46 protein-coding genes are annotated in these 47,232 nt (G+C 66.1%); 9 read left to right on the top strand and 37 right to left on the bottom strand.

The window, feature by feature from the left end:
* Positions 1-325: 325 nt before the first annotated feature.
* The 9 genes from QX010_RS31530 to QX010_RS31490 all read right to left on the bottom strand — a co-directional run bounded on the left by QX010_RS31530 (position 326) and on the right by QX010_RS31490 (position 9,315).
* A complete protein-coding gene (locus QX010_RS31530; RefSeq protein WP_315800448.1) occupies positions 326-670 on the bottom strand; it encodes a Lin0512 family protein in 345 nt (114 codons plus the stop codon).
* Between the two features lie 259 nt (positions 671-929).
* Positions 930-1,649: an ABC transporter ATP-binding protein gene (locus QX010_RS31525; RefSeq protein WP_315800369.1), complete on the bottom strand. Its 720-nt coding sequence runs from the start codon at positions 1,647-1,649 to the stop codon at positions 930-932.
* Positions 1,642-2,397, bottom strand: a complete 756-nt coding sequence (locus QX010_RS31520; protein ID WP_316183494.1) for an ABC transporter ATP-binding protein — start codon at positions 2,395-2,397, stop codon at positions 1,642-1,644. Before QX010_RS31520 ends, QX010_RS31525 begins: the two co-directional genes overlap by 8 nt.
* Positions 2,394-3,395: a branched-chain amino acid ABC transporter permease gene (locus QX010_RS31515; protein WP_316183493.1), complete on the bottom strand. Its 1,002-nt coding sequence runs from the start codon at positions 3,393-3,395 to the stop codon at positions 2,394-2,396. Before QX010_RS31515 ends, QX010_RS31520 begins: the two co-directional genes overlap by 4 nt.
* Positions 3,395-4,267 (bottom strand): branched-chain amino acid ABC transporter permease, encoded by an 873-nt coding sequence (locus QX010_RS31510; RefSeq protein ID WP_315800372.1) that lies wholly within the window; start codon positions 4,265-4,267, stop codon positions 3,395-3,397. The genes QX010_RS31515 and QX010_RS31510 overlap by 1 nt, the downstream gene beginning before the upstream one ends.
* A gap of 10 nt (positions 4,268-4,277) precedes the next feature.
* Positions 4,278-5,528 carry an ABC transporter substrate-binding protein gene (locus QX010_RS31505; protein WP_316183492.1) on the bottom strand — a complete coding sequence of 417 codons (1,251 nt, stop codon included), beginning with the start codon at positions 5,526-5,528 and terminating at the stop codon, positions 4,278-4,280.
* 24 nt (positions 5,529-5,552) lie between these two features.
* On the bottom strand, positions 5,553-7,928 hold the full coding sequence (locus QX010_RS31500; protein WP_316183491.1) for a xanthine dehydrogenase family protein molybdopterin-binding subunit: 2,376 nt from the start codon (positions 7,926-7,928) through the stop codon (positions 5,553-5,555).
* Positions 7,925-8,458 (bottom strand): (2Fe-2S)-binding protein, encoded by a 534-nt coding sequence (locus QX010_RS31495; protein WP_316183490.1) that lies wholly within the window; start codon positions 8,456-8,458, stop codon positions 7,925-7,927. Before QX010_RS31495 ends, QX010_RS31500 begins: the two co-directional genes overlap by 4 nt.
* Entirely contained in the window at positions 8,455-9,315 is an 861-nt protein-coding gene (locus tag QX010_RS31490) for a xanthine dehydrogenase family protein subunit M (protein WP_316183495.1), read from the bottom strand. Before QX010_RS31490 ends, QX010_RS31495 begins: the two co-directional genes overlap by 4 nt.
* Positions 9,316-9,580: 265 nt before the next feature.
* Between QX010_RS31490 and QX010_RS31485 the strand changes: the two genes are divergently transcribed.
* The gene (locus QX010_RS31485; RefSeq protein ID WP_315800376.1) at positions 9,581-10,219 is read left to right on the top strand and encodes a TetR/AcrR family transcriptional regulator; all 639 of its coding nucleotides are present in this window, start codon (positions 9,581-9,583) and stop codon (positions 10,217-10,219) included.
* A gap of 22 nt (positions 10,220-10,241) precedes the next feature.
* Here the strand turns inward: QX010_RS31485 and QX010_RS31480 are convergent, their stop codons facing one another.
* The 5 genes from QX010_RS31480 to QX010_RS31460 all read right to left on the bottom strand — a co-directional run bounded on the left by QX010_RS31480 (position 10,242) and on the right by QX010_RS31460 (position 14,115).
* Positions 10,242-10,448, bottom strand: coding sequence for a hypothetical protein (locus QX010_RS31480; RefSeq protein ID WP_315712536.1), 207 nt, complete (start codon positions 10,446-10,448; stop codon positions 10,242-10,244).
* Positions 10,449-10,643: 195 nt separating this feature from the next.
* On the bottom strand, positions 10,644-12,089 hold the full coding sequence (ccoG, locus tag QX010_RS31475; RefSeq protein WP_316183489.1) for a cytochrome c oxidase accessory protein CcoG: 1,446 nt from the start codon (positions 12,087-12,089) through the stop codon (positions 10,644-10,646).
* 37 nt (positions 12,090-12,126) lie between these two features.
* The gene (locus QX010_RS31470) at positions 12,127-12,330 is read right to left on the bottom strand and encodes a DUF2892 domain-containing protein (protein ID WP_315739305.1); all 204 of its coding nucleotides are present in this window, start codon (positions 12,328-12,330) and stop codon (positions 12,127-12,129) included.
* A gap of 61 nt (positions 12,331-12,391) precedes the next feature.
* Positions 12,392-12,832 (bottom strand): thioredoxin TrxC, encoded by a 441-nt coding sequence (gene trxC / locus QX010_RS31465; RefSeq protein ID WP_316183488.1) that lies wholly within the window; start codon positions 12,830-12,832, stop codon positions 12,392-12,394.
* Positions 12,829-14,115, bottom strand: coding sequence for an FAD/NAD(P)-binding oxidoreductase (locus tag QX010_RS31460; RefSeq protein WP_315800380.1), 1,287 nt, complete (start codon positions 14,113-14,115; stop codon positions 12,829-12,831). Before QX010_RS31460 ends, trxC begins: the two co-directional genes overlap by 4 nt.
* 120 nt (positions 14,116-14,235) lie before the next feature.
* On the opposite strand from QX010_RS31460, the gene QX010_RS31455 reads away from it, so the two are divergent.
* From QX010_RS31455 to QX010_RS31440, 4 genes are all read left to right on the top strand, one after another.
* Positions 14,236-14,535, top strand: a complete 300-nt coding sequence (locus QX010_RS31455) for a metalloregulator ArsR/SmtB family transcription factor (protein WP_316183487.1) — start codon at positions 14,236-14,238, stop codon at positions 14,533-14,535.
* A 125-nt stretch (positions 14,536-14,660) separates the two neighbouring features.
* On the top strand, positions 14,661-15,650 hold the full coding sequence (locus tag QX010_RS31450) for an efflux RND transporter periplasmic adaptor subunit (protein ID WP_316183486.1): 990 nt from the start codon (positions 14,661-14,663) through the stop codon (positions 15,648-15,650).
* A complete protein-coding gene (locus QX010_RS31445; protein WP_316183485.1) occupies positions 15,647-18,868 on the top strand; it encodes an efflux RND transporter permease subunit in 3,222 nt (1,073 codons plus the stop codon). The genes QX010_RS31450 and QX010_RS31445 overlap by 4 nt, the downstream gene beginning before the upstream one ends.
* Positions 18,869-18,876: 8 nt before the next feature.
* Positions 18,877-19,233 carry a carboxymuconolactone decarboxylase family protein gene (locus QX010_RS31440; protein WP_315712545.1) on the top strand — a complete coding sequence of 119 codons (357 nt, stop codon included), beginning with the start codon at positions 18,877-18,879 and terminating at the stop codon, positions 19,231-19,233.
* 8 nt (positions 19,234-19,241) lie between these two features.
* Here the strand turns inward: QX010_RS31440 and QX010_RS31435 are convergent, their stop codons facing one another.
* Genes QX010_RS31435 through QX010_RS31410 form a run of 6 tightly spaced genes read right to left on the bottom strand, consistent with a single transcriptional unit; the run spans position 19,242 to position 26,700 of the window.
* Positions 19,242-20,456, bottom strand: a complete 1,215-nt coding sequence (locus QX010_RS31435; protein WP_316183484.1) for a M20 family metallopeptidase — start codon at positions 20,454-20,456, stop codon at positions 19,242-19,244.
* A gap of 17 nt (positions 20,457-20,473) precedes the next feature.
* The gene (gene nikE, locus QX010_RS31430) at positions 20,474-22,048 is read right to left on the bottom strand and encodes an ABC transporter ATP-binding protein (protein ID WP_316183483.1); all 1,575 of its coding nucleotides are present in this window, start codon (positions 22,046-22,048) and stop codon (positions 20,474-20,476) included.
* Positions 22,045-22,875 carry an ABC transporter permease gene (locus QX010_RS31425; protein ID WP_316183482.1) on the bottom strand — a complete coding sequence of 277 codons (831 nt, stop codon included), beginning with the start codon at positions 22,873-22,875 and terminating at the stop codon, positions 22,045-22,047. The genes nikE and QX010_RS31425 overlap by 4 nt, the downstream gene beginning before the upstream one ends.
* A complete protein-coding gene (locus QX010_RS31420; protein WP_316183481.1) occupies positions 22,868-23,815 on the bottom strand; it encodes an ABC transporter permease in 948 nt (315 codons plus the stop codon). Before QX010_RS31420 ends, QX010_RS31425 begins: the two co-directional genes overlap by 8 nt.
* Before the next feature lie 15 nt (positions 23,816-23,830).
* Positions 23,831-25,381 carry an ABC transporter substrate-binding protein gene (locus tag QX010_RS31415; protein ID WP_316183480.1) on the bottom strand — a complete coding sequence of 517 codons (1,551 nt, stop codon included), beginning with the start codon at positions 25,379-25,381 and terminating at the stop codon, positions 23,831-23,833.
* The gene (locus QX010_RS31410) at positions 25,381-26,700 is read right to left on the bottom strand and encodes a M20 family metallopeptidase (protein ID WP_316183479.1); all 1,320 of its coding nucleotides are present in this window, start codon (positions 26,698-26,700) and stop codon (positions 25,381-25,383) included. Before QX010_RS31410 ends, QX010_RS31415 begins: the two co-directional genes overlap by 1 nt.
* Positions 26,701-26,766: 66 nt before the next feature.
* Between QX010_RS31410 and QX010_RS31405 the strand changes: the two genes are divergently transcribed.
* The gene (locus tag QX010_RS31405; RefSeq protein WP_316183478.1) at positions 26,767-27,543 is read left to right on the top strand and encodes a GntR family transcriptional regulator; all 777 of its coding nucleotides are present in this window, start codon (positions 26,767-26,769) and stop codon (positions 27,541-27,543) included.
* A gap of 12 nt (positions 27,544-27,555) precedes the next feature.
* Here QX010_RS31405 and dhaK read toward each other — a convergent pair whose 3' ends face one another.
* The 17 genes from dhaK to QX010_RS31320 form a co-directional block, all read right to left on the bottom strand.
* Positions 27,556-28,545 carry a dihydroxyacetone kinase subunit DhaK gene (gene dhaK / locus QX010_RS31400; RefSeq protein ID WP_316183477.1) on the bottom strand — a complete coding sequence of 330 codons (990 nt, stop codon included), beginning with the start codon at positions 28,543-28,545 and terminating at the stop codon, positions 27,556-27,558.
* Positions 28,542-28,994, bottom strand: coding sequence for a hypothetical protein (locus QX010_RS31395; protein ID WP_315800392.1), 453 nt, complete (start codon positions 28,992-28,994; stop codon positions 28,542-28,544). Before QX010_RS31395 ends, dhaK begins: the two co-directional genes overlap by 4 nt.
* Positions 28,991-30,595 (bottom strand): phosphoenolpyruvate--protein phosphotransferase, encoded by a 1,605-nt coding sequence (gene ptsP / locus QX010_RS31390; protein WP_316183476.1) that lies wholly within the window; start codon positions 30,593-30,595, stop codon positions 28,991-28,993. Before ptsP ends, QX010_RS31395 begins: the two co-directional genes overlap by 4 nt.
* A 2-nt stretch (positions 30,596-30,597) precedes the next feature.
* Positions 30,598-30,900 (bottom strand): HPr family phosphocarrier protein, encoded by a 303-nt coding sequence (locus QX010_RS31385; protein WP_315712559.1) that lies wholly within the window; start codon positions 30,898-30,900, stop codon positions 30,598-30,600.
* A 12-nt stretch (positions 30,901-30,912) separates the two neighbouring features.
* A complete protein-coding gene (gene dhaM / locus QX010_RS31380) occupies positions 30,913-31,311 on the bottom strand; it encodes a dihydroxyacetone kinase phosphoryl donor subunit DhaM (protein ID WP_316183475.1) in 399 nt (132 codons plus the stop codon).
* Positions 31,308-31,919, bottom strand: coding sequence for a dihydroxyacetone kinase subunit DhaL (dhaL, locus tag QX010_RS31375; RefSeq protein WP_316183474.1), 612 nt, complete (start codon positions 31,917-31,919; stop codon positions 31,308-31,310). Before dhaL ends, dhaM begins: the two co-directional genes overlap by 4 nt.
* 3 nt (positions 31,920-31,922) lie before the next feature.
* Entirely contained in the window at positions 31,923-32,933 is a 1,011-nt protein-coding gene (locus QX010_RS31370; RefSeq protein WP_315800396.1) for an ABC transporter ATP-binding protein, read from the bottom strand.
* Positions 32,926-34,038, bottom strand: coding sequence for an ABC transporter ATP-binding protein (locus QX010_RS31365; protein ID WP_316183473.1), 1,113 nt, complete (start codon positions 34,036-34,038; stop codon positions 32,926-32,928). Before QX010_RS31365 ends, QX010_RS31370 begins: the two co-directional genes overlap by 8 nt.
* Positions 34,039-34,042: 4 nt before the next feature.
* Entirely contained in the window at positions 34,043-34,261 is a 219-nt protein-coding gene (locus tag QX010_RS31360) for a hypothetical protein (RefSeq protein ID WP_316183472.1), read from the bottom strand.
* Complete coding sequence (locus QX010_RS31355; protein WP_316183471.1) at positions 34,258-35,211, bottom strand: carbohydrate ABC transporter permease; 954 nt, start codon at positions 35,209-35,211, stop codon at positions 34,258-34,260. Before QX010_RS31355 ends, QX010_RS31360 begins: the two co-directional genes overlap by 4 nt.
* Positions 35,208-36,170, bottom strand: coding sequence for a sugar ABC transporter permease (locus QX010_RS31350; protein ID WP_316183470.1), 963 nt, complete (start codon positions 36,168-36,170; stop codon positions 35,208-35,210). The genes QX010_RS31355 and QX010_RS31350 overlap by 4 nt, the downstream gene beginning before the upstream one ends.
* Positions 36,171-36,294: 124 nt before the next feature.
* Complete coding sequence (locus QX010_RS31345; RefSeq protein ID WP_316183469.1) at positions 36,295-37,626, bottom strand: ABC transporter substrate-binding protein; 1,332 nt, start codon at positions 37,624-37,626, stop codon at positions 36,295-36,297.
* Between the two features lie 331 nt (positions 37,627-37,957).
* On the bottom strand, positions 37,958-38,611 hold the full coding sequence (locus QX010_RS31340; RefSeq protein WP_316183468.1) for a 4'-phosphopantetheinyl transferase: 654 nt from the start codon (positions 38,609-38,611) through the stop codon (positions 37,958-37,960).
* A gap of 694 nt (positions 38,612-39,305) precedes the next feature.
* Positions 39,306-39,476, bottom strand: coding sequence for a hypothetical protein (locus tag QX010_RS31335; protein WP_315800403.1), 171 nt, complete (start codon positions 39,474-39,476; stop codon positions 39,306-39,308).
* Positions 39,477-39,521: 45 nt separating this feature from the next.
* Positions 39,522-40,628, bottom strand: coding sequence for a prohibitin family protein (locus QX010_RS31330; RefSeq protein ID WP_316183467.1), 1,107 nt, complete (start codon positions 40,626-40,628; stop codon positions 39,522-39,524).
* On the bottom strand, positions 40,625-42,250 hold the full coding sequence (locus QX010_RS31325; protein WP_315800405.1) for a cyclic peptide export ABC transporter: 1,626 nt from the start codon (positions 42,248-42,250) through the stop codon (positions 40,625-40,627). The genes QX010_RS31330 and QX010_RS31325 overlap by 4 nt, the downstream gene beginning before the upstream one ends.
* A 236-nt stretch (positions 42,251-42,486) precedes the next feature.
* Positions 42,487-43,263: a thioesterase II family protein gene (locus QX010_RS31320; RefSeq protein WP_316183466.1), complete on the bottom strand. Its 777-nt coding sequence runs from the start codon at positions 43,261-43,263 to the stop codon at positions 42,487-42,489.
* 280 nt (positions 43,264-43,543) lie between these two features.
* Here QX010_RS31320 and QX010_RS31315 point away from each other — a divergent pair, with 280 nt between their 5' ends.
* The 3 genes from QX010_RS31315 to QX010_RS31305 all read left to right on the top strand — a co-directional run.
* Positions 43,544-44,095 carry a YcjF family protein gene (locus QX010_RS31315; RefSeq protein ID WP_315800407.1) on the top strand — a complete coding sequence of 184 codons (552 nt, stop codon included), beginning with the start codon at positions 43,544-43,546 and terminating at the stop codon, positions 44,093-44,095.
* Between the two features lie 93 nt (positions 44,096-44,188).
* The gene (locus QX010_RS31310) at positions 44,189-44,416 is read left to right on the top strand and encodes an MbtH family protein (protein ID WP_315800408.1); all 228 of its coding nucleotides are present in this window, start codon (positions 44,189-44,191) and stop codon (positions 44,414-44,416) included.
* Positions 44,417-44,422: 6 nt separating this feature from the next.
* Positions 44,423-47,232: amino acid adenylation domain-containing protein (locus tag QX010_RS31305; RefSeq protein ID WP_316183465.1), on the top strand; the 2,810-nt coding region annotated here is incomplete at its 3' end.

Genomic DNA, 47,232 nt, shown 5'->3' with positions numbered 1-47,232 from the left:
CCAGCGACGGGCGGTTGGTCAGAACCGCCCGTTCGCACATTCTGGCAGGTTTCGAACACACAAGAGCACGTATAAGCCGTCAAACCGTTGCGCAGGGAAGGCCGGAATGTCCGGCTGAGCCTGTGGTTCCTGCCCCGTGCACTTCTTCACGCACGGGGGCCGCGGGTATCAGCGGATACCCGGTCTTCCCTGCGCCCTCTCCTCTCGAGAGGGACATCGTTCTGATATCACCCGGGCGCGCAACGCGCCGCGGGATCGCGATCGCATATCCGGCTGTTTGACATTCACATCAGAACAATCCGTTCAGCGAGATGGGCGCGAGCTCTCACTTGCCATCGTCGAGATGCACCAGCACCGCCGCATTGGCGATGATGATGGCGTCGCTGCCGGCCTCGGCCGGAATCTCCAGCCCGCCCTTCACGGCGGTGACGGTGACCGTGCCATAGGGCAGCTCCTTGGCGACGGCCGCGGTGTCCACCGCCTCGGGGTTCGGCACGCCGATGGTGACGTCGACGAACATGTCCTGCGGCGTCTTGCCGACCATGCGGAAGAAGCCCAGGCTGGAATGACGGATCGCATCGGACACCGCCCGCCTGGCCGCCTTGGTGGCGTCGCGGCCGTGGACGTCGACGCCCATTCCCATCTCGGTGATACAGCGGATGCGCGCCATGACGTGTTCCCTCGTCTCGCTTTGCCGGCCTGGCACGACCATAGCCAACGACGCAGCCGGCGCAAGCCGGTGCAGATCGACGACGATCTCCGCATCAAAACGGTCATCCATTGCGGGCGTATATCGTACATGATGACGCTCAGAACTGACGCTGAGAAAGCCCGTGAGATGGTCTCGGGCCGCGGGCATCGGGCTTGCGCGCCTGCCGCAACTGCCGCCGCCGAGATGACCCGTCATGATGCCGGCGAACCGCGCAACGTCACACCGCGCAGTAGCGATCCTGGATGTCCTTGTCGGCCAGCAGCGCCGCGGCGCTGCTCTCATGCACGACCTCGCCCTGGTCAATGATGACGGCGCGATCGGCGAGCCGCAGCGCCCATTCGACATTCTGCTCCACCAGCAGCAAGGTCTTGCCCTGGTCGCGCAGCCGGCGAAACAGCACGCCCATCTCCTCGACGAGCACCGGCATGATGCCTTCGGAGGGCTCGTCGAGCAGCACCATGCGCGGCCGCGCGATCAAGGCGCGCGCGATCGCCAGCATCTGCTGCTCGCCGCCCGACAGCGTGACGCCCTCCTGGTCCAGCCGCTCGTTCAATCGCGGAAAGGTCTCGGCGATCTCGGCGAATGCCACGCGCTCGTCGATGTCGGCCTTGGCGGCGACCAGCCCAAGCCGCAGATTCTCGCGCACGGACAGGCCCGGCACGATGCGGCGCTCCTCCGGCACATAAGCAAGGCCGAGATGGAAGCGCTTGTGCGCGGCCAGCGGCAGCAGGCCCTGGCCGGCGAAGCGCACGCTGCCCGAGGCCTTCGGCATCAGTCCCATGACGGTACGCAAGGTCGTGGTCTTGCCGGCGCCGTTGCGGCCGACCAGCGCCACCACCTCACCCTCGTTCACGCGCAGCGAGATGCCGTGCAGCACGTGGCTGGCGCCGTACCAGGCCTGGACATTGTCGAGCTCGAGCAACGCGGTCTCAGCCATAGCCCTCACTCTGTCCCAGATAGACCCGGCGCACGTCCGGATTGGATCGGATGTCCTCAGGACGACCATCGGCGAGCAGCCGGCCGTGATGCAGCACCAGCACCCGCTGGCTCAAGCCGAGCACCATCTTCATCTTGTGCTCGACCAGCAGCACCGTGCGCTTCTCCGCGAGCCGCTCCAGCAGCGCCACCATCTCCTTGGTCTCTTCCGGCCCCATGCCCGCGGTCGGCTCGTCGAGCAGCAGAAGCTCCGGCTCGGAGACCAGCGCAATCGCGATCTCCAGCGCGCGCTGCTGGCCGTGGGCGAGGTACTTGGCGAGCTCGCCGCGCCGGCCGATCAGGCCGACCGCCATCAAGGCTGCATCGGCGCGTTCGCCGAGCTCGGCAAGATCGGCGCGCTTGCGCCAGATGTCGTAGCTCACGCGCATGGCCTGCGCGGCGACCCGGACATTCTCGTGGACCGACAAATCGGGAAAGATGTTGGTGATCTGGTACGAGCGCGAGATGCCCTGATGCACGAAGCGATGCTGCGGCAGGCCGTTCAGCTCGCGGCCCTTGAACCGCAACGTGCCGCTGCTCGGCGACAGCGTGCCGGAGAGAATGTTGAAGAAGGTGCTCTTGCCGGCCCCGTTCGGGCCGATGATCGAGGTCAGCTCGCCGGCCGCGAACGCGACCGAGATGCCTTCCAGCGCGACGAAGGCGCCGAAACGACGGCCGATCCCGTCCGCGCGCAGCAGCTCGGTGCTCATCGGCGTTGCCTCGCGATGGGCAGCACATCGAGGAACGTGCCCCAGATGCCCTTGGGCAGGAACAGCACGAACACGACGAAGATGGCGCCGACGACGATCTGCCAATGCGGCGTCCACAGCGAGACGACGTCCTCCAGGATCAGGAAGGTGGCGGCGCCGACGAACGGCCCGAAGAAGCTGCGTGCGCCACCGAGCAGCACCATCATCACGATCATGCCGGAGGTCTGGTAGTGCAGGATGTCGAGCGGAACGATGGACAGATGCAGCGCCGACATGCAGCCGCCGACGGCGGAGATCGCGCCCGACAGCATGAACACGATCAGCTTGCAGCGCTCGACGTCGTAGCCGCAGGCCCGCGCGCGCTGCTCGTTCTCCCTGATCGCTTCGATCACGGCGCCGAACGGCGAGTTGAGGATCCGCGACTGCACCCAGATCGCGATCGCCGCGAGCACCATCAGCACGTAATATTTGTTCACGGGATCGAGGAAGTTGATCTGCGCGCCGAACAGACCGATGTGATCGACCGTGAAGCCGCGCAGTCCGTTCTCGCCGCCGGTGAAGGAGGAGGCCTGCAGCGCGACGTAGTAGACGAGTTGCGCCAGCGCGAGCGTGACCATGGAGAAATAGATGCCGCGGGTGCGCGTCGAGATCGTGCCGATCAACGCGGCGAGCAAGGTGCTCGCGGCGATCGCCAGCGGCACCGCGACGAACCAGGGCAGGCCCCAGCGGCCGATGGCGATGCCGGTCAGATACGCGCCGGTGCCGAAGAAGGCGGCGTGGCCGAACGACAGCAGCCCGGTGTAGCCGAACAGCAGATTGTAGCCCATCACCACGACGCCGTAGATCAGGACGTTCACGGCGAGCGCCTTCGACGGCAGCAGCCAGGGCAGCAGCGCCAGCGCAATGAGCGAGACCAGCACGCGGTGATCCGCGAGAACCGCGACGAGACGCTGCGCCTGAGGAAGCGGCGGTGCTTCGCCGGTCGACTGCACCGTCATCACGCTCTCCCCTTGAGGCCGAACAGACCCTGCGGCCGCACCAGCAGCACGGCCGCCATCAGCGCGAACATCACGATCGTCGCCATCTCGGGCGCGAACAGCGCGACCATGCTGATGCAGATCCCCACCATCAGCCCGGCGACGACAGCACCGACGATCGAGCCAAGGCCGCCGATCACGGTGACGACGAAGGCTTCCGCCAGCACCAGCGTTCCCATCTCCGGATTGACGCTGCGCATGGGTCCCGCCAGCACGCCGCCGAGCGCGGCGAGACCGACGCCAAGGCCGAAGATCGCGAGCCACACCTTGCCGATGTCGACCCCGAGCACCCGCATGATCAGCGGATCACGCGCGCCGGCCCGGACGATCAGACCGACCCGGGTCTTCTCCAGCATCAGCCAGAGCACCAGCAGCACGACGGCCACCAGCGCGATCACGAACAGACGATATTTGGGAAAGAAGCCGACACCGAGATCGACGACGCCGACCAACTGCGACGGGGTCGGGAACGGAATGCCATCGCTGCCGAATACGATGCGCACGCCCTCGACCAGGATGTAGCTGAGACCGAAAGTGAGCAGCAGGGGATCATCGATCGAGCGGCCATACAGGCGACGGACCAGGACGTATTCGATCAGCATGCCGAATGCGCCGACCAGAATTGGCGCGAGCAGCAAGCCCCACCAGAAGCTGCCGGTCAGCGACGCCACATACAGGCCGGCATAGGCCCCGATCATGAACAACGCGCCGTGGGCGAAATTGACGACACCCAGCATGCCGAACACGATGGTGAGACCGAGCGCAGTGATGACCAGCACCGCCCCAAGGGCGATGCCGGAAAACAGCTGCATGATGATCAGCGAGAGGTCCATGCGATCGGGATCAGGTGGGATGACCCAGTTCGCTGCAGCTTCGCAGCATCTCGTCCGCCCCGGGATCGCTGGCTACGATCGCGAACAGGTCGTTCTCGTTGGCCATCGCCGACTTCTTCTTGGACTCCAGCACCAGCACCGACTGCACCGACTGGTGGTCGCATTTGCGGTAGTGCTGCGGGCCCTTGGTCAGGTCGTATCGCAGTCCTTCCAGTGCCGCGACGACCTTGTCGGTGTCGGTGCCGCCGGCGGCCTGCATCGCCTGCAGCAGCGAGCCGACGCCCGAGTAGCCATAGGCGCCGTAATCGGTCGGGATCGCGCCGCCATTGGCGGCCCGGAACGCCTTGTTGAACTCGGCCGCGGTCTTGTTCTGGGTCTCGAGACCCCAATAATAGTTGGCGCCGCCGACGACGCCCTCGAACACGTCGGGCCCGACGGCGAGGCGCTGGTTGTGCAGGATCACCGGCACCACGATCTTCATCTGCTGCTTGATGCCGAAGTCGACCGCCTGCTTGATCGCGTTGGCCTGGTCGCGGCCGAAATTGCTGATGCACAGCACGTCCGGGCGCAGCGACATCAGCCGCGGCATGAAGGTCGAATAGTCGGCCGCACCGAACGGATGCAGGATCTCGCCGACGCTCTCGGCGCCAACAGCGGCCTGCGCCCGCTTGAAGCCGCGCAGCATCTCATGGCCGTAGGCATAGTCGGCCACGAGATGCGCGACCTTCATGCCCTTCTTGATGGTCTGGCGGGCCACGGCCGCCGTGGTCATGTGCGGGTTCAGCGCCTCATGGAAGGTGTACTTGCTGAAATCCTTGGCCTCGTTGATGGTGTCGGACTGGCTGATCGACACGTAGATCACGCCGCGGGCGCGCGTCACCTCGTTGACGGCGAGCTGGACGGCGCTGGAGAGCGCGCCGACGACGGCGTGCACCTTGTCCTTCTCGATCAGCTCGAGCGTCCGCGTCGCGGCCTCGCCGGCGTTGAGCTTGTCGTCCCGCACCAGGAGCTCGACCTTGCGGCCGGCGATGCCCCCCTTTTCGTTGACCAGCTTGACGGCGAGCTCGGCGCACTTGACCTGGTCACGGGCCTCGGCGGCGAACGGGCCGGTCAGCGGCGTCGGAAAGCCGATGCGGATGGTGTCATCGGCGGCGCGTCCCAGGCGCGGCATCGCGAGCGTGGCGACACCGGCCGACAGCCCCATCAGCGCCGTACGGCGGGACATTCCTGGGCGTCGCAGCCTCGTCTCGTAGCTTGGCATGATCTCCTCCCTCATTCGTTTTTCTTAGAACCGGTTGAGCGCCTTGAGCACGCGCGCGGGCGTGATCGGGATGGTGTTGATGGTCGCGCCGAAGGGCATCAGCGCATCATTGACCGCATTCAGCACGCAGGCCGAGGCAGCGGCGGTGCCGGCCTCGCCGCAGCCCTTTGCGCCGAGAATGGTGTCCGCCGTCGGCGTCTCGACGTGATCAATGGTGATGTCCGGCATCTCCATCGCCATCGGCACCAGATAGTCGGCCAGCGATCCGTTGAGCAATTGGCCGGTCTCACCGTAACGGCATTCCTCGAACAGCGCCGCGCCCAGACCCTGAACGACACCGCCGCGCAACTGCTCGTCGACCAGCATCGGATTGATGATGCGGCCGCAGTCCTCGACGACATAGTGCTTCAGCAGCCTGATGAAGCCGGTCTCGACATCGACTTCGAGATAGCAGCCTTGAATGCCGTTGGTGAAGGCGAAGGGGTAGCCCTGCGGCGCGAAATGATGGCTGACCGTCAGTTGCGCCTGGGTGCCCGGCGGCAAGGTGTCGGAGCGGAAATAGGCGATGCGCGCGATCTCGGCGACCGGCAGACGCGGCTGCCCCGTCGCGGCACTGACGATCTGGCCATCGACGACGTCGAGCGCGGCGGGCTGCTCCTGCAGCACCAGCGCGGCAATCTCCAGAATGTTTGCCTTGAGCTTCCGCGCGGCCTGCAGTGCCGTCTCGCCACCGATGCCCGCGCCGCGGCAGGCCCAGGTCGCACCACCATGCGGCGTGACCTCGGTATCGCCGGTGATGATCTTGACGTGCTCCTGGGCGAGGCCGAGCTGCTCGGCGACGATCTGGCTGATGATCGCCTCGGTGCCCTGCCCCTGCTCCGTCACGGAGATCGCGCAGCGCACCTCGCCCGACGGCGTCAGGCTGACGGTCGCGCCATCCTGCGACGAGATGCGCGCGCCGCCGACGCCGTAGAAGGCCGGACTGGGGTTCGTAATCTCGACGAAGGTCGCGATGCCGATGCCGCGATGGATACCGCGCCGGCGCAGCTCGGCCTGCTCGGCCCGTAGCGCGTCGTAGTCCATGATCTCGCGCAGCCGCCGCAGGCAGACTTCGTGCGACAGCGCCTCGAACTTGTAGCCGGTCGGCGAAGCCGTCGGATAGGCATTGTCGGCAATCACGTTCCTGGCGCGCATCGCGAATGGATCGAGCCCGACGCGGGCAGCGGCGAGATCCACCATGCGCTCGGTGACCGCGCAGGCGATGGGATGTCCGACCGCGCGATACTGGCTGGTCTGCACCTTGTTCTGGAATACGACCTCGAGCGCGGCGCGATAGGACTTGAAGTCATAGGGCGCACCGATCAGGCGGATGACCTGGTTGCCTTCGACGACGCTGGTGCGCGGATAGGTCGAGAACGCGCCGATCGCCGTGGCATCGTGGACATCCATGGCGAGGATCTTGCCGTCGGTACCAACGGCCATGCGCGCGTGGACATGGTGATCGCGGGCATGAATATCCGAGACGAAGGACTCGATGCGATCGGCGACGTATTTGACCGGGCGCCCGAGCAGGATCGACAATCCGACGACCGCCATGTCCTCGTGATAGACATGCAGCTTCATGCCGAACGAGCCGCCGATATCCGGCGCGATCACGCGCACGCTGGCTTCCGGGATGCCGTAATGGCGGGAGTACAGATCCTGGAACTGATAAGGCGTCTGCGTCGCATGGTGCACCGTCAGCGCACCGCCCTCGGGATCATAGTCCGCGACGATGGCGCGCGGCTCGAGCGTCACCGGCGTATGACGGCCGAAGCTGAATTCCTGCTCGATCACGTGCGCGGCTGCCGCGAAGGCCTCGTCGACGCCGCCGCTGTCGAGCTGCGTGCGGAAGCAGACGTTGGACGCGGAAGCCGGATTGACCCGCGGTGTCCCCGGCTGGCGCGCGGCGTCGAGATCGACCACCGCCGGCAGCTCCTCGTAACCGACCGAGATCAGCTCCAGCGCATCCTCCGCGATCGCCCTGCTCTCGGCAACCACGGCAATCACGGCCTGGCCGGCCCAGACGACGCGATCGAGCGGCAACGGCAGCTGCGGCTCGGACGTCATGCCCTTGAAATGATCGAGTGTTCCGGTCCATGGCGTACAGATCTTCGCCAGATCAGCGCCGGTCGCGACCAGATGAACGCCCGCAAACGCCCGCGCCGCATCGACGTCGATGCCGGTGATGCGCGCATGAGCATACGGGCTGCGCAGGAAGGCGGCGTACAGCATGCGCGGCAGGCGAATGTCGGTCACGTAGCGCCCGCGTCCGGCGAGCAGCCGCTTCGCATTCGGACGCGGGACGGAGCGGCCGATATAGGAATTTGGACGGTCGAGCGAGGTCAGCGGCACGGTCATGACGACGAGCCCTCCGCGCCCTGCGATGGCGTTGCCGCCCGTTCCGCGGCGACCGCGGCAATGGCGTCAACGATCGCTTCGTATCCGGTGCAGCGGCAGAAATTGCCCGAGAGCGCGTCGCGGATGCTCTCGCGACTCGGCCGTGCCGAATGGGTCAACAGCTCATGAGCGGTGATCAGCATGCCCGGCGTGCAGAACCCGCATTGCAGCGCATTGCGCCGATGAAACTCGGCTTGCAGGTCGGCGATCACGCCGCTCTCCGAGAGCCCCTCGATGGTCTCGATGCGCGCACCATCGGCCTGCACCGCAAACATCAGGCAACCATGCACGGCAGCGCCGTCGAGCTGAACCAGACAGGCGCCGCAGGCGCCCATCTCGCAACCGGCATGCGTGCCGGTCAATTCGAGCTGCTGGCGAAGACAATCCACCAGCGTGTCGCGGGGCGCGACGTCACACGCGACCTTGCGCCCGTTGACGATGAGGCGAATGCGGACCTGCTCCTCGGTCTCGACGTCGACCGGCGCGCTCATGCCGCTTCTCCGATCCATCCCAGCAGACGGCCGAGCAGAACGCGCGCCAGATGCAGGCGCATCGCCGCCGGAACATCGTCGCTGTCAGCAGGCGCGAGATCGTCGTCGAGCGCGGCCTGCGCGGCCGCAATCCGTGCCGCATCGATCCGGCTGCCCGTGAGGACTGCCTCCGCATGTCTCGCACGGGTCGGGATATTGCCGACCGAGAAGAACGCGATGCGGAGGCGCTCGATCAGATCGCCCTGGCAGGTCGCGAGCAGACCGCAACCGACCAGTGCATAGTCGCCGCGCCGGCGGGCCAGCTCATCGAACGCGATGCGCTGACCGGCTTTGAAGAGAGGAACATGAACCGCAACGAGGAGCTCGCCGGGCGCGATCGCAGTCTCAAAAAGGTCGGTGAAGAAGTCGTCGGCCTTGACGCGGCGCAGGCCGGACGCGCCGGCAATCTCGATCTCGGCGTCGAGCGCCAGCACCATCGCCGGAAATTCGGAGGCCGGGTCGGCCAGCGCGACGCTGCCGCCAAAGGTCCCGCGATTGCGGATGGCAGGATGCGCGACGAACGGCGCCGCGGCACGCAACAGCGGGGCAAACTCGGCAATCAAGGGATCGGTCAGCATCTCGCAGTGCCGGGTCAAGGCGCCGATCCGCAACCATTCGCCGTCCCGCGTGATGCCGCGCAGCTCTGCAATGTGGTTGATATCGATCAGAGTTCGCGGGGCCTGGAGACGCAACGCCAGCGCCGGAACCAGGCTCTGGCCACCGGCAATGAATCGCGCATCGTCGCCGGCGCTCGCATGAGCTTCGAGCGCCTCGCCGATCGTGTGTGCACGAAAATAGCTGAAAGCCCTCGCTTTCATCCGTTTCCTCGCCGCCAGGGCTCGCCAGCCCGAAATTCCAGATTTGTAACCATCTGGTCTCAAAACAATTGCACGCGGCGGCAGTGCGGTCAACCAGAAACGAACGATTGGTCACAAATCTGCTTTCGGGTATCAGACAGGCTTGTCGCCACAATCGATTGAGACCATGGCCAGGACTCCGAAGACAGCGAGCGTTGAGACGAAGGGCCGCATTGGTGGACGCCCGCGCAAAACCGACGGCCGCCCACAGGCGAGGCGCCGCAACATGCGCGCTGCCGACCGCGAGCGCCTGATCGTGGATGAAGCGATCCGCTTTTTCGCCGAGCGCGGCTTCGAAGGCCAGACGCGGGAGCTCGCCAAGCGCATGGGCATCGCGCATTCGGTGATCTACCGGCACTTCCCCAGCAAGGAAGCCCTCATCGAACGCGTCTATCAGGAGGTCTATCTGAGCCGCTGGTCGCAGGACTGGGGCCCGCTGATCCGCGATCGCAGCCATCCGCTCAAGGCGCGACTGACCGGCTTCTATCTCGACTACGTGGCGCGCGTGTTCGAATACAACTGGGTGCGGATCTTCGTGTTCTCCGGCATGAAGTCGTTCGGCATCACCGGCCGCTATCTCGACCTCGTCCGGCGCGAGATCATCGAGCCTGCCGCGATCGAGCTGCGGCATGAACTGCAGCTTCCGGACACCGCGACCCACCCCCTCGGCAGCCGCGAGGCGGAGATGTTCTGGGGACTGCACGGACGCATCTTCTATCTCGCGATCCGAAAGTTCATCTACGAAACACCCGTTCCATCCGATCTCGAGCAGACCGTCCGTGATGCGATCGACCTCTTCATGGACGGCGCCAGACTGGCACTCCCGCGACTGCTGCACGACGATCAGGCCGGACCATTACGATGATCCGGCCCGTCGTCGATGACCGTCACGCCGTCCGGCCGCGCCCGCCCTTGATCTTCGCGGCGACGAGATACGATAGCGGCATGGCGACGACGAATCCGACCAGTGCCGCCAACGGCAGGTCCTTCATCGGACTCGCAACCAGCCCCTGAACCGTCAACAATGCCGTCACCGCGCTGCCGGCAAGCACGGTGCCCAGCATGACCCAGATGAGAATTGCGACCTTGAACATCCGTCTTTCTCCGTCAGTAGGAAAGCTTCCGATCCCTTGACGCGAGAATGCTCTGCCTGCGGCTTCAGGCCGGCATTGATTTGGAACAACCGGACTCAGCAATCGAGGGAGGAGCGACCGCTCCTCCCTCGATCAGTCCCGTGAGCCGACGGACTGGCGCCGACGCCTCGCGGTCGGCGATCGAACGACACTGCTCTACCGTGTCCCTGGAACGAAGTGATCGCGCTTGCTGACCGACGTCCCGGTCGCCGGATCCGTGATCTTGATCTCGATGTCCACCGGCGCGGAGGGAAGGTCGGCCCCCTTCGCCTCGATCGACATGCGGATCTCGCGAGTCTGGTCCTGACCGACATCGATCACCATGCGACCGTCCTGCTCGCGCGTCTCCCCGGCCACCGTGACCTTTGCGTTCGAAAGGCCCAGGACGTCCAGCACGAAGTCGCGAGGCCCGCGCTTGTTGAGCAGACGGACCGTGTAGTCGTTACGGACGCCGCCATCCGACAACTGCACGAACAGCGGGTTACGTTCATGCAGCACGTTGATGCCCATCGTGCCGCGCGTCGCCAGCGAGTACAGCATGATCCCGCCGACGATCGCGATGAAGCTCGCATAGATGATCGTGCGCGGCCGGATGATCCGGTAGATCTCGGGCTTGCCCTCCTTGCGGCGCTGGACGTTGATGTCGGTGTCGTAGCCGATCAGGCCGGTCGGACGGCCGATCTGGGTCATCACGCTGTCGCAGGCGTCGATGCACAGGCTGCACTGGATGCAGCCGAGCTGGATGCCGTGGCGGATGTCGACGCCGGTCGGGCAGACATTGACGCATTGGTGGCAATCGATGCAGTCCCCGGCGGGTGCGCCCTGCAGCCGTGCGGCTTCCGCCTTCTTGACCGACATGCGCGGTTCGCCGCGGTCGCCCTTGTAGGTGACGTTGAGCGCCCATTCGTCGGTCAGCGCCGCCTGGATGCGCGGCCACGGGCACATATAGATGCAGACCTGCTCGCGGGCGTGACCGGCGAACACATAGGTCGTCGCCGTCAGGATGCCGATCCAGAGATAGGCGGTGAACGGCGCCTGGAAGGTGGCAAGGTCCTTCACCAGGGTCGGCGCATCGTCGAAATACAGCACCCAGGCGCCGCCGGTCCACCAGCCGATCATGATCCAGAGGAAGTGCTTGAGCGCGGCCTGGCGGATATGGGTGAAGGTCCAGCCGCGCTTGTCGCTGAGCATGCGCTCACGGCGGTCGCCCTCGGCCCAGCGCTCGACGGCGTAGAACAGGTCGGTCCACACCGTCTGCGGACAGAGATAGCCGCACCACAGCCGGCCGGCGACCGCGTTCATCAGGAACAGGGCGACCGCCGCAATGATGAGCAGGCCGGTGAAGTAGTAGACCTCCTGCGGCCACAGCTCGATGAAGAAGAAGTAGAACCGGCGATGCGGAAAATCGACCAGCACCGCCTGGTTCGGCATGCCGGGTCCGCGATCCCAGCGGACGAAGGGCAGCAGGTAGTAGATGCCGAGCGTGATGCACAGGATCGTCCACTTGATGCGCCGGAAGCGGCCGTGCACGGCCGCCGGATAGACCTTGTCGCGCGCCTTGTAGAGCGGCCCGACGATATAGGTGTCGTCCGAGTCAGCCATGATATCCCCGCTTCATCTTGCCGTCCTTCCGACCGATTCAGGAGAACGCGTTGCCGCTCTTGAGCCCCAGCTTCTTGAAGACGATCGCTGCCGGGCAGAAGCCCGTGAACGAGGCCTGGATCATGTTCACGCCAGCAAAGGCCGCCAGCAAGAACCAGTAGGGACTGACGTACCAGCCCAGCGCCAGACTGAGCAGGACGACGATCCCTGCGAAGGTGAGAACCGCTTTGTCGACGTTCATGACATATTCCTTCATGGTTGCATTTGAGCGTAATCAAGCAAGTGACTGCCCGGCGGTACGGCTATTGCCGCAGGCCGGACAGCGCCCAGGCGACGATTCGTTGCGAGTCCATCGCACCCGAGATCCGCGCCAGCTCCCGCCCCTGCTGCAACAGCAGCATGGTCGGAATTCCGGAGATGCCGAACCGTGCCGACACCTCCGGCGCCTCGTCCGAGTTCAGCTTCAAGAGTTGCACACGCGGCTCCAGCTCCTGGGCCGCGCGCGCGAACATCGGCGCCATCGCACGGCATGGACCGCACCACGGCGCCCAGACGTCGACGAGCAGCGGCAAACTGCTATGCGCGACATGACGTTCGAACGCGGCCTGGTCGACCTCGATCGGATGGCCGCCGAACAGCGGCGTATGACACTTGCCGCATTTCCCCTGCGTCGGCACCCGGTCCGCGGGCAGACGGTTGATCTGCCCGCAATGGCCGCACACGATCTGCAAACCGTTGCTCATGTCCCGGTCCTGACCTCCTTGATCTTGGCGATGTTGAGCCGGTCGAGCAGGAACTTCTCGTAGAACGGCTCGGGCGTCCCGCGCCTCATCTTGCGCAGGAAGTACTTCTCGAAGGCGACCTTGGCGTAATGCACCCACTCTCCCTTCGACGACCAGTTGACGTTGCGCGGCGGGATCTGCGGCTGGGCCAGAAAGGCGACGCCGGAATCACCGAAATCGGCAAGACAGATCGCGTTCCAGGTCGGCTCGGCTTTTGGCTCCTGGCCGCGCAGCAGCGCCCCGATGTTCAAGGCCGTCGCCGTCACCATCGATTCGATCATGAAGCCGGTCTTGGGCACGCCGACCGGCACCGGCGTCGGCCCGATCGGCGGGATCGCAACGCAGACGCCGATGGCAAACACGTTGGGGAAGGTCGGATTACGCTGATGCTTGTCGACGACGACGAAGCCGCGGGGATTGGTGAGCTTGTCGATGCCGCGAACGGCTCCCACGCCGCGAAAGGCGGGCAGCATCATCGAATAGGCAAACGGCAGCTCGTGCGTCTTGCGGACGGTGCCGTCGTCGGCGACCTCCTCCACGAACATGCGGCCATCCTCGACCTTGGTGACGCGCGCGCTGGTGATCCACTTGATGTGCTTTTCGCGCATCTCGCTTTCCAGCAGGCCCTTGGTGTCGCCGACGCCGTCGAGGCCGAGATGGCCGATATAGGGCTCGGAGGTCACGAAGGTCATCGGCACCTGGTCGCGCATCTTGCGCCGGCGCAGCTCGGTTTCCAGGATGAAGAGGAATTCGTACGCTGGGCCGAAGCAGGAGGCGCCCTGTACCGCACCGACGATCACCGGCCCGGGTTTCTCGGCGAGCCTGTCAAAGGCCGCCTTGGCATGAGCGGCGTGGTCGACGTGGCACACGGATTGTGTATGCCCATCGGGTCCAAGCCCCGGGATTTCGTCGAATGCGAGTTCGGGACCGGTGGCGACGACGAGATAATCGTATGCCACCATGCCGCCATCCGTCAGCTCGACCTGGTTCTCGGCCGGATGCACGCGCTTGGCGCCCTGCGTCAGCAGCCGGATGCCCTTGCGCTGCATGACGTCAACCAGATCGATCTCGATCTCGTCGCGCTTGCGCCAGCCCACGGCCACCCATGGGTTGGATGGCACGAAATGATAGGAAGACCCCTGCGAGACAACGGTCACGCGGTCCTCCCTCCTCAGTTGCGGCAACATTTCATAAGCCATCAGCGAGCCGCTCAGCCCCGCCCCGATCACCACGATTTCCGCCATTGGGATCCTCCATCCGCACTTGATTCATTCTTGCTTCATGCCACCCCGGCGCCGCCGCCGGCCTTGACTATATATTCGAATATCTGTATATACGCAACTATGAAAATTGATGCTGACATCATGGAAGCGGCGGCGGACCAGGCCAGCGACCTCCTGAAGGCGCTGTCGAACCGCCATCGCCTCCTGATCATCTGCCAGCTGGTCGACGACGAGCGGTCGGTCGGAGAACTGGCCGAGTTTCTCGGCCTGCGCGATTCGACCGTGTCGCAGCACCTGGCGCTCCTGCGCAAGGACGGCCTGGTCACCGCCAGGCGCGAGGGGCAGACGATCTACTATTCGATCACAAGCGACCCGGCCCGCGAGGTCCTCAAGACGCTCTATCAGGTGTACTGCGGGCCGAGACCACCACGAAGACTATGAGGATGCCGGACCGGCATCTTGACCGATATCAAACGGGAACCCCCATCCAGGTGAGATGTCTGCAGCCGACTGCGGACGGCTCGCCCAATCTCACAAATCGAATCAAACCAGACAGGAATAGGCTGATGCGCAGATTATCGGTCCTGAGCTTGATCGCCGCGATGGCGTGGCAGGCAGCGCCGGCCCTTGCGGAGACGCTGACGGTGGCCCCGCGGCAGGTCGCCGACGAGAAGGCGGTGTTCGCGACGGTGGAGAGCATCAGCGTGGTCCCCGCCCGCGGCCGCATCGGCGGCACCATCGTGCAGCTTTCGGTGCGCGAAGGCGACCCGGTCAAGCGCGGCCAGCCAATCGCCTTGATCGGCGACGACAAACTGGCCCTGCAGATCAAATCGCTCGACGCCCAGATCGAAGCGCTGCAGGCCCAGGCCAATCAGGCGCAGATCGACTTCACCCGCACCGAGGGGCTCGTCGAGCGCGGCACCCTGCCCCGGGTCAAGCTCGACGAGACGCGCACCGCGCTGAACGTCGCCGAGAATTCGCTGCGGGCCAAGACCGCCGAGCGCGCGGTGGTCAATCAGCAGATGAGCGAAGGCCAGGTGCTGGCGCCCGATGACGGCCGCGTTTTGAAGAAGCTGGTTGCCGTCGGATCGGTGGTGCTGCCCGGCGATCCAGTGGTCACGGTGGCGCAGCAGAACTTCAAGCTGCGACTGCGCGTGCCCGAGCGCCACGCTCTCTTTCTCAAGGCCGGCGACAAGGTCCGGGTCGACGGCGCCGAGTTCGGCGACAGCTCCGACAAATGGGGCGTGATCGACCTCGTCTATCCGCAGATCGAGGAAGGCCGGGTCGTGGCGGACGCGATCGTCTCGGGTCTCGGCCAGTATTTCGTCGGCGACCGGCTGCGGGTCTGGATCTCCGGCGGCCAGCGCGACGCCTTCGTGATTCCGTCCCGCTACGTCACGACCCGGTTCGGCATCGACTATGTCCAGTTGCAGCAAGGGACGCAGAAGGTGAGCGTTCCGGTGCAGCGCGGACGCGCTCTGCCGAGCGCCGATCTCCCCGATGGACTTGAAATCCTGTCCGGCCTGCGCGCCGGCGACCAGTTGGTGCAGCCGTGAAACTCGGACTCTCAGGCAAGCTTACCCAGGCGACCATCGCCTCGCCGCTGACGCCGCTGTTTCTGCTCGCGGCGCTCGTGGTCGGCCTCATCGCCGTCGTCGTGATTCCGCGCGAGGAAGAGCCGCAGATCAGCGTGCCGATGGTCGACATCCGTGTCAACGCCGACGGCCTGCGTGCGCCCGACGGCGTCGAGCTCGTGACCAAGCCGCTGGAGACCATCGTCAAGGCGATCGATGGCGTCGAACACGTCTACAGCCAGACCGAGGACGACCGTGTCATGGTCACCGCGCGGTTCCTGGTGGGGACCAAGTTCGAGGACGCGATCCTGCGCGTCCACGAGAAGCTGCGCGCCAACCTCGACCGCATCCCCGTCGGCATTCCCGAGCCGCTGATCGTCGGCCGCGGCATCAACGACGTCGCCGTCACCGTGCTGACGCTGTCGCCGAAGCCGGAGGCCGCCGGGCGCTGGTCCGACAAGGACCTCTACGAGCTCGCCGACAAGCTGCGGGCGGAGCTGACCAAGGTCGACAATATCGGCCTGACCTATATCTCCGGCGGCGGCGCCCAGCAGATCCGGGTCGAGCCCGATCCGGAAAAGCTGTCGCTGTTCGGCGTGACCCTGCAGCAGCTCGTCGCCAAGGTGAAGGACGCGAACCGCTCGTTCCTGGCCGGAGACGTTCGCGACGGCGGCATCGTGCGCAATGTCGCCGCGGGCCAGACGCTCACGGGCATCCCGGATATCGGCCTGCTCCTGATCTCGACGCGCGATGGTCGTCCCGTCTATGTGCGCGACGTCGCCACCGTGGTCATCGGCCCCAATCTCGCCGAGCACCGCGTCTGGGACGACGCCCGCAACGACAAGGGCGACTGGCACCGGGTGCCGGCGGTAAGTCTTGCGCTCGCCAAGCGCGCCGGCGCCAATGCCGTGGTGGTGTCGCACGACATCGCGCAGCGCCTCGAAGGGCTGAAGGCCAGTCTCATTCCGAGCGACGTCGCCGTCACGGTGACGCGCGACTACGGCGAGACCGCCAATGAGAAGGCCAACGAGCTGCTGTTCCATCTTGGCCTCGCCACGATCTCGATCGTCGTGCTGATTGCGGTCGCCATCGGCTGGCGCGAGGCCCTCGTCACTTTCGTGGTGATTCCGACCACGATCCTGCTGACGATGTTCGCCGCCAATCTGATGGGCTACACGATCAACCGGGTCAGCCTGTTTGCGCTGATCTTCTCGATCGGCATCCTAGTCGACGACGCCATCGTGGTGGTCGAGAACATCGCGCGCCATTGGGGCATGCATGACGGCCGGCCGCGCCTGCAGGCCACCATCGAGGCCGTCGCCGAAGTCGGCAATCCGACCGTTGTCGCGACCCTGACCGTGGTCGCCGCCCTGCTGCCGATGCTGTTCGTGTCGGGACTGATGGGTCCCTACATGGCGCCGATCCCGGCCAACGCCTCGGCGGCGATGCTGTTCTCGTTCTTCGTCGCCATGGTGGTGGCGCCGTGGCTGATGCTGCGGCTGGCGCCGAGGTCGACCAGCGCCTCTGCGGACTCTCATGACGCGCATGGCGAAGGCCGTCTCGGACGCATCTATCGCAGCGTCGCGCGCCCGATCGTCGCCAGCAAGCGCTCCGCCTGGATCTTCCTGCTCGGCGTCGGCATCGCCACCCTGCTGTCGATGACCCTGTTCGCGACCAAGTCCGTCACCGTCAAGCTGCTGCCGTTCGACAACAAGTCGGAGATCGCGGTGATGGTCGACCTGCCCGAAGGCGCGAGCCTGGAGGATACCGAGCGCACGCTGTTCGCGGCCGCCGACATCGCGCATGGGCTGCCGGAGATCACGACCGTGCAGAGCTATGCCGGCACCGCGGCGCCGTTCAACTTCAACGGTCTCGTGAGGCACTACTATCTGCGGGAGCGGCCCGAGCTCGGCGAGCTACAGGTCAATCTCGCCGCGCGCGGCGACCGCAAGCGCGCGAGCCACGACATCGCGCTCGAGTTGCGGCAGCGGCTGAAGAGTATCCCTGTGCCTGCCGGCACCAGCATCAAGGTGGTCGAAGTGCCGCCCGGGCCGCCGGTGCTCGCGACCCTGCTCGCCGAGATCTACGGTCCGGACGCGGCGACCCGGCGCGCCGTCACCACCGAACTCAAGAAGGTCTTCGCCGACGTTCCCTTCATCGTCGATATCGACGATTCCATCGGCCAGCGCCGGCCGCGGCTGCGGCTGTCGATCGACCAGGACAGTCTCGAGTTCTTCGGTGTCGAGCAGCGAGACGTCTACGACACGATCCAGACGCTGTTCGGCGGCGTCTCGGTCGGCTACTCGCATCGCGGCGAAGACCGCAATCCGATCGAGATCGCCGTGCGTCTGCCGAAGCACGACAAGAGCTGGAGTCAGGCCCTGGCATCGACGCCGGTGCCCGCCAACACGTTGCCCGGCAGCAAGACTGTCGTCGAACTCGGCCAGGTGGTGAAGGCCACCATGGAAGAGGGGTCGCCGATGATCTTCCGCCGCGACGGCCGCTTTGCCGACATGGTGATGGCAGAACTCGCCGGCCGCTTCGAGGCGCCGCTCTACGGAATGCTCGCGGTCGCCGACCGGATCGACGCCCATGACTGGGGCAAGCTGCCGAAGCCGGTGATCGGCTTCCACGGCCAGCCGGCGGACGAGTCCCGTCCGACGCTGCTGTGGGATGGCGAATGGGAGATCACCTACGTGACCTTCCGCGACATGGGCGCCGCATTCGGCGCGGCCATCCTCGGCATCTACGTTCTGGTCGTGGCGCAGTTCAAGAGCTTCCGGCTCCCGCTGGTGATCCTGACGCCGATCCCGCTGACACTGATCGGCATCCTGCTCGGCCACTGGTTGCTGGGCGCGCCGTTCACCGCGACGTCGATGATCGGCTTCATTGCGCTGGCCGGCATCATCGTCCGCAACTCGATCCTGCTGGTCGACTTCATCCGCCACAGCGGCGGCGAGGGCAAGACCCTGCGCGACGTCGTGTTGGAGGCCGGCGCCGTGCGCTTCAAGCCGATCCTGCTGACGGCGCTGGCGGCGATGATCGGTGCTGCGACGATCCTGCTCGATCCGATCTTCCAGGGTCTGGCGATCTCGCTGCTGTTCGGTCTGGCCTCCTCCACCCTGCTCACCGTGCTCGTGATCCCCGCGATCTACATCGCGCTGCGCGAGCCCGGCAAACCCACCACGAAGATGTCGTAGGAGCTATCATGACCAAACTGTACAGCGAGATCTGCAAGGACATCTCGGGTAACCTGAAGACGCTGCGCAAGGACATTCCGGACGTGATGCAGGGCTTCTCTGCATTGGCGAGGGCCGCCGCCGCTGATGGCGCGCTCGACAAGAAGACCAAAGAGCTGATCGCGCTGGCGATCGGGGTCGCCGTCCGGTGCGACGGCTGCATCGGCTTCCACGCGGAGGCGCTCGTCCGTCTCGGTGCAAGCCGGCAGGAGGTCGAGGAGACGCTCGGCATGGCGATCTACATGGGCGGCGGACCGTCGTTGATGTATGCCGCCGATGCGATTGCGGCGTTCGAGCAATTCCAGCAACAGGCAGCCGCCGCCTGAGCGCAGGTTCAGTCGCAGATATCGAGAATGGCCAGCATGTAGATGCGGATCATGTCGAGATAGTCGGGAATGTCGACGCGCTCGTCCGGCATCGTGTTGTAGCGGCCGCCCGGCCCGCAGACGATGCCCTCCATGCCGCCATACGTATAGAGATGGCCGGCATCGGTGCCGTAGAAGCAGCTCGGCGCCACCGGGCCGGTCGGCTGGGAGGCGCCACGCACGACGCGATAGGCATTGTTGACGGCACGGACGATCGGGCTGTCCGGCGCGACCTCGAACGGCGGCATGGTCGGCACGCCGGCGCGGTCCTCCGACATCAGATGGGCCTTCAGGCCGGGAAAACGCCCCTCCAGCGCATCGAGCTCGCGCCGCATGTCCGCGAGCGCGCCCTGCTCGGTCTGCCCTGGAGCGTAACGGCCGGAGCCCTTGATGCGGACGAAATCCGCGACCTGCGGCGTGCGCCATTCGTGCAACTCACGACCGAGCGCGCCGTGCACGACGCCGACATGGACGCGGTTGATGGCCTCATGTGCCGGCGAACGCGCGCCGGAGAACCGCATCGCGTTGAGACGCGGAATGAGATCGCAGGCGGCGGTGATCGCGTCCACCGCCTCCTCGCGCTTCGACAGATGCCGCGTGTTGCCGACGAGCTCGATGATGAACATGAAGGCCGCGGCATGCATCGTCATCGCCTTGAGGTCGGTCGGCTCCGAATTGATGAAATAGTCGGCGCGCAGCCCCTGCTCCAGCAGCGAATAGGTGCCGACTCCACCCTGCAGCTCGCCGACCACATAGGTCAGGATGACATCGCCCCGCAGCTTCACGCCGGCCTCGATCAGCGTCTTGACCGCGCAGAAATAGGCGGCATCGCCGGCCTTCATATTTGACACGCCGATGCCGTAGATGAAGTCGTCGTCGACCTTCCCCGCCCAGGGATCGACGGTCCAGCCCTCGGTCACCGGATTTGTATCGACATGGCCGTTGAAGAGCAGGCTCTTGCCGCCGCCGGTGCCGTGCCAGCGGCCGACCGCGTTGACCCGGCCCTCGGCCCCGAACGGAGCGAGGCCGGCATCCAGGCCGATCGCGCTCATCTGTTCGGCCATGAAGGCCGCGAGCTGCTTCTCGCCCTCGGTCTTCGAATAGCTCTTGTGCTGTACCATGCGCGACAGCAGCGCGAGCGAGGCTGGAATGTCGATGCGGGCGAGCAGGTCGTTGCGGTCCATCGGGTCAATCCTTGCGGTCAGCCAACCGGCGCTGGCGAGGCCGCCATCAGCTCGCGGGTGTAAGGGTGAACGTCTTCGGCGCCGAAGGCATCAACGGCGCGGCTGTCGACGAGCTGGCCATGACGCATCACGACGATGCGGTGCGCGATCTGCCGGATCAGATTGAGGTCGTGGGTAATGAACAGATAGGCCGCGCCGGTCTCGGCGCGCAACGCCAGCAGCAGCTCGATGATCCGGGCCTGGACGGAGACGTCGAGCGGCGCCGTGATCTCGTCGCAGATCACGAGCCGCGGCCGTGCCGCAAACGCGCGCGCGATCGCGACGCGCTGCTTCTCGCCACCGGAGAGCTGGTGCGGCCAGCGCATCGCATAGGAGGCCGGTAGTCGCACCTGCTCCAGGAGCCGCGGCACGGCGGCGACGTCGCCGCCATAGAGTTTCAGGGGACGCGACAGGATCTCACCGATCCGATGGCGCGGATTGAGCGAGGAATCCGGGTGCTGGAACACGATCTGAACATCGCGACGATAGGCCCGGTTCATGTCGCCAGCCCCGCGCAGCGTCCGGCCGTCGAAGCTGATCGTGCCGTCGAAGCGGGCGAGCCCGGTGAGGGCGCGAGCGACTGACGACTTTCCCGAACCGGATTCACCGACGAGGCCGACGATTTCGCCGGCGCGGACGCGGACGTCGACGGCCTTGGTCGCCGGCGGCGGCGCCGCACGGAACAGCCCGCCTCGGCCGTAGTGAACCTCAATGCCGCGTGCGTCGAGCACCAGGGCCGCGCCCGGCTGATCGTTCACGAGCCGCCGTTCCGGACGCGGCACCGCGGCGATGAGCGCCTTGGTGTAGTCGTGCCGCGGCGTGCGGAAGATATCGGACGCGGGCGCCTGCTCGACGATGCGGCCGTGTTGGATGACTGCGACGCGATCGGCGACGCGGGTCATCATCGCGAGATCGTGCGAGATGTAGAGCGCAGCGACACCGGTCTCCGCCCGCAACCGCGCAAACAGCTCGATGATGCGGGCGCCGGTGATGACGTCGAGCGCCGTCGTGGGCTCATCGAACAGTATGACATCGGGCCGGCAGCCGAAGGCCGTCGCGATGATCACACGCTGCTTCTCTCCGCCCGAGATCTCGTGCGGATAGCGCCGCAGCACCGCCGCGGGATTGCGGAGCTCGACATGGCCGAGCAGATCGATCGCGAGATCCCTGGCGGCCCGCGCATTCAAATCGCGATGACGCATCAGCGCCTCGGTGATCTGACGGCCGATGGTCAAGGTCGGATTGAGCGCTGTCGACGGGTCTTGGAACACCATGCCGATGCGGCGGCCACGGACCGCGGTCAGTCGCTTCGGGCTGAGGGACCGCAGGTCGAGGTCGCCCAGACGCAGCGAACCCGAGACTTCCAGGGCATTGGCCGGCAGATGCCGCATCAACGCCCAGGCCAGCGAGCTCTTGCCGGAGCCGGATTCGCCGACGAGGCCGAGCACCTCGCCGGGCGCGATCTCGAGTGACACGTCGCGCAGCACCTCAACGGCGCCCGCCGAGGTGACGTAGTCCAGCCCGTAATTGGTGATGGCGAGCGCCGGCCTCATCGATCGTCCCGCGGATTCAGCGCGTCGCGCAGGGCATCGCCGACGAGATTGAAGGCGATCGCCGACAGCGCGATCGCGGCCGAGGGGGCGATCAGGAGCCATGGCGCCCGGTGCATGTATTGGCGCGCATCGGCGACCATGAGCCCCCATTCCGACGCCGGCGGCTGCGCACCCAGGCCAAGGAAGCTGAGCGTCGCGAACAGCATCACCGCGAATGACACGCGGATGGTGGCCTCGATGATGATCGGGCCCATCACGTTCGGAAGCATCTCGCGGAAAATGATCTGCGAGGCCGCCTCGCCGCGCGCGATGGCAGCCTTGACGTAGTCCTGGTTGCGTACCGCAAGCGCCACGGAGCGCGTGACCCGCGCCATGCCCGGCGCAAACGCAAAGGCAATCGCGATCACCGCGTTGATAGCCCCATTGCCCAGCGTGCTGACCAGCAGCAGCGCCATCAGAAGACCCGGAATGGCCATCACCGCATCGTTGGTGCGCATGATGAATTCGTCGGCCTTGCCCCCGAGATAGGCCGATGCGACGCCGATCACGGCGCCCATCGCGCTGCCGGCGAGCGTCGCCGCCAGCGCCATCGGAACGGTGGCGCGCGCTCCGGACAACAGGCGGCTCAGCACGTCGCGGCCGAACTGGTCGGCCCCCAGCCAGTTCTGCCATCCCGGTGCGCGGAAGCGGCCGAGAAAATCCATCTTCTCCGCCCCATAGGGCGCGAGCCACGGGCCGAGAATGCAGACGACGGCGAGCGCAACGAGCAGCGTCACGCTGATCGCGCCATGCGGCTTCCGGATCATGCGGCCGAGCAGCTCAGTCATAGCTGATCCGCCGGTCGAGCAGCGCGTAGACGACGTCCGCCAGCGTGTTGGTGATGGCATAGGTGACCGCCATGATCATCGCGCCGGCCTGGATCGACGGCAGATCGCGGGTGGTGATGGCGATCATCAATGCGCGGCCGATGCCGGGAATGGCGAATATCTCCTCGATGACGATGATGCCGCCCAAGAGATAGCCGACGTCGAGCGCGACGATGGTGATGACCGGCAGCAGCGCGTTGCGCATCACGTGCCGCACCAGCACCGTCCGCTCGGGCAGGCCCTTCAGCCGCGCCGCGCGGACGTAGTCGGACTGCAGCACGTCCAGCGTCTCCGACCGCATCATGCGCATCACATGCGCGACGAGAATAACCGACACCGTCAGGACCGGAAGGATCAGGTGGCGGAGCGCCAGCCCGGTATCCTCCAGCGGCGACACGTAGCCGGTCGCCGGCAGCCATGGCAGGATGTCGGTCAGCAGCAGCGCGAGCAAGGTTGCGGTAACGAACTCCGGCAGGGAAACCCCGAGATAGGCGACCACGCTGGCGGCCGTATCCGCCGGCCGCCCCCTGCGGAGCGCCGCGAAGATTCCGAGCGGGACCGCGATCAGAAGGGTGACGACGAGTGCGCCGGCTGCCAGCAGCAGCGAGCGAGACAGCGCCGTCAGCATCTCCGGCGCGACCGGCAGGCCGGTGCGCATGGAGACGCCGAAATTGCCGATGGCCGCGTGCGCGACCCAATGCGCGAATTGCAGCCAGACCGGGTCGTCGAGCCCGAGCCGGCTGCGAACGGCGGCCAGCGCCTCCGGCGAGGCGTTCTCGCCAAGCAGCGTCTGCGCGGCATCAGCCGGCAGCGCCTGCGTGATGGCGAACACCAGCACGCTGACGATGACGACCGTGTAGGCCATCAGGAGCAGCCGCCGCAGCAGCCAGGCGAATGACACCGCTCGGATCCCGCCTCAGCTGCGCTTGGGCGCGCCTGCGCCGAGCGAGACGAGATCGAGCCGGAACACCGACCCGCGCGGATGCAGCTGGTATCCTTCCACATAGGCGCGCTGCGCCGCCAGGATGTCGAAGAAGACCGGAATCACCGACGGCACCTCCTCGCTCATCATCGTCTGGGCCCGCGCATAGAGCGCGGCGCGATTGGCATCGTCGGTCTCGCTGCGCGCCGCGTTGACGATCTCGTCGAAGCGCGCATTGTTCCAGCGCGTCTCATTCCAGGCCGCATCCGAAGTGTAGAGCAGCTTGAAGATCGCGTCGGCGGTCGACTGCATGTTGTAGAAGCCGACGTAGAAATTGCCCTTCTTCCAGACCTGGTCGAGATAAGTTGCGTGCGGCATCGTCTGAACGTTGATACGGAAGCCCGCGGGCGCCGCCATCTCACGGATCGCAACACCGAGCTGCGTGCGCGTGTCCGGCTTGTCGGACGCCACCATCGTCAGGTCGATCCCGGAGGGATAGCCGGCATCGGCGAGCAGTTGCTTGGCCTTGGCGATATCGGGCTTCTTCAGTTTGCTGTCCTGATAGAAGCGGTAGGCGGGGCTCAGCGGCGTATCGTTGCCGGGCGTGCCATAGCCGCCGGCCACGAAGCCGGCCATGGCCTCGCGATCGATAGTCAGCGCCAGCGCCTGGCGCACGCGAACGTCGTTGAAGGGCTTCTGGTCGCAGCCCATGTTGACGTTCAGAAACTGCCCCGAGGGAATCCGCACCGCCTTGATGCCACTGGCCTTGCCGAGCCGGTCATATTCGCCGGGCGTGGTCGACAACATGAGATCGATGTCGCCCGAAATCAGAGCCGATGCCTCGGCCGTGCGGTCGGGATAGACGAGGATCTCGACGCGATCGAGTAAAGGCCGCGCGGGATCGTAATAGGCCGGGTTGCGCTCGACGACGATCTTGCGGTCCGGCTCGTAGGACACGAGCTTGAACGGCCCCGACCCATTCGGCTTGGTGGCAAGGCTGGCAAGATCAGCGGCAACGACCTTCGCAGGCACGATGCGCGCATTGTTGTAGGCGAGCGCGACCGGAAAATCGGCGAAGGCCACCGACAACGTGAACCGCACGGTCGACGGATCGACGGCGACGACGTCCTTGATCGGGCCGACATTGGTGCGCGCCGGTGACGCGGTCTTCGGATCGAGGATTGCTTTGAAGGTCGAAACGACATCCTCCGCCGTCAGCGGCGAGCCGTCGTGGAAGCTGAGATTGGGCCGCAGCTTGAACGTCCACTCGGTGAGCCCCGCGCCGGCCTGCCAGGACAAGGCGAGGTCCGGCTCGACCGACATGTCCGGCTTCAACCGGGTCAGGTTGGAATAGAGCAGCTCGGTGATGAGGTATTCCGGATTGACACGCGCGAGCAGCGGATGAATGACCGCCGCGCCCTGATCGACCGAGATCCGCAACACGCCGCCGCGCTTCGGCGCCTCGGCGGAGAGAGAGACTTGCGGCAGAGCACCAAGCACGAGCGCGGAGCCGGCAAGAAAATGGCGACGGGTCACGGACGGCATCAGGCGAAGTCCTTTTCAGGCGTGATGGCTTCGGGAGAGAGCTCGGGACGGAACTCGGCTGCAAGATAGGCGAGCACCGACTTTGCCAATGCGACGATGTCGGCGAGCGTCGTGGATTCGCCCGGCGCATGAATGCGGCTATCGGGCTTTCCCAGGCCCGTGAGCAGCACCTCCTGCACGCCCGTGGCCTGCTGCACCCAGCCGAAATCGGAGCAACCGGACGCCCCCCAGCGCGCGAAGTCGTCCGCCGCGTAGCCGAAGCCGGCCGACAGCGCCTGCTGCCAGCGCGGCCAATGCGGCCCGCCGGGATCGGATGTCGGCATCAGATGGCCGGTGAGGATGATCTCGACGTCGAGGACATCGGCGGCCCGCTGGATTGCCGCCTCGATCTCGCGGCGTGCGGTGGCGAAGTCCTCCTCGGGCGCATAGCGGCGGCATACGAGAATCTCGACCAGCGAAGGGATCTGTCCGCCGCACTGGCCACCATGAATGGCTGAGATGTCCAGGCTCCCCGCGAGAGGTCCGGCTGCCTGCGGCGGTGGCGGCAATGCCGACGTCCGCTGCGCGATGACCGGTTTGAGGGCCGCGAGCGCATTGAGGATCGGCAGCGCCGCCTCGATCGCGTTGGCGCCGGCGAGGCGCTGCTCGCCGGCATGCGCCGGCTTGCCGTGAACCCGCACCGTGAGCGTGAACAGGCCGAAGCAGCCGGCCCAGATCCGCGGCATGGCGCTGCCGTTGAAGTTGAGGATGTGACCTTCGAGACGGCCCTGCTCGGCAAGGTAACGCACGCCGGGATAAAGCCCTGCCTCCTCGTCGGTGCACAGCAACAACATCGGATCATAGGCCAGCGGCAATCCGGTCTGCTGCGCGCCGCGGAGCGCGAGCAGCGCCGCCGCGATCGATCCCTTCATGTCGGCTGCGCCGAGTCCGATCAGACGATCACCGTCACGGCCCAGTTGCAGCGGATCGGTGGCCCAGCCTGGCGCAGGCGGCACCGTATCGACGTGGAAATAGAGCCCGAGCACCGGTTTGCCGGAGCGACGCCGTGCGACCAGATTGGTGCGCGATCCGTGCGAACCGGGTGCGCGCCACAGCTCCTCCGGAACGATCACGCGCTCGCAATTCAGCGCCAGCGGCGAAGCAAGCTGTTCCATCACGTCGGCAAAGGCATCGTAGCCGGCCCCCGGCGGAAAGCTGGTGTCGACCGCCACCATCTTCCGCAGGCCCTCGACCGCCGTCTCGGCCATGGCGTCGATCGCGGCAAAAGCGCCGGCCAGACTGCGCGCGCCCCGGTCCGCTGGAATGCCCTCAGAAATCATTTGCGGTCTGCTCAATCCTATATTCTATATAGAAATAGAATTCACGACGCGGCATTTGTCAATTCCATGAAAAAGGCAGCTGTGGCCAGCAAAGCGGCAGACGGGGTCGGCGCGGGTCCGGGCGCCCTTCCGGTGCCGCTCTACGAGCATGTCAAGCGCCAGATCGCCGAGGCGATCCTGATCGGCGACATGCCGCCCGGCACGGTGCTGCCCGGCGAGGTCGCGCTCGCCAATCAATATGGCGTCGCCGTCGGCACCATCCGCCGCGCGCTGGCCGATCTCACCGCGGGCGGCATGCTGATGCGCCGGCGCAAGACCGGCACGGTGGTGACGGGCCGCGCGTCGCAGCATGGGCTCAGTTTCTTCTTCCAGTACTTCCGCCTGCTCGGCGCGGACGGCAGCCTGCTGCACTCGGAGGCCGAGGTGCTGTCGGTGACGACACGCGCCGCCGAACGGGACGATGCGGCGCTGTTCGCGGTGGCCGATGGCGAGCCGCTGCTGCATCTTCATCGCATCCGCCGCGTCGCCGGCGCACCGGTGCTGCATTCGCGGATCTCGATGGTCGGGAGCCGCGTGCCGGGATTTGCGCGCGAGCCGAAGAAGGTCCCTGCCCTGATCTACCGCCATCTGCTCGAGGCCTATGGCATCCGGATCGCCGCGGTGCGCGAGAAGGTGACGGCCGAGGTCGCCACCAAGGAGGACCGCAAGCTGCTCGGCCTACCCTCTCCGAGCGCCGTGCTCGTGATCGACGAGGAAGCCTACGACCAGACCGGCGCGCTGGCGATCCTCAGCCAGCACCGCGCCACGACGGCGCAGCACTACTACTCGAACGAGATCCGCTGAGCACGCATCGCGTCAGCAGCCCCAGCGCAGCGCCGCGGTGTGCACCGGCGCGTCCCACAGCGCCAGCGACGCATCATCGAGCGCGGTCACGGTGAGCGAGCAGCCGGCCATGTCGAGCGACGTGACGTAGGAACCGACCAGCCCGCGCGCGATGGCGAGCCCGCGCCCTTCCAGGATGCGCCGCGCCGCATGGGCCATCACGTACAACTCCATCGCCGGCGTGGCCCCGAAGCCGTTGACCAGCAGCAGGCACGGCGTTCCCGGCTTCGCTGCGAGATCGGTTAGGATCGCGCCCATCATCTCCTCGGCGATGGCGTCCGCGGAGGCCAGCTTGACCCGGCGGCGGCCGGGCTCGCCATGGATGCCGACACCCATCTCCATCTCATCCTCGCCGAGCGTGAAGGTCGGCCTGCCGGCGGCCGGCACCGTGCAGGACGTCAGCGCCACGCCCATCGAGCGGGTGCGCTTGTTGACGTCGTCGCCAAGCGCCTTGAGCGCGTCGAGATCGCTGCCCCGCTCGGCCGCAGCCCCCAGCATCTTCTCCACGACCAGCGTACCGGCAACGCCGCGGCGGCCGGTCGAATAGGTCGAGGTCTCGACCGCGACGTCGTCGTCGGTGATCACGGTCGCGACCTTGCCCTCCATCATCTCCGCGGCCATCGCGAAATTCATCACGTCGCCTTCGTAGTTCTTGACGATGAACAGCGCGCCCGCGCCGGTGTCCACGGCCTGCGCGGCCGCGAGCATCTGGTCCGGTGTCGGCGAGGTGAAGACCTGGCCTGGACAGGCGGCATCGAGCATGCCCGGCCCGACGAAGCCGGCATGCAGCGGCTCGTGGCCGGAGCCGCCGCCGGAGATCAATGCAACCTTGCCCGGCTTGAGGCTCTTGCGGCGTACGAACTTGTTGTCCTCACCAAGCGTGACGATGTCGCCATGCACCGCGGCAAATCCCTGCAGGCTCTCGGTCAGCACGTCGTCGACGGCGTTGATCAGCTTCTTCATGGCTTCCCTCCCGGCTCGGATTCGTCCTGGTTTTCGTTGGCTGAGATCAGCGCGGTGATGCCGCGCGCGACGCCGGTGATGATGCGGTCGGCATGGGCGTTGAGCGCGGGGTCGCCAAAGTCCGGCAGCTCGACCACCAGACGCCGCATCGGCCGCTGCGCCTCGGCCTCGTCCAGCCGGCCCGGATGCGCGGCGCGGTAGGCGGTCAGAAACGCCTGCTGCTCATGTGGCGAGAAGTGACAGATGTGGAAGATGGTCTCGAGATGCTGCAGCGGGATCGGCGTCGCATAGGCCGGATTGACGATCTGCGAGATGAAGCTGCGGTTCTTGCCGATTGCCTCCGCCAGCCGCTGCCGCGTGCCGGAGGGACGGCTGTCGATGACCGCGCGCAGGATCGCCTTGTACTCGGCAAGCGGGCTTGCGGCCCCCGATGCATCCGGCTCGCTCATGCGCCCTCTACTGACTTGGCGAGATCGAGTTCGCGGATCGCGGCCTTCACCAGCGGCAGCAGGCCAGGCGACACCGACAGCGCGCGGATACCGACCTCGAGCAAGGCGGGAATCGCCCTGACATCACCGGCGGCGTCGCCGCAGATCGAGACGTCCACGCCCCGTGCGCGACCAGCGCGCGCGACATGGGCGATCATCGCCAGCACCCCGGGATGCAGCACGTCGGCATAGTCGGCGACCTCGGCGCCGTCGCGCGAGGCAGCGGTCGCATATTGGGTCAGGTCATTGGTGCCGATCGAGAAGAAGTCCGCAGCGAAGTCGTGCGCTGCCAGCGCAGCGGCCGGGACCTCGACCATCATTCCGAAGGCCGGCGCGGCGAACGCAACGTTGCCGCCGGCCAATTCGGCGAGCACGGCGCGGAGATGGTCACGGGCCCCGTCCAGTTCCGCTGCATTGGTCACCATCGGCAACATCACCTTGAGCGGTCCGAGCGCAGCGGCGCGGGCCAGCGCGCGCAATTGGACGCGGAAGATCTCGGGATGACGCAAGGACAGGCGGAGGCCACGCAGACCAAGAAACGGGTTGCTTTCGCCATCGATCGTGTAGCCCGGAATCGGCTTGTCGCCGCCGGCATCGAGCGTGCGGATCGTGACCGGCCGGCCTTCGGCCCAGCGCACGAGCTCGGCATAGGCGTGATATTGCGCCTCCTCGTCGTGAAGCAGGTTGCCGGTGAGAAACTCGGTGCGTGCCAGACCGATGCCGTCGCAGGCTGCCGCCGGAAGCAGCGTCATGTCGGCGGGGCCGGAGATGTTGACGAGGACGGAGACGCGGGTGCCGTCGCGCGTCAGTGCCGGTTCGTGCTGCCGCGCCCTTGCCTCCGCCCTGCGGCGCGAGACCGTCTCGTCCTCCGCCCGCGCGGCGGCGACAATGTGCGCGCCGGGATCGACGATGACGACACCGCGACCGCCATCGACCAGCAGATCCCCTGCCAGCGTCTCCCAATCGCCGCCGAGCCCGACCACCATCGGCACGCCGCGGCCGCGCGCCAGCATCGCGACGTGACTGGTCGGGCTGCCATCGCCGAGCGCGACGCCGCCGCCCCCGGTCCAGTCGATGGCGAGAAACGCCGATGGCGCCAGATCATGCGCGACGACGATCGCTCCTTTCGGCACTTCGCCGTTCTGCGGCAGGCCAAACAAGTGCCGCAGCACGCGGTCCCGGATGTCGCCGAGGTCGCTGGCGCGAGCACGAAAATACTCGTCGTCAGCGGACTCGTAGCCCGCGATCTCCTCCGCCATCGCCGCGCGCCAGGCCGCATCCGCAGCGACACCGCTCTCGATCTGAACGTAAGCCGCCTCCGTCAGCGCATCGTCTTCGAGCAGCGCGAGCTGAAAGCCGATTAGCTCGGCCGCGTCTCCCTCGAGCCTGCCGATCAGCTCGGCCACGGCCTCGCGTGCATGCGCGACCGCTGTGGCGAGCGCTGCATGCTCCTCGGCGATCGCCCCTTTCCTCCGGCTCGCACCCTCCAGCGCACGCAGGATCGCGGCCGGCCCAATGGCCAACCCGTCCGATGCCCCACGCCCGAAAACGCGCCGCTCCATCGTCACTCCTCGTCGAACTTGCGGTCGACCAGATCAACGAGCGCCGCGATGGCCGCCTCGGCATCGGTTCCGTTGGCGCGAAGGAACAGCGTCTCACCCTTGGCCGCCTTGACGCGCATGATCTTCACCGGGCTCTTGGCATCGGTCCAGGGCCCGTCGGCGGCGATCGCGACCTCGATGCTCGACGCAAAGCGCTTCGCGAGCTGGGTCAGTTTGACCGAGGGCCGCGCATGCAGCCCGACCTCGTTGGTCAGCAGCGCATGCGCCTTCGCTTCCTGCATGCCGATCTCTCCACCGTCAGCCATCGTCGTTCCTGCTCATCCGCCCATCAGCTCTTCGGCGGTCGCGCGCACCGCATCGAGCGGCGAGCCGCCGGAGGCCTCCGTCGCCGCCATCACGGCGCCTTCGACCAGCGGCGCATTGCAGATCACGATGCGCTCGCGCCGCTCCTCCGGCATCATCTCCACCGCCATCTCGCTGTTGGTCTCGGCGCCGCCAAGATCGACCAGGATCGCAACGCCCGACTCCGACCACGCCCTGTCGATCGCGCCCATGATGGCGCCGACATCGGTGCCGAGCCCGCCATCGGCATTGCCGCCGACCGCTGCGAGCGGCACGCTGTCGCCGACCATCTGCCGGACCATGTCGGCCGCGCCCTCCGCCACCTTGGCGGAATGCGACACGATGACGATGCCGACATTCTTCTGCTCATTCATGCTCGGGCCTCATTGAAGACGCTGCAGATCGCCTGCACCAGCAGGCTGGACGAGCGCGCGCCGGGATCCATGTGCCCGATCGAACGCTCGCCGAGAAACGAGGCGCGGCCGCGGATCGCCAGCATCGGCACCGTCGCATCGGCAGCTTCAGCGGCGATCGCGGGCAGCCGGGAACCGAGATCGTCGCCACCGGCCGCAAAAGCCGCCTGCACGGGGATCAAGACGTCGAGCATGGTCTTCTGACCTGCTTCCGACTTGCCCCGTGCCTTGACGTCCGCGATGGCGCGACCGAGCGCCGCCGCCGCGTCGGCGGCAGAGGGCTCTGATGGCAGCGCCTTGCCAAGTCCCATCGCCAGCGTGCCGTAGAGCGGACCGGACGCGCCGCCGACCTTCATCACCAGCGCCATGCCGACCGCCTTCAGGGCCTCCGGAAGGGGCTTGGCGGAAATGTTGTCCGCATCGGCGAGCACGGCCTCGAAGCCACGCTTCATATTGAGGCCGTGATCGCCGTCGCCGATCGCCGAATCCAGCGCGGTCAGCTCCTCGGCATGGGCGATCATGGCATCCGCCATCGCCACGATCAGCTTACGCTTGAACGCCTGGTCCATTGTCTATCTCACCCGCTGGCCCGCCCGGTCGAACAGCAGCGGCCGGGTGAACTCGATAGCGACGGAGTCGCCGACTTTCAATTCCGTATCCGGCTCCACCAGGCTGACGATGGTCTGGTCCTGCAGCGTGATATGCAGATGATTCTGATCGCCGAGATGCTCGATCCATTTCACCCGCGCGTCTGCACGGGTCTCGGCGCGCCGGACCGTCATGTGCTCGGTGCGCGCGCCGATCGTCGCGACGTCGCCCGGCATTGCGAGATCCGGGAACAGCCGACGCGGCAGAAGATTGATGCCGGGGCTGCCGAGCCGGGTCGCCACATAGGTATTGTCCGGATCCTCATAGACCTCCCGCGGGCTGCCGACCTGCACCAGACGGCCCTGGTCGATCACGCCGATGCGGTTGGCGAGCGTCATCGCCTCGATCTGGTCGTGGGTGACGTAGAGCATGGTGGCGCCGAGATCCTGCTGGATGCGCTTGAGCTCGATACGCAGCTCCGAACGCAGCTTGGCGTCGAGCGAGGACAGCGGCTCGTCGAGCAATGCAATCGCAGGCCGGCGCACCAGGGCACGGCCGATCGCCACGCGCTGCATCTGGCCGCCCGAGAGCTGAGTGGCGCGATTGCCGAGCTTGTCCTCGATCCGCAGCATCCCCGCGACGTCACGGACGATGCGCTTGATCTCGGCCTCCGCAATCTTGCGCACCGGCGAGCGCAGTGGAAAAGCCAGATTGTCGTACACCGACAGATGCGGATAGAGCGAATATTGCTGGAACACGAAGGTGACGTCGCGCGCGGCCGGCGTCGCCTTGGTCTGGTCGACGCCACCGATGGTGATGCTGCCGCGATCCGGCTGCTCGAGGCCCGCTACCAGGCGCAGCGTCGTGGTCTTGCCGGCACCGGTCGGCCCGAGCAGCACCACGAGCTCGCCATCACGGATGGTCAGCGACAAATCCCGCACCGCCGGCTTTGGGCCGAACGACTTGCTGACGGCGTTGAGCCGCGTCTCAGCCATGATGTCGTCCTCCTCTCACCGGCTGTTCATACAGCGCCGTGCGGACCGCACGGCCCGTGGCGGCGTCGAACAGCGACAGCCGGTCGGCGCGGAAGCTGAGCCCGACCGGCTCCGCACGCGCCACGCGGAGCGCCGCGGGCGCGCGTGCCTTGACGGTGCCGTGCGCCGTCGTGACGGTGATGATCTGGGTGGTGCCGAGATATTCGGTGCCAAACACCTCGCCGCGCAGCCCGCCTTCGGCGCTGAGCGTCACCTGCTCCGGCCGCACGCCGAGAACCAGCTCGTCGCTCCCGGCATCCTCGCGCAGCACGGGCACGCCGATCTCGGCACCGTCGATGCGCACGCAGTTCGTGCCGGCGCCAAGTCGGCCCGCGAAGCGGATGAAGTTCATCGCCGGCGAGCCGATGAAGTCCGCGACGAACATGGTGGCGGGACGGTCGTAGATCTCCTGCGGCGTTCCAAGCTGCTCCACGACGCCGCGATTCATCACCGCGATCTTGTCGGCCATCGACATCGCCTCGAGCTGGTCGTGCGTGACGAACACGGTGGTGGCCTTGAGCCGGTCGTGCAAGGCGCGCAGCTCGCCGCACATGATGTGCCGGAACTCCGCATCGAGCGCGCCGAGCGGCTCGTCCATCAGGAACGCCTTGGGCTCGCGGACGATGGCGCGGCCGAGCGCGACGCGCTGGCGATCGCCGCTCGACAACCCGCTTACCGGACGCTCGATCAGATGGTCGATGCGCAGGATGCGCGCGGCTTCCTCGACCCGCCGCCGGATCTCCGCCTTGGGCACGCCCATCGAGACCAAGGGAAAGGCGATGTTGCTGCGCACGTTCATATGTGGGTAGAGCGCGAACAGCTGGAACACCATGGCGATGTCGCGTTCACGCGCACGGCGGAAGGTGACGTCCTCGCCGCCAAGCCTGATCGTGCCCGAGGTCGGCAGCTCCAGCCCTGCGATCATGCGCAAGGTGGTGGTCTTGCCGCAGCCGGACGGACCGAGCAGGCAGAAGAACTCACCATCAGCGATGGCGAAGCCGGTGCCGCGCACGGCGGCAAAGCCGCCGAACTCCTTGAACAGGTTCTCGATCCGGATCTCGGCCATGGCGTCAGTCCGGAAACTTGGAGACGATGGTGAACATCGCGACACCGGCGAGCGTGGTGATGAAGGAATAGGTGTAGAGCACCAACGCGAACGGCTGCAGCAGCATCAACACGCCGGCGGCAATCAGGATCGTTGCCAACGTCTCCATCGGGCCGCGCCGCAGCGCCCGTGGCCAGCGCGTAGCCACGACATCGGCAGGCCTATTTCGTATCGACCAGCTCATTTGCGCACTGCTCCGAAGGTGATGCCGCGCAACAGGTGCTTCCTCAGCAACACCGTGAACACGACGATCGGGATCAGGAACAGCGTGGTGCCGGCAGCGACCGCCGGCCAGTCCTGGCCGCCCTCGCCGATGATGATCGGAATGAAGGGCGGCGCGGTCTGCGCCGTGCCCGAGGTCAGAAGCACCGCGAAGGCATATTCGTTCCAGGCGAAGATCAGGCAGAAGATCGCGGTGGCGACGATGCCGGTGGTGGCCTGCGGCAGCACGACCTTGAAGAAGGCTTGCAGGCGGGTGTAGCCGTCGACCATCGCCGCCTCCTCGTATTCGCGCGGGATCTCGTCCATGAATCCCTTGAGCAGCCAGACCGCGAGCGAGATGTTGACGGACGTATAGAGCAGGATCATGCCGAGCCGCGTGTCGGACAGGCCGAGCTCGCGATACATCAGGTAGATCGGGATCGCGACCGCGATCGGCGGCATCATCCTTGTCGACAGGATGAAGAACAGGAGATCATCCTTCAGCGGCACCTTGAAGCGCGAGAACGCATAGGCCGCGAGCGTGCCGAGCACGACCGACAGCGCGGTCGAGCCGAATGCGATCACCAGCGAGTTGACGTAGCGCGGGATGTAGTTCGACGGACCCGCGACCACCATGTTGCGGCCGCGCGAGATGCGGTCGCACAGATCGGCCGCCGGCGGCAGCTTGGCCATGTAGTCCGGAGTCTGCCGCGTCCGGGTCGTGAACAGGTTGCAATAGCCCTCCAGGCTCGGCTCAGCGACGAGCTTCGGCGGATAGGCGATCGCATCCGATGGCGACTTGAACCCGGTCATGAAGATCCACAGCAGCGGCACCAGGGTGATCAGCGCATAGGCGATCACCACGGTCGCCGCGATCCGCTTGGTCAGCGGCGAGGGATCGACCACGGAATGGGCGGTTGCGAGACCGGTCATCGGCTTTTCACCCGGTTGAGCGCCTTGACGTAGATGTTGGCGAGGCCGAACACGGTGACGAACAGGATGATCGCGAAGGCCGAGGAATAGCCGGTGCGCCACTTCTCAAAGGCCTCCCGCTTGAGCGTGATCGAGGCGACCTCGGTGGTCGAGCCGGGTCCGCCGCCGGTCAGGAGGTTGACCATGTCGAACATCTTGAAGTTCTCGATGCCGCGGAACAGCACCGCCAGCATGATGAAGGGCAGCGCCATCGGCAGGGTGATCGACCAGAACTGCCGCCACGGCGAGGCGCGGTCGACCTCGGCTGCTTCGTAGATGTAGTCGGGAATCGAGCGCAGACCGGCAAGGCAGATCAGCATCACGTAGGGCGTCCACATCCAGGTGTCGACGATGACGATGGCCCACGGCGCGAGCGGCACTTGCGCCAGCATCTGGAAAGACGATGCCGGCGCGCCGGTCGCGGCAGCGATGACGTAGTTGAAGAGCCCGATCTGCGGCTGGTACAGGAACGTCCAGAAATTGCCGACCACGGCCGGCGACAGCATCATCGGCAGCAGAATCAAGGTGGTCCACAGGCCGTGGCCACGGAACTTCTTGTCGATCAGCCAAGCCAGCGTGAAACCGAGCACGGTCTGGATCAGGATGGTCCAGAACACGAAGCGCGCGGTCACCGTCATCGCCGCCCAGACGTCCGGATCGGTCAGGATCGACTGGTAGTTGGCGAGCCCGACATCGAGCACCGTCGCATTGGGCCGGTTGGCGCGATAATTGGTGAACGACAGCCGGATGGTCCAGATCAGCGGGAAGATGTTGATCGCGAGCAGCAGCAGCATGGTCGGCGTGATGAACAGCCAGGCGATGGCACGCTCGGAGAGGCCACGCACGCGCCGCGCCACGGCGGGCGGCGTCACCAGGGCGGCGCGGTCGACGAGGCTGCTCAGTCCGGTCTGGTCGGTCATGCGAGGGGCTGCTTCACTGGCTGCTTCTGGCTGGCGGTGAGACTGGCTGGTCCGCCCGGCAAGCCGAAGCTCGCCGGAGGGATCGTCGTGGCGCGTCCCGCTTGCACGCGAGATGCCGCTTCCATCAGAGCTTGCCGTCCTCCTTGAACACCTTGGTCCAGTCGGCGATCAGCCCGTCGAGCGCGCCCTTGGCGGTGCCCTGGTCGGCGACGACATAGTCGTGGACGCGCTTCTGCATCGCCAGCAGGAGCTGGGCGTAGGACGGCTCGGCCCAGAAATCGACCACCTGGTCCATCGCCACCAGGAAGTCGGCGGCGAACGGCGCGGTGTTCTTGAAGTTGGGATCGTTGAGCACGCCCTTGTGGCAGCTGTAGCCGCCGAGCGCCCACCACTTCTTCTGGGTGTCGAGCGAGGCGAACCACTTGATGTAGGCCAACGCCTCGGCGCGGTTCGGCGAATAGGCCACCACCGAGATGCCCTGCCCGCCGAGCTGCGAGCCCTTCTCCTTCTGCGCGGGGTTGACGAAGAAACCGATCTTGTCGCCGCCGACATTGGGGTCCTTGTAGAGGCCCGGGAAGAAGGCGAACCAGTTCATCTGCAGCGCGACCTGGCCGGACTTGAAGGCATCCAGGCCCTCCTGCATGTAGCCGTTGGAATAGCCGGGCGGCGTGCAGCACTTGTACAGCGCCTTGTAGAATTCGAGGCCCTTCACCGCGTCGTCGGAGTTGACGAAGCCCTGCATGTCATACGGCTTCTTCGGGTTCTGATACTTGAAGCCGAACGGATAGAGCGCGTTGGTGACGCCCATGGTGATGCCTTCCGAGCCGCGCTCGGTGAAGATCGCCGCGCCGTAAACGGTCTTGCCGTCGATCACCCGCTTCTGGAAGAACTCGGCGATGTCCTTCAGCTCTTCCTGCGTTTTCGGCACCCCGAGCTCGCGGCCGAACTTCTTCTTGAACTCCTCGCGGATCTCCGGCCGCGCGAACCAGTCCTTGCGGTAGGTCCAGCCGTTGGCGTCGCCCATCGCCGGCAGCGCCCAGTAGTTCGGCGAGCCCTTCGGCCACTCGGCGTAGCCGGCGACGGTGGCGGGCATGAAGTCGGAGATCTTGATGCCTTCCTTGTCGAAGAACTCGTTGAGCTTGACGTATTGGCCGTTCTCGGCGGCGCCGCCGATCCACTGGGAGTCGCCGATCATCAGATCGCACAGCTTGCCCTTGGAATTGAGCTCGTTGAGCATGCGGTCGGCGAAGTTCGGCCACGGCACGAACTCGAACTTCATGTTGACGCCGGTCTTGGCGGTGAAGTCCTTGGACAGCTCGACCAGCGCGTTGGCCGGATCCCAGGCGGCCCAGCACAAGGTGATCGTCTTTCCCTCGGCGCGTGCCGGCGCGGACGCGCCGAGCACTGTCGCGGCGGCGACCGTCGCCGTCAGTGCAAATGTCTGCAGCAACTTCATCTGGCACTCCCTCCCTGTTGGCGCCGCCCTGCCTTTGCGCTGATGACGGCGGTGTGTGGCTCGCGGCGAAAGGCGCCGTCACAACGACAACGCGAGCCGCAAGCGTTTCCTCATGGTCCCGGATCGATTGTCCGAGTTAAGTATTTTGTTTAGTAGATTGCGAACGACTAAACATGTCAAGCGCATTTCCTCGCAATTCGCAGCGCATCATGTTTAGCGACTGCGGTAAGCAGCTCATCGGATGAAGATTTCCTGAGATCGCGCCCCCACAGCTTTCCGGCGCGGCGGCAACGACAACGGCCCACCCCAACCCCAGGCTGCGTTCGCGCCATCAGGCCTGCGCGAGCGTCACGCCGCAGCTCACCCGGCCGTCAGCGATAAAGAAACGTCCGGCGAGACGAGCAACCGCGGCCGGCCAGTCCTCTTTCATGACACGCGCCTCGAACGTGCCCGCCGGCCATGCGATCGCGAGCTCGACATCCTGGAAATCCAGGAAGCCGCGCGTGAGCGGGTACTGGCATTTGTAGTAGGCTTCCTTGGCGCTGAAGATCACGATCGGCAGCATCGGCTGCAGCGCATCGGGCTGGGCGCGAAGCCATCGCCGCTCGGCCGGCGTGAGCACGAGATCGCGCATCGACGGATCGAGCTCGCGCAGGTCCTCGACATCCAGTCCAAGCGACGGGACATCCCTGCTTCGGGCCACGGCAACAGCGCAGTAGTCGGCGCAATGGGAGATGCTTCCCGCATAGCCCGGCGGCCACACGGGCGCGCGATCCGGCGTCGGAACGAGCGCGACCGGCGAAGCTCCGAGCGACGCCAGCGCCCTGCGCGCCAGGATCCGCGCGGTCGCGAACTCGGCGCGCCGCTTGGCGACCGCGGCCTGGATATGCGCGCGCTCTTCGGGAAACAGCTCATCCTCCGCCAGCGAGAGGCTCGATGCCGCAACCACGACCGGACCGTCAAACAGCTCTGCAATCGCCTTCATCGCCAACTCTGCACGCGCGCTGCCTCTCTTGCGGACCGGCCCTGACCAACACGGATCGGCTGGCCGCCACTCTACACGACGCGGCTGCTCCGAAACCGATCTCGAACGATTCCACATGACATCGCGATCTCGCGGCGTGTTTCGCCCGAGCTTTGCTTCCGTTCGTCCTCCTCTCCAGCGAGAAGAGGCGCAAGGAAGGCCGGGAGCCTGCCGCCCCCATGGCCCCCGTGCGGAAAGAATGCACGGGGCAGGAACCACAGGTTCGGCTGGGACATCCCGGCCTTCCCTGCGCGATGGTTTGACGGCTTATACGTGATCTCCCCGGGGACCGGCTTGATTGCCCCCGTCGCCGACGGATCATCATGACCGCCGACTTGGCGCCAGCTTCGGGGCGCCAGGACCACACGATTTCGCCGTCGCATCGTTCCGTTCGTCCGCGCAATCGAGATCACGCTGCGGACCGACACGCCCATCGCATCCCCGGCTCGACGTTCGTGACGATCGCGAAACGTCCCTCTTCAGCGAGCCGGGATGCGCGGAAATGTGGAGGTGATTTGCCCGACGGTGCAAGTGATAAGTGCGCGACAAACTGGCACGACGGGCAGTTTGGACATGACACGCATGCGGCAACTGCCCGTCGGGTGCAGGACCTTGATCGCCGAGGCAGCGGCGCGCCGCGCGGGCCCGACTCGGATCAGGCCGGCCGCCGGCCGCCGCCCAGCAGGAACAGCGCCGGCAGCATCAGCACGGGGCTGAGAATGGCCGACAGAAACACGCAGCCCCAGAAGCCCATGCGGGAGTCGCGGCCGAAATAGCCGCTCAACAGGCACAGCAGCACATAGATGATGATGACGAAGGCAGACATCAGGCGATGCTCCTCATGCTGGCGAAAACGGTGGGCGGCGCGGAGCTAGCGGGCATTCTGCACCGGAGCCGCCGGAATGGGAGATCCCTGCCGTACCGGCGCGGGCGGCGTCCCGAGGGGAGTCATGCGGGCCTGTCCTGGCAGGTCGACGCCGCTCGGATTCTCCAGGACGTCCCGCGGCGGCTGTTGGATCTTGGGGAAGCTGAGCTTGGTGCTGTCGAAGTCCATGATCGAGGGGTTCGGCGCTGTGGCACTGCCTGACGAGATATCCGAGCCCAGGATGAGCGGCATCTGATTGGCGCCGCCGCCGACCACGACGACCTTGCTGTTGTTGGAGCGGGCGAGGTCCAGCGTTGCCTGGATGCCGGTCCAGGTCAGCACGTCCTTCGACAGCGACCGCGACACCGTCGCATAGTAATTCTCCAGGCCGATGGCCTCGATGCGCTGGCGCTCGGCCTCCGAGCGGGCCCGTGCAAGGATGAACTCATAGGATGCGGCGTACTGCTCCTGCGTCAGCTTGTCCTCGATCGCCTTGCGCATCCCGTCGGGAAGCATCACCCGGGTCACGACCATGTCGTCATAGAGCAGGATCGTGCTCTTGGGCTCGCCGCGCAGGGCGTCCAGCATCTGGCCGGTCAGGAGCTCGCTGTCGAGCGTGTAGAGGCGATGGCTGTCGAACTTGCCGATCACGCGCCTGATGACGCCGAGTGCCACCGGCATGACCAGGCGATTGACGTAGTCGGTGCCGACCTCCTTCAGGAGCCGGGGCGCGGAGTTGGCATCGACGTGGAAGATGAGGTTGGCCTTGACGTCGACGCGCAGGCCTTCGAGGCTGAGCGCCTCGACGTCGAGCGCCAGCGACTGGACGCGCGTCTCGAACAGATACATCCTGTTCCAGGGCAGCTTGAGCGCCAGCCCCTCGCGATAGACGTCGTTGATGACGGTGCCGCCGCCGAGCAGGCTGTAAAGCACACCGACATGGCCTGCGGGAACCACGACGATCACGGTCCGCCACAGCAACAGGACCAGCAGGCCGGCGAAGGCGATGGTGCCGACGACATAGGCTTCGACGCGATCGCGCAATCTGCCGCGCGTCGGCCTGAGCGGAGACGGCGAGTTGCGAAGGCTGCGATCGGGATAGGCCACGCTCATGTCAAAGCCTCGGCTTGCTCGAGCCGGCCGTCCCGCATCGTGAGAACGCGATCGCCCATCGAGAAATAGCGATCATCGTGGCTGATGACGATAACGGCCTTGCCGCGAGCCCGCAAGTCGGGAAGGATTTCGGTATAGAAGCGGTGCCGGAACGACGGATCCTGATCGGCGCCGACCTCGTCCAACAGGTAGATCGGCCGGTCCTCGAGCAAGGCAACGATCAGCGCCAGCCGCTTGCGCTGTCCGGTCGACAGATCGAGCTGGGTGAAGCCGCCGTCGCGAAACGCCGTCTTCTCGGCCAGTCCGAAGTCGGCCACCATGGCATTCACCTTGGCCGGATCGATCGTGCGCGCGCCGTAGAAGCGATCAAACAAATGGAAGTCGGCGAAGACACAGGAGAACAACTGGCGATATTTGCCGCGCAGGGCATGGTCCACCGGCTCGCCGTCCCACAGGATGACACCGCCCGCGGGGTCATAGAGGCCGGTGAGCAGGCGCATCAGGGTCGACTTGCCGCTGCCATTGCCGCCGATCAGGTAGGTGATCTGCCCGGGTCGAACGACGAGGTCGCACGGCCCGAGCGTGAAGCTGGGCTTGCCGTCGCGGCCGGTGTGCGAATAGGTGATCGCGCGCAGCTCGACCCGCTCGAACACCTGATGCGCGGCATCGGGTGACGGCTCGGGCTCACGTGCGGCGGCCAGCAGCCGCTTCTCCATATCCAGGAGATGCTCCATCGACAGGTTGGCGCGCGCCAGCACCGCGGCCGAGCGCAGCACGTTGTCGAGCGACGATAGCATGAACAGCACGGTATAGAGCACCTGGAGCACCGTGCGGTGCTCCTTGATGTAGCCCGGCAGGATGAAGACCACCGCGGCGAGCAGGCTGTAGAAGCCGATATAGGAGATGCTCATGCCGGAGGCGATGTGGTCCATCGCGACCGTATTCTTGACGTCGATCTGCTCGGACGCCGGCAGCAGATGATCCTGCTCCAGGTCGTAACCGCGCGCGGCGTTCTGACGCACCTCTTTGAAGCCGTGCAGCAGATGGCCCATCAGGTCGAGGAACCGCGTCTCCTGCGCGCTCGCGGCGACCAGGGCCGCCCGCGAGCCACGCTGGCTGTAGCGGTAGAAATACACGGTCACGACGAAGGCGAACACCAGCAGCGTGATCGCGAACAGCGACAGGTAGGCGATGTAGGCGCCGAGCAGCAGGAACGTCATCGCCGAGATGATCCCGGTGACGATCTGCGGCGCGGCGTCGGAGATCAGGATGGTCTCGCGCGCGACCACGTCATAGATCCGGTCGACGCCGGTGTGCTCCAGCGCCTCGAGCTCGATCCGCCGGACCAGCAGCACGTAGTTGTCACGGATCTGGCGCAGGATGGCCTCGCTGAGGGCCGTGACCATGCGCATGGAGTAGCGGTGCGAGCCGATCACGAGCGCCGCCAGGACCAGGAACAGCAGCACCATCTCCAGCGCCGGCCCGTCGCTCGACTCCGGCGCGGTGGCCGTGTTGGTGACGACCATCAGCGCGCCCATGGCGAAGCTGGTCAGCACCATGCCTGCGATCAGGCGAAAGCGGATGGGACCCGCGGATGCGAGGACGAAGCGTATCAGGTCCAAGGTTCAAACCGCCTTCTGTCCACGCTGAAATCCCTCAAGGCCCCGATGCCGACGGCGGGCGCAGCACTCCGCCACAAAACAGCGCCGGCGATCACGACGAAGCTCGTCCGGCACATCGGGCAACATCGAATCCTGCTGCAACGTGTTTGATCACAACCAGCGTCCAGGGCAAAGAGGGCACGGCAAGGCTGACAAATAAACCAATCGGACAATACGCAACCTGATCGAACTGCGGCTCAGGACGGCTCCGCGACGAAGCGGTCGGCCAGCAGCTCCGACAGCACCGCCTCAGCACGATCGGACAAATAGAAGTGCCCGCCCGGAAAATCGCAGCGGCGAACCGGCCGGAGTGAGACACGATCCCATCCTGCGATCCGCTCATCCGCCGTCTGCGGGTCATCGCGTCCGCGCATGACGGTGAGATCGATGTCGAGCGGATCGGGCGATGGAATGCGATAGCCGAGCACGGACGCGAAATCGGCGCGCAGCGCCGGCGCGATCAGCTCGCGTAATTCCGCGACCTCCATCACGGCCGGCGGAATGCCGCCGTAGCGGCGATCGACGGCGATCAGAAACTCATCATCGGCCAGCGTCATGAAACCGGTATCTTGCATTGCAAGATCGGGGGATTCCCGGCCGGAGACCGCCAGACGGAGCTCGGGCGCATATTCCGCACGGCGAAGTCCCCGAGCCGCTTCGAGCGCCAGCAGCGCGCCCATGCTGTGGCCGAACAGCACGGTCGGCAGATCCGGCCTGGCGAGCAGCGCGCGGACGACGTCCTCGGCGGACTCCACGATGTCGCGACGCGGCTCCTCGCCAAGGCGCGTCTCCCGACCTGGAAGCTGGACCGCCAGCACCTCGACATCGGGCGGCGCCAGATCGGGCCAACGCCGATAGAATGACGCGCCGCCTCCTGCCGGCCCGAAGCAGACCAGCCGGCGGCGGGCCGCAGGTCTCGGCTTGAAACAAAGAAGCCACTCATCAGCAAACGAATGCTGCCAGCGATCAGGCATCGATCAACCCACTTCAAATTTGTCGCATATTATCATGACAGGCCGATGCTGCCGCACCTCCAGATGCGGCCGCGCCGACGATGCTCACAGGACAATCGAGGGGATTCCCATGAATCCGCACCTCATTGTGCATTGCCCGCACCTCTCAGCCCCCTGCGGCGTTGCTACGTCCTGATAAGTCTAAGCTTCTTTTGATCGGTCTCTCGACATCCGTATCAATCACCTGGGCATTATCTGGTGACAGTCCGCGAGAAGCGAGCGGACGGCCCTTCCAAGGGAGGTGGAAGGATGGTACCTTTCAACTAATAATTGGGAATCAATCATCATGACAAATTTGGCTGCTAGCGACCAAGCTGTTTCCCCCGCCCCCGTGTCCCCCGAGCATCACAAGCAGGCGCTGGCGATCGTCAAGCGCAACGCCGGGTTTGGTGCCATCACCGGACTCATCCCTTTGCCTTTGCTCGATGTTTTCGCGCTGACAGGTATTCAGATCAAGATGATCAGCGAGCTCGCCGAGGTCTATGAAATTCCGTTCAACGAGAACGCCGTGAAGTCGTACGTGGCCGCCTTGATTGGCGGCATCGTGCCGGTCAGCCCGCTGTCCGGCGTCGCGATCCGCGCGGCCCGCTACGTTCCGTTCATCGGTCCACTGCTCGGCATCGCCGTCGTGCCGGCATTCGCCTCGGCGCTCACCTGGGCCATCGGCCGGGTCTTCGTCAATCATTTCGAAAAGGGCGGAGATCTGTTGTCGGTCGATCTCGAGACGATGAAGGAGCAGGTCAAGCGCGGATTGACCCGCAAGGGTACGACCGCCGAGACGGCGACCGCTTAAGCCGCTTGCACACGGCCGCCTGCTGCGGCCGCTGATCTGCATCACCCGTACCGCGCGGTTCAGGGAACGCCGTTCTATGCCCTTGGTGTCGACATGGTGAATGTATTCGACGACGAGAACACCGTCTTCGTCGTGCTGGTCAACGACGAGGAGCAGTATTCGCTCTGGCCGCAATTCAAGGACATCCCGACTGGATGGCGGCAGACCGGACCGACGGGCGGCAAAGCGGAATGCCTCGCGTTCATCGAGGGTGCCTGGACCGACATGCGGCCGCTCAGTCTCCGCCGCCAGCGAGATGCCGCCGACCCGTCTGCAGCGTGACGCATCGTGAACGATCGATGGGATCCATCCCGCGCAGAATCGGAGCGCCTGCCGGCTGAGGACAGCCCGATCGAGACTCCGGCCGCCGGCAACGGCGACGAACTCCAGCGCAAGCGGCAACTCGCGGCCGAGCTGTTGCGCCGACGCGGGACCGAGGCGGCTCATCATCCCCTGTCGTATGGGCAGCAGGCGCTGTGGTTCCTGCATCAGCTGGATGCCACCAGCACCGCCTATCACGTCGCATTTCCCATCCGGCTTCGCGGTGCGGTCGATGTCGCAGCGCTGCGGCAGGCCATGCAGGATGTGATCGAGCGCCACCCTGCCCTGCGCGCCACCTTCGCCTGGCGTGGCGGGACGCCGATCCAGACCGTCTCGCCGCGCGCGGCCGAGCTGCGCCACGTGCAGGTCGCAGACCCGGCTGAGCTCGATCGGGCGGTGCAGGACGCCTACGAAGAACCGTTCGACTTCGAGCGCGGCCCGCTGTTCCGGGCGGTGCTCATCAGCCGCGGACGCGAGGATCACGTCCTGCTGCCGCTGGCTCATCACATCGTCATCGATGGCCAGTCGATCGTCATCCTGCTCGACGAAATCGGACGCAGCTATCAGGCGCGGGCCCGCGGCGAGGTCCCTCAGCTCCCTCGCGTGGAGCGCAGCTATGCGGATTTCGTGCGCTGGCAGCGCACGATGCTCAGCGGGGCGCGCGGCGAGCAGCTGTGGTCGTACTGGCAGTGGCTGCTGTCCGGCGAGCTTCCCGTGCTCGACCTGCCGCTCGATCATCCGCGGCCGGCGCAGCGCCGCCAGCGCGGCGAGCAGATCGACCTCGCCATCGCGCCGGAGCTGCTTGTACGGCTCAAGGCGCTGGCGCGACGCCACGAGACCACGCTGTCCGTCGTGCTGCTCGCCGCCTACAGCCTGCTGCTGCACCGGTTGAGCGGGCAGGACGACATCCTGCTGGGCGCGGTGGTGGCCGGGCGCACCCAGCCGGCCTTCGATCCGACGGTGGGCTATTTCGTCAACACGGTCGTGCATCGCACCCGCCTGGTGGACGGCCAGAGCCTCGCCGCCTTTCTCGACGCCACGAGACGGGCGGCCGCCGAAGCGGCGGAGCATCAGGACTACCCATTCGCGGTGCTCGCTCAGCGGCTGCAGACGCAGCGCGATCCGGCGCGGACCCCTGTCTACGAGGCTTGCTTCAACTTCCTGCAGTTGCGCGGACAGCATGCCGTCCAAGGGCTCATCGCGCCGCTGGCGGATGACGGCTGGAGCACGTGGGGCGGGCTGGCAGCGCGCGTCTACCAGTTTCCGCAGCAGCTCGGGCAGTTCGATTTCGTGCTCGAGCTGTATGAGGCGAACGAGGCGCTGTTCGGCAATTTCAAGTTCAATCCGGATCTGTTTGCCCGGACGACGGTTGCGCATTGGGCCGGCGCGTTCGAGATGCTGCTGCGCGGGCTCGCCGATGACCCCGCAATCCCGGCGGCACGGCTGGCGCTGGCCGCCCCCGATCTGGCGCGGGCCGATGGTCCCGGCGCGCCCCCCTGTCTCACGGCGGTCGCGCCGCGCGAAACGCTTGCCACGCGGTTCGCGGCCGAGGTCCGCCGCATCCCCGACGCGATTGCCATTCGCACCGACGACCATACGCTCACCTATCGCGATCTCGACCGCCGCGCCAACGCGCTCGCGCACGACCTGATCGCGGCCGGGGTCCGGCCGCAGGACCCGATCGCGCTGCTGTTCGCCTGCTCATCCGAATTCGTCATTGCCGTGCTGGCGGTGCTGAAGGCCGGCGCGACCTATGTTCCGCTGGAGCCGGGCCAGCCGAGGGATCGGCGCGATTTCATCCTGCGCGAGACCGGCGCCCGCTTTGCCCTGGCCGCGCCCGCGCTCGTGGCCGAGCTTGCCGGCCATGGCGGCCTCGGCATTCTTTCACCTCGTCCCGACGCCTTCGATGATCGGGATCCCGGCGTCGCCGGCGCGGCCGATGATCTTGCCTATGTCATGTTCACGTCGGGCTCGACCGGCCATCCCAAAGGCGTCGGCATCAGCCATCGCAACATCCTCTCGCTCGCGGACGACCCGGTCTGGCACGACGACGGACCGCAGACGATCCTGCTGCATTCCAATCCCGCCTTCGATGCCAGCACCTTCGAGCTGTTCGTGCCGCTGCTCCACGGCCACACGATCGCGATCGGACCAACCGGCGCATTCGACGCGCGCCGGCTGGCCACGGCCATCCGTCAGCATGGCGTCACGCGCCTGTTCCTGACCTATCAACTGTTCGCAGCGATCGCGGAGGAGCATCCCGACTGCTTCGACGGGGTGCACGAGGTGCTGACGGGTGGCGAGACCGTGTCGCCGGATGTCGTGCGCCGCGTGCTCGAATACAGCCGCACGGTGGTCTCCAACGCGTATGGTCCGACGGAGACCACGACCTTCGTCACGCGGCATGCTCTGTCTGACGTGGCCGCGATCACGTCACCCCTTCCGCTCGGGCGCACTCTTGCCAATCGCTCCGTCGTCATTCTCGATGACGCCCTCAATCCGCTGCCGCCGGGCGTCGTGGGCGAAGTCTATGTCGCGGGCGCGAGCTTGGCACGGGGCTACATCAATCGTCCCGGATTGACGGCGGAGCGCTTCATCGCCGATCCATTCGGACCGCCGGGCACCCGGCTGTACCGCACCGGCGATCGCGCCCGCTGGCGCGCCGACGGCACGCTCGAGTTCCTGGGACGCGCCGACCATCAGGTCAAGATCCGCGGCTTCCGCATCGAGCCCGGCGAGGTCGAGAGCGCGCTGCGCCGTCACGACGGCGTCGCTGC

Source organism: Bradyrhizobium sp. SZCCHNRI1009 (assembly GCF_032487575.1).
Taxonomy (GTDB): Bacteria; Pseudomonadota; Alphaproteobacteria; order Rhizobiales; family Xanthobacteraceae; genus Bradyrhizobium.
The sequence above is the reverse complement of the archived record's forward strand: the minus strand, read 5'-3'. Positions and strand labels throughout refer to the sequence as shown.

Excerpts from the sequence above, each read along its gene's own strand:
- QX010_RS31480 (WP_315712536.1), bottom strand. The coding sequence starts at position 10,448 with ATGTTCAAGGTCGCAATTCTCATCTGGGTCATGCTGGGCACCGTGCTT.
- QX010_RS31505 (WP_316183492.1), bottom strand. The coding sequence starts at position 5,528 with ATGCCAAGCTACGAGACGAGGCTGCGACGCCCAGGAATGTCCCGCCGT.
- dhaM (WP_316183475.1), bottom strand. The coding sequence starts at position 31,311 with ATGAATGAGCAGAAGAATGTCGGCATCGTCATCGTGTCGCATTCCGCC.
- QX010_RS31415 (WP_316183480.1), bottom strand. The coding sequence starts at position 25,381 with ATGCCGTCCGTGACCCGTCGCCATTTTCTTGCCGGCTCCGCGCTCGTG.
- QX010_RS31485 (WP_315800376.1), top strand. The coding sequence starts at position 9,581 with ATGCGCGCTGCCGACCGCGAGCGCCTGATCGTGGATGAAGCGATCCGC.
- QX010_RS31510 (WP_315800372.1), bottom strand. The coding sequence starts at position 4,267 with ATGGACCTCTCGCTGATCATCATGCAGCTGTTTTCCGGCATCGCCCTT.
- QX010_RS31335 (WP_315800403.1), bottom strand. The coding sequence starts at position 39,476 with ATGTCTGCCTTCGTCATCATCATCTATGTGCTGCTGTGCCTGTTGAGC.
- QX010_RS31525 (WP_315800369.1), bottom strand. The coding sequence starts at position 1,649 with ATGGCTGAGACCGCGTTGCTCGAGCTCGACAATGTCCAGGCCTGGTAC.
- dhaK (WP_316183477.1), bottom strand. The coding sequence starts at position 28,545 with ATGAAGAAGCTGATCAACGCCGTCGACGACGTGCTGACCGAGAGCCTG.
- QX010_RS31440 (WP_315712545.1), top strand. The coding sequence starts at position 18,877 with ATGACCAAACTGTACAGCGAGATCTGCAAGGACATCTCGGGTAACCTG.
- QX010_RS31345 (WP_316183469.1), bottom strand. The coding sequence starts at position 37,626 with ATGAAGTTGCTGCAGACATTTGCACTGACGGCGACGGTCGCCGCCGCG.
- trxC (WP_316183488.1), bottom strand. The coding sequence starts at position 12,832 with ATGAGCAACGGTTTGCAGATCGTGTGCGGCCATTGCGGGCAGATCAAC.
- QX010_RS31410 (WP_316183479.1), bottom strand. The coding sequence starts at position 26,700 with ATGATTTCTGAGGGCATTCCAGCGGACCGGGGCGCGCGCAGTCTGGCC.
- ccoG (WP_316183489.1), bottom strand. The coding sequence starts at position 12,089 with ATGGCTGACTCGGACGACACCTATATCGTCGGGCCGCTCTACAAGGCG.
- QX010_RS31520 (WP_316183494.1), bottom strand. The coding sequence starts at position 2,397 with ATGAGCACCGAGCTGCTGCGCGCGGACGGGATCGGCCGTCGTTTCGGC.
- QX010_RS31460 (WP_315800380.1), bottom strand. The coding sequence starts at position 14,115 with ATGGCGGAAATCGTGGTGATCGGGGCGGGGCTGAGCGGCTCGCTGATG.
- QX010_RS31310 (WP_315800408.1), top strand. The coding sequence starts at position 44,189 with ATGGTGAATGTATTCGACGACGAGAACACCGTCTTCGTCGTGCTGGTC.
- dhaL (WP_316183474.1), bottom strand. The coding sequence starts at position 31,919 with ATGGACCAGGCGTTCAAGCGTAAGCTGATCGTGGCGATGGCGGATGCC.
- nikE (WP_316183483.1), bottom strand. The coding sequence starts at position 22,048 with ATGAGGCCGGCGCTCGCCATCACCAATTACGGGCTGGACTACGTCACC.
- QX010_RS31350 (WP_316183470.1), bottom strand. The coding sequence starts at position 36,170 with ATGACCGACCAGACCGGACTGAGCAGCCTCGTCGACCGCGCCGCCCTG.
- QX010_RS31320 (WP_316183466.1), bottom strand. The coding sequence starts at position 43,263 with ATGCCTGATCGCTGGCAGCATTCGTTTGCTGATGAGTGGCTTCTTTGT.
- QX010_RS31450 (WP_316183486.1), top strand. The coding sequence starts at position 14,661 with ATGCGCAGATTATCGGTCCTGAGCTTGATCGCCGCGATGGCGTGGCAG.
- QX010_RS31455 (WP_316183487.1), top strand. The coding sequence starts at position 14,236 with ATGGAAGCGGCGGCGGACCAGGCCAGCGACCTCCTGAAGGCGCTGTCG.
- QX010_RS31355 (WP_316183471.1), bottom strand. The coding sequence starts at position 35,211 with ATGACCGGTCTCGCAACCGCCCATTCCGTGGTCGATCCCTCGCCGCTG.
- QX010_RS31515 (WP_316183493.1), bottom strand. The coding sequence starts at position 3,395 with ATGACGGTGCAGTCGACCGGCGAAGCACCGCCGCTTCCTCAGGCGCAG.
- QX010_RS31435 (WP_316183484.1), bottom strand. The coding sequence starts at position 20,456 with ATGGACCGCAACGACCTGCTCGCCCGCATCGACATTCCAGCCTCGCTC.
- QX010_RS31500 (WP_316183491.1), bottom strand. The coding sequence starts at position 7,928 with ATGACCGTGCCGCTGACCTCGCTCGACCGTCCAAATTCCTATATCGGC.
- QX010_RS31490 (WP_316183495.1), bottom strand. The coding sequence starts at position 9,315 with ATGAAAGCGAGGGCTTTCAGCTATTTTCGTGCACACACGATCGGCGAG.
- QX010_RS31395 (WP_315800392.1), bottom strand. The coding sequence starts at position 28,994 with ATGAGCGAGCCGGATGCATCGGGGGCCGCAAGCCCGCTTGCCGAGTAC.
- QX010_RS31370 (WP_315800396.1), bottom strand. The coding sequence starts at position 32,933 with ATGGCTGAGACGCGGCTCAACGCCGTCAGCAAGTCGTTCGGCCCAAAG.
- QX010_RS31470 (WP_315739305.1), bottom strand. The coding sequence starts at position 12,330 with ATGAACGTCGACAAAGCGGTTCTCACCTTCGCAGGGATCGTCGTCCTG.
- QX010_RS31340 (WP_316183468.1), bottom strand. The coding sequence starts at position 38,611 with ATGAAGGCGATTGCAGAGCTGTTTGACGGTCCGGTCGTGGTTGCGGCA.
- QX010_RS31405 (WP_316183478.1), top strand. The coding sequence starts at position 26,767 with ATGAAAAAGGCAGCTGTGGCCAGCAAAGCGGCAGACGGGGTCGGCGCG.
- QX010_RS31425 (WP_316183482.1), bottom strand. The coding sequence starts at position 22,875 with ATGACTGAGCTGCTCGGCCGCATGATCCGGAAGCCGCATGGCGCGATC.
- ptsP (WP_316183476.1), bottom strand. The coding sequence starts at position 30,595 with ATGGAGCGGCGCGTTTTCGGGCGTGGGGCATCGGACGGGTTGGCCATT.
- QX010_RS31360 (WP_316183472.1), bottom strand. The coding sequence starts at position 34,261 with ATGAGCTGGTCGATACGAAATAGGCCTGCCGATGTCGTGGCTACGCGC.
- QX010_RS31330 (WP_316183467.1), bottom strand. The coding sequence starts at position 40,628 with ATGAGCGTGGCCTATCCCGATCGCAGCCTTCGCAACTCGCCGTCTCCG.
- QX010_RS31495 (WP_316183490.1), bottom strand. The coding sequence starts at position 8,458 with ATGAGCGCGCCGGTCGACGTCGAGACCGAGGAGCAGGTCCGCATTCGC.
- QX010_RS31385 (WP_315712559.1), bottom strand. The coding sequence starts at position 30,900 with ATGGCTGACGGTGGAGAGATCGGCATGCAGGAAGCGAAGGCGCATGCG.
- QX010_RS31365 (WP_316183473.1), bottom strand. The coding sequence starts at position 34,038 with ATGGCCGAGATCCGGATCGAGAACCTGTTCAAGGAGTTCGGCGGCTTT.
- QX010_RS31530 (WP_315800448.1), bottom strand. The coding sequence starts at position 670 with ATGGCGCGCATCCGCTGTATCACCGAGATGGGAATGGGCGTCGACGTC.